At 64.1% G+C, this 55,143-nt stretch carries 56 protein-coding genes and 1 pseudogene (2 of these 57 only partly in view); 30 read left to right on the forward strand and 27 right to left on the reverse strand.

Features of this window, described 5'->3' with window-relative positions:
• The 3 genes from IEY38_RS11450 to IEY38_RS11460 all read left to right on the forward strand — a co-directional run.
• Positions 1-848: the 3' portion of a mechanosensitive ion channel family protein gene (locus IEY38_RS11450; protein WP_188977901.1), read on the forward strand. The gene continues 28 nt to the left of window position 1, outside the view; only the last 848 of its 876 coding nucleotides appear in the window; its start codon lies beyond the left edge, outside the window; its stop codon occupies positions 846-848.
• 88 nt (positions 849-936) lie between these two features.
• Positions 937-2,037 carry an AI-2E family transporter gene (locus tag IEY38_RS11455; protein WP_188977903.1) on the forward strand — a complete coding sequence of 367 codons (1,101 nt, stop codon included), beginning with the start codon at positions 937-939 and terminating at the stop codon, positions 2,035-2,037.
• A 133-nt stretch (positions 2,038-2,170) separates the two neighbouring features.
• Entirely contained in the window at positions 2,171-3,358 is a 1,188-nt protein-coding gene (locus IEY38_RS11460) for a sensor histidine kinase (protein WP_188977905.1), read from the forward strand.
• A 26-nt stretch (positions 3,359-3,384) separates the two neighbouring features.
• Here the strand turns inward: IEY38_RS11460 and IEY38_RS11465 are convergent, their stop codons facing one another.
• The 3 genes from IEY38_RS11465 to btuC all read right to left on the reverse strand — a co-directional run bounded on the left by IEY38_RS11465 (position 3,385) and on the right by btuC (position 8,224).
• Positions 3,385-5,814 (reverse strand): DEAD/DEAH box helicase, encoded by a 2,430-nt coding sequence (locus IEY38_RS11465; protein ID WP_188977907.1) that lies wholly within the window; start codon positions 5,812-5,814, stop codon positions 3,385-3,387.
• A gap of 71 nt (positions 5,815-5,885) precedes the next feature.
• Entirely contained in the window at positions 5,886-7,157 is a 1,272-nt protein-coding gene (locus tag IEY38_RS11470) for an ATP-binding cassette domain-containing protein (protein ID WP_188977910.1), read from the reverse strand.
• Complete coding sequence (gene btuC / locus IEY38_RS11475) at positions 7,154-8,224, reverse strand: vitamin B12 ABC transporter permease BtuC (RefSeq protein WP_188977911.1); 1,071 nt, start codon at positions 8,222-8,224, stop codon at positions 7,154-7,156. Before btuC ends, IEY38_RS11470 begins: the two co-directional genes overlap by 4 nt.
• A gap of 58 nt (positions 8,225-8,282) precedes the next feature.
• Here btuC and IEY38_RS11480 point away from each other — a divergent pair, with 58 nt between their 5' ends.
• From IEY38_RS11480 to IEY38_RS11490, 3 genes are all read left to right on the forward strand, one after another.
• Complete coding sequence (locus IEY38_RS11480; RefSeq protein ID WP_188977912.1) at positions 8,283-9,371, forward strand: PGF-CTERM-anchored ABC transporter substrate-binding protein; 1,089 nt, start codon at positions 8,283-8,285, stop codon at positions 9,369-9,371.
• 4 nt (positions 9,372-9,375) lie between these two features.
• On the forward strand, positions 9,376-10,104 hold the full coding sequence (locus IEY38_RS11485; protein WP_188977913.1) for a 5-formyltetrahydrofolate cyclo-ligase: 729 nt from the start codon (positions 9,376-9,378) through the stop codon (positions 10,102-10,104).
• 85 nt (positions 10,105-10,189) lie between these two features.
• On the forward strand, positions 10,190-12,109 hold the full coding sequence (locus IEY38_RS11490; RefSeq protein ID WP_188977914.1) for a hybrid sensor histidine kinase/response regulator: 1,920 nt from the start codon (positions 10,190-10,192) through the stop codon (positions 12,107-12,109).
• Here the strand turns inward: IEY38_RS11490 and IEY38_RS11495 are convergent, their stop codons facing one another.
• The 3 genes from IEY38_RS11495 to IEY38_RS11505 all read right to left on the reverse strand — a co-directional run bounded on the left by IEY38_RS11495 (position 12,110) and on the right by IEY38_RS11505 (position 18,046).
• On the reverse strand, positions 12,110-13,510 hold the full coding sequence (locus IEY38_RS11495) for a dihydrolipoyl dehydrogenase family protein (protein ID WP_188977915.1): 1,401 nt from the start codon (positions 13,508-13,510) through the stop codon (positions 12,110-12,112).
• A gap of 90 nt (positions 13,511-13,600) precedes the next feature.
• Positions 13,601-16,117, reverse strand: coding sequence for an efflux RND transporter permease subunit (locus IEY38_RS11500; RefSeq protein WP_188977916.1), 2,517 nt, complete (start codon positions 16,115-16,117; stop codon positions 13,601-13,603).
• Positions 16,118-16,120: 3 nt separating this feature from the next.
• Positions 16,121-18,046: a COG1361 S-layer family protein gene (locus IEY38_RS11505; protein ID WP_188977917.1), complete on the reverse strand. Its 1,926-nt coding sequence runs from the start codon at positions 18,044-18,046 to the stop codon at positions 16,121-16,123.
• A gap of 204 nt (positions 18,047-18,250) precedes the next feature.
• Between IEY38_RS11505 and IEY38_RS11510 the strand changes: the two genes are divergently transcribed.
• A complete protein-coding gene (locus tag IEY38_RS11510; RefSeq protein ID WP_005535931.1) occupies positions 18,251-18,871 on the forward strand; it encodes a TetR/AcrR family transcriptional regulator in 621 nt (206 codons plus the stop codon).
• Here the strand turns inward: IEY38_RS11510 and IEY38_RS11515 are convergent.
• A complete protein-coding gene (locus IEY38_RS11515) occupies positions 18,868-19,440 on the reverse strand; it encodes a response regulator (RefSeq protein WP_188977918.1) in 573 nt (190 codons plus the stop codon). The genes IEY38_RS11510 and IEY38_RS11515 overlap by 4 nt on opposite strands.
• Before the next feature lie 94 nt (positions 19,441-19,534).
• Between IEY38_RS11515 and IEY38_RS11520 the strand changes: the two genes are divergently transcribed.
• Together IEY38_RS11520 and IEY38_RS11525 are read left to right on the forward strand one after the other, a co-directional pair.
• Complete coding sequence (locus IEY38_RS11520; protein WP_049943989.1) at positions 19,535-20,143, forward strand: hypothetical protein; 609 nt, start codon at positions 19,535-19,537, stop codon at positions 20,141-20,143.
• A gap of 76 nt (positions 20,144-20,219) precedes the next feature.
• Positions 20,220-20,507 (forward strand): hypothetical protein, encoded by a 288-nt coding sequence (locus tag IEY38_RS11525; protein ID WP_170098416.1) that lies wholly within the window; start codon positions 20,220-20,222, stop codon positions 20,505-20,507.
• Here the strand turns inward: IEY38_RS11525 and IEY38_RS11530 are convergent.
• Entirely contained in the window at positions 20,504-21,355 is an 852-nt protein-coding gene (locus tag IEY38_RS11530; RefSeq protein ID WP_188977920.1) for an NAD(+)/NADH kinase, read from the reverse strand. The two genes, IEY38_RS11525 and IEY38_RS11530, sit on opposite strands and share 4 nt — an antisense overlap.
• Positions 21,356-21,463: 108 nt before the next feature.
• On the opposite strand from IEY38_RS11530, the gene IEY38_RS11535 reads away from it, so the two are divergent.
• Positions 21,464-22,654, forward strand: a complete 1,191-nt coding sequence (locus IEY38_RS11535) for a KaiC domain-containing protein (protein ID WP_188977922.1) — start codon at positions 21,464-21,466, stop codon at positions 22,652-22,654.
• Here IEY38_RS11535 and IEY38_RS11540 read toward each other — a convergent pair.
• Complete coding sequence (locus IEY38_RS11540; RefSeq protein ID WP_188977924.1) at positions 22,651-23,364, reverse strand: DUF4013 domain-containing protein; 714 nt, start codon at positions 23,362-23,364, stop codon at positions 22,651-22,653. The genes IEY38_RS11535 and IEY38_RS11540 overlap by 4 nt on opposite strands.
• 157 nt (positions 23,365-23,521) lie before the next feature.
• On the opposite strand from IEY38_RS11540, the gene IEY38_RS11545 reads away from it, so the two are divergent.
• Positions 23,522-23,965 (forward strand): universal stress protein, encoded by a 444-nt coding sequence (locus IEY38_RS11545; RefSeq protein ID WP_188977926.1) that lies wholly within the window; start codon positions 23,522-23,524, stop codon positions 23,963-23,965.
• Positions 23,966-23,967: 2 nt separating this feature from the next.
• On the opposite strand, the gene IEY38_RS11550 is transcribed toward IEY38_RS11545, so the two are convergent.
• Together IEY38_RS11550 and IEY38_RS11555 are read right to left on the reverse strand one after the other, a co-directional pair.
• On the reverse strand, positions 23,968-24,399 hold the full coding sequence (locus IEY38_RS11550; RefSeq protein ID WP_004593769.1) for a universal stress protein: 432 nt from the start codon (positions 24,397-24,399) through the stop codon (positions 23,968-23,970).
• A gap of 69 nt (positions 24,400-24,468) precedes the next feature.
• On the reverse strand, positions 24,469-26,319 hold the full coding sequence (locus IEY38_RS11555; protein WP_188977928.1) for an ATP-binding protein: 1,851 nt from the start codon (positions 26,317-26,319) through the stop codon (positions 24,469-24,471).
• An 87-nt stretch (positions 26,320-26,406) separates the two neighbouring features.
• Here IEY38_RS11555 and IEY38_RS11560 point away from each other — a divergent pair, with 87 nt between their 5' ends.
• On the forward strand, positions 26,407-27,198 hold the full coding sequence (locus IEY38_RS11560) for an endonuclease/exonuclease/phosphatase family protein (protein WP_188977930.1): 792 nt from the start codon (positions 26,407-26,409) through the stop codon (positions 27,196-27,198).
• Between the two features lie 63 nt (positions 27,199-27,261).
• On the opposite strand, the gene IEY38_RS11565 is transcribed toward IEY38_RS11560, so the two are convergent.
• A complete protein-coding gene (locus IEY38_RS11565; protein WP_188977932.1) occupies positions 27,262-27,996 on the reverse strand; it encodes an MBL fold metallo-hydrolase in 735 nt (244 codons plus the stop codon).
• A 224-nt stretch (positions 27,997-28,220) separates the two neighbouring features.
• Here IEY38_RS11565 and IEY38_RS11570 point away from each other — a divergent pair, with 224 nt between their 5' ends.
• From IEY38_RS11570 to IEY38_RS11580, 3 genes are all read left to right on the forward strand, one after another.
• A complete protein-coding gene (locus tag IEY38_RS11570; RefSeq protein WP_005535914.1) occupies positions 28,221-28,556 on the forward strand; it encodes a DUF7113 family protein in 336 nt (111 codons plus the stop codon).
• Positions 28,557-28,640: 84 nt separating this feature from the next.
• Positions 28,641-28,991: a winged helix-turn-helix domain-containing protein gene (locus IEY38_RS11575; RefSeq protein WP_188977934.1), complete on the forward strand. Its 351-nt coding sequence runs from the start codon at positions 28,641-28,643 to the stop codon at positions 28,989-28,991.
• On the forward strand, positions 28,991-29,293 hold the full coding sequence (locus IEY38_RS11580) for a hypothetical protein (protein ID WP_188977936.1): 303 nt from the start codon (positions 28,991-28,993) through the stop codon (positions 29,291-29,293). Before IEY38_RS11575 ends, IEY38_RS11580 begins: the two co-directional genes overlap by 1 nt.
• Positions 29,294-29,298: 5 nt before the next feature.
• On the opposite strand, the gene IEY38_RS11585 is transcribed toward IEY38_RS11580, so the two are convergent.
• Both IEY38_RS11585 and IEY38_RS11590 read right to left on the reverse strand, forming a co-directional pair.
• A complete protein-coding gene (locus tag IEY38_RS11585; RefSeq protein ID WP_188977939.1) occupies positions 29,299-30,549 on the reverse strand; it encodes a DNA double-strand break repair nuclease NurA in 1,251 nt (416 codons plus the stop codon).
• Positions 30,550-30,684: 135 nt separating this feature from the next.
• On the reverse strand, positions 30,685-31,077 hold the full coding sequence (locus IEY38_RS11590) for a DUF7522 family protein (protein WP_170098404.1): 393 nt from the start codon (positions 31,075-31,077) through the stop codon (positions 30,685-30,687).
• A 171-nt stretch (positions 31,078-31,248) separates the two neighbouring features.
• Here IEY38_RS11590 and gpmI point away from each other — a divergent pair, with 171 nt between their 5' ends.
• Positions 31,249-32,808, forward strand: coding sequence for a 2,3-bisphosphoglycerate-independent phosphoglycerate mutase (gene gpmI, locus IEY38_RS11595; RefSeq protein WP_188977941.1), 1,560 nt, complete (start codon positions 31,249-31,251; stop codon positions 32,806-32,808).
• 17 nt (positions 32,809-32,825) lie between these two features.
• On the opposite strand, the gene IEY38_RS11600 is transcribed toward gpmI, so the two are convergent.
• Positions 32,826-33,494 carry an RNA 2'-phosphotransferase gene (locus tag IEY38_RS11600; RefSeq protein ID WP_188977943.1) on the reverse strand — a complete coding sequence of 223 codons (669 nt, stop codon included), beginning with the start codon at positions 33,492-33,494 and terminating at the stop codon, positions 32,826-32,828.
• A 186-nt stretch (positions 33,495-33,680) separates the two neighbouring features.
• Between IEY38_RS11600 and IEY38_RS11605 the strand changes: the two genes are divergently transcribed.
• Together IEY38_RS11605 and IEY38_RS11610 are read left to right on the forward strand one after the other, a co-directional pair.
• Positions 33,681-34,415: a bifunctional helix-turn-helix transcriptional regulator/GNAT family N-acetyltransferase gene (locus tag IEY38_RS11605; RefSeq protein WP_188977945.1), complete on the forward strand. Its 735-nt coding sequence runs from the start codon at positions 33,681-33,683 to the stop codon at positions 34,413-34,415.
• Positions 34,416-34,507: 92 nt separating this feature from the next.
• Positions 34,508-34,999, forward strand: a complete 492-nt coding sequence (locus IEY38_RS11610) for a pyridoxamine 5'-phosphate oxidase family protein (protein ID WP_188977947.1) — start codon at positions 34,508-34,510, stop codon at positions 34,997-34,999.
• 6 nt (positions 35,000-35,005) lie between these two features.
• Here the strand turns inward: IEY38_RS11610 and nadC are convergent, their stop codons facing one another.
• The 4 genes from nadC to IEY38_RS11630 all read right to left on the reverse strand — a co-directional run bounded on the left by nadC (position 35,006) and on the right by IEY38_RS11630 (position 40,314).
• On the reverse strand, positions 35,006-35,827 hold the full coding sequence (gene nadC / locus IEY38_RS11615) for a carboxylating nicotinate-nucleotide diphosphorylase (protein ID WP_188977949.1): 822 nt from the start codon (positions 35,825-35,827) through the stop codon (positions 35,006-35,008).
• Complete coding sequence (locus IEY38_RS11620; protein WP_188977952.1) at positions 35,827-37,386, reverse strand: L-aspartate oxidase; 1,560 nt, start codon at positions 37,384-37,386, stop codon at positions 35,827-35,829. The genes nadC and IEY38_RS11620 overlap by 1 nt, the downstream gene beginning before the upstream one ends.
• A 2-nt stretch (positions 37,387-37,388) precedes the next feature.
• Positions 37,389-38,516 carry a quinolinate synthase NadA gene (gene nadA, locus IEY38_RS11625; RefSeq protein ID WP_188978235.1) on the reverse strand — a complete coding sequence of 376 codons (1,128 nt, stop codon included), beginning with the start codon at positions 38,514-38,516 and terminating at the stop codon, positions 37,389-37,391.
• A gap of 301 nt (positions 38,517-38,817) precedes the next feature.
• Positions 38,818-40,314, reverse strand: coding sequence for an amidohydrolase (locus tag IEY38_RS11630; RefSeq protein WP_188977954.1), 1,497 nt, complete (start codon positions 40,312-40,314; stop codon positions 38,818-38,820).
• An 81-nt stretch (positions 40,315-40,395) separates the two neighbouring features.
• Between IEY38_RS11630 and hmgA the strand changes: the two genes are divergently transcribed.
• A complete protein-coding gene (hmgA, locus tag IEY38_RS11635; RefSeq protein ID WP_188977956.1) occupies positions 40,396-41,613 on the forward strand; it encodes a hydroxymethylglutaryl-CoA reductase (NADPH) in 1,218 nt (405 codons plus the stop codon).
• A gap of 21 nt (positions 41,614-41,634) precedes the next feature.
• Here hmgA and IEY38_RS11640 read toward each other — a convergent pair whose 3' ends face one another.
• Positions 41,635-41,988, reverse strand: a complete 354-nt coding sequence (locus IEY38_RS11640; protein WP_188977958.1) for a hypothetical protein — start codon at positions 41,986-41,988, stop codon at positions 41,635-41,637.
• Positions 41,985-42,509, reverse strand: a complete 525-nt coding sequence (locus IEY38_RS11645; RefSeq protein ID WP_188977960.1) for a DUF5817 domain-containing protein — start codon at positions 42,507-42,509, stop codon at positions 41,985-41,987. Before IEY38_RS11645 ends, IEY38_RS11640 begins: the two co-directional genes overlap by 4 nt.
• Before the next feature lie 92 nt (positions 42,510-42,601).
• Between IEY38_RS11645 and IEY38_RS11650 the strand changes: the two genes are divergently transcribed.
• Positions 42,602-42,940, forward strand: a complete 339-nt coding sequence (locus IEY38_RS11650; protein WP_058997332.1) for a cupin domain-containing protein — start codon at positions 42,602-42,604, stop codon at positions 42,938-42,940.
• A gap of 37 nt (positions 42,941-42,977) precedes the next feature.
• Entirely contained in the window at positions 42,978-43,775 is a 798-nt protein-coding gene (locus tag IEY38_RS11655; protein WP_188977961.1) for a hypothetical protein, read from the forward strand.
• 21 nt (positions 43,776-43,796) lie between these two features.
• Here the strand turns inward: IEY38_RS11655 and IEY38_RS11660 are convergent, their stop codons facing one another.
• Positions 43,797-44,021: a hypothetical protein gene (locus IEY38_RS11660; RefSeq protein WP_188977963.1), complete on the reverse strand. Its 225-nt coding sequence runs from the start codon at positions 44,019-44,021 to the stop codon at positions 43,797-43,799.
• 81 nt (positions 44,022-44,102) lie between these two features.
• On the opposite strand from IEY38_RS11660, the gene IEY38_RS11665 reads away from it, so the two are divergent.
• A complete protein-coding gene (locus IEY38_RS11665) occupies positions 44,103-44,330 on the forward strand; it encodes a DUF7860 family protein (protein ID WP_170098389.1) in 228 nt (75 codons plus the stop codon).
• A gap of 146 nt (positions 44,331-44,476) precedes the next feature.
• On the opposite strand, the gene icd is transcribed toward IEY38_RS11665, so the two are convergent.
• Positions 44,477-45,739, reverse strand: coding sequence for an isocitrate dehydrogenase (NADP(+)) (gene icd / locus IEY38_RS11670; RefSeq protein WP_188977966.1), 1,263 nt, complete (start codon positions 45,737-45,739; stop codon positions 44,477-44,479).
• A gap of 150 nt (positions 45,740-45,889) precedes the next feature.
• On the opposite strand from icd, the gene IEY38_RS11675 reads away from it, so the two are divergent.
• Entirely contained in the window at positions 45,890-46,732 is an 843-nt protein-coding gene (locus IEY38_RS11675) for an isoaspartyl peptidase/L-asparaginase (RefSeq protein WP_188978237.1), read from the forward strand.
• A gap of 43 nt (positions 46,733-46,775) precedes the next feature.
• Positions 46,776-47,672, forward strand: coding sequence for a type II methionyl aminopeptidase (gene map / locus IEY38_RS11680; protein WP_005535878.1), 897 nt, complete (start codon positions 46,776-46,778; stop codon positions 47,670-47,672).
• A gap of 216 nt (positions 47,673-47,888) precedes the next feature.
• Here the strand turns inward: map and IEY38_RS11685 are convergent, their stop codons facing one another.
• Complete coding sequence (locus tag IEY38_RS11685) at positions 47,889-48,086, reverse strand: DUF7835 family putative zinc beta-ribbon protein (RefSeq protein ID WP_170098386.1); 198 nt, start codon at positions 48,084-48,086, stop codon at positions 47,889-47,891.
• A gap of 243 nt (positions 48,087-48,329) precedes the next feature.
• Here IEY38_RS11685 and IEY38_RS11690 point away from each other — a divergent pair, with 243 nt between their 5' ends.
• The 4 genes and pseudogenes from IEY38_RS11690 (at position 48,330) to IEY38_RS11705 (ending at position 51,264) form a co-directional block, all read left to right on the forward strand.
• On the forward strand, positions 48,330-48,866 hold the full coding sequence (locus IEY38_RS11690; RefSeq protein ID WP_188977968.1) for an HIT family protein: 537 nt from the start codon (positions 48,330-48,332) through the stop codon (positions 48,864-48,866).
• Between the two features lie 130 nt (positions 48,867-48,996).
• Positions 48,997-49,883 (forward strand): annotated as a pseudogene (locus IEY38_RS11695) (ubiquinol-cytochrome c reductase iron-sulfur subunit).
• 46 nt (positions 49,884-49,929) lie between these two features.
• On the forward strand, positions 49,930-50,844 hold the full coding sequence (locus IEY38_RS11700) for a cation diffusion facilitator family transporter (protein ID WP_170098383.1): 915 nt from the start codon (positions 49,930-49,932) through the stop codon (positions 50,842-50,844).
• Between the two features lie 33 nt (positions 50,845-50,877).
• A complete protein-coding gene (locus IEY38_RS11705; protein ID WP_170098382.1) occupies positions 50,878-51,264 on the forward strand; it encodes a DoxX family protein in 387 nt (128 codons plus the stop codon).
• A 43-nt stretch (positions 51,265-51,307) separates the two neighbouring features.
• Here IEY38_RS11705 and IEY38_RS11710 read toward each other — a convergent pair whose 3' ends face one another.
• Both IEY38_RS11710 and deoC read right to left on the reverse strand, forming a co-directional pair.
• The gene (locus IEY38_RS11710) at positions 51,308-52,591 is read right to left on the reverse strand and encodes a tRNA (N(6)-L-threonylcarbamoyladenosine(37)-C(2))-methylthiotransferase (protein ID WP_188977970.1); all 1,284 of its coding nucleotides are present in this window, start codon (positions 52,589-52,591) and stop codon (positions 51,308-51,310) included.
• Positions 52,592-52,641: 50 nt separating this feature from the next.
• Complete coding sequence (gene deoC, locus IEY38_RS11715; RefSeq protein WP_188977972.1) at positions 52,642-53,337, reverse strand: deoxyribose-phosphate aldolase; 696 nt, start codon at positions 53,335-53,337, stop codon at positions 52,642-52,644.
• Between the two features lie 153 nt (positions 53,338-53,490).
• Here deoC and IEY38_RS11720 point away from each other — a divergent pair, with 153 nt between their 5' ends.
• Positions 53,491-54,327 (forward strand): DUF63 family protein, encoded by an 837-nt coding sequence (locus IEY38_RS11720; RefSeq protein WP_188977974.1) that lies wholly within the window; start codon positions 53,491-53,493, stop codon positions 54,325-54,327.
• Between the two features lie 8 nt (positions 54,328-54,335).
• Here the strand turns inward: IEY38_RS11720 and IEY38_RS11725 are convergent, their stop codons facing one another.
• Positions 54,336-54,749, reverse strand: coding sequence for a hypothetical protein (locus IEY38_RS11725; RefSeq protein WP_188977976.1), 414 nt, complete (start codon positions 54,747-54,749; stop codon positions 54,336-54,338).
• Positions 54,750-54,990: 241 nt separating this feature from the next.
• On the opposite strand from IEY38_RS11725, the gene IEY38_RS11730 reads away from it, so the two are divergent.
• A protein-coding gene (locus IEY38_RS11730) for a hypothetical protein (protein ID WP_188977978.1) crosses the window boundary here: on the forward strand, positions 54,991-55,143 show its beginning. It continues 351 nt past the right edge of the window; the window shows 153 of its 504 coding nt (coding positions 1-153); its start codon is at positions 54,991-54,993; its stop codon lies off the right edge, out of view.

Genomic DNA, 55,143 nt, shown 5'->3' on the forward strand with positions numbered 1-55,143 from the left:
ACATCGTCTCGACGTACGGACAACTCGCGAGCGGCGGGGCGCAGTTCCTCGCCGCTGCGGCACTCCTCTACGCTATCGGCCGGCTCATCGTCGTGCCAGCGACTCGGTGGGCCCTGTCACGGACGGCGACGAATAAGACGGTCGCCAGCGCTCTCACCAGTGCCGTCCACCTGCTGTCGGTGGTCTTTGCGGTGGTCATCGGGGCTAGCGTTGCGGGCTTCCGGGGCGCACTCGCCGGGTCGACACTGTTGGCGGCTGGCATCACGCTGGCGGTGGGGCTGGCGGCACAGGACGTACTCGGGAACTTCGTCGCCGGCGCGTTCATCGTGACGGATCCGGACCTGAACGTCGGTGACGTCATTGCCTGGAACGGGATGCAGGGCACAGTCGTCGACATCGACCTGCGCGTGACTCGGATTCGGACGCCGGATAACGAGCGCATCGTCGTCCCGAACACGGCGCTGGCGACGAGCGCGGTGACGAACCAGACCTCGACCGGGCCTATCGGGATCTCCTACCAGTTCGGCGTCAGCTACGAGGACGACATCGAAACGGTTCAGGCCATCATCGAGAACGCAGCCCGCGATCTCGACCACGTCTCGGAGAAGCCAGCGCCGACAGCCAGAGTCTCCGACCTCGCGTCGACGGCAGTCATCCTGACGGGCCGGATCTGGATCCCCAACGAACGGCGGAACCGACTCGCGTCGGTCAGGGCCGCGTTCATCCAGCAGGTACAAGCGGACTGCCACGCGGAGGGCATCGACCTCAGCGACACGAGCCAGCACGAACTCTCCGGCGACATCGGGATTCACGACAGCGTCGGGCCGACACACGAGCGAACCGAGTAACCGCCGGCCGACACAGGTTCAAAGCCCGTGCTGTCTGCGAGATTCGTAGCGTCCGTACGTTTATACTTGTTCATAAGGTGGTATGTATATGGACGAGAAGCGCATCGTCGTCGCCCTCTTCGGTCTCGCTGTCGCGGTGGTGGTCGGCGTACTCGCATATCAGTTTATCGCGGCGTTGACTGTCTCCGTGTTCCTTTATTATTCGACGCGGCGGTACTACAACTCCCTTCGCAGGCTCCGCCTTCCATCGCGAGTGCGTGCGGTCGTCGTCATGGCGTCGCTGGCGATTCCCCTCCTGTTGCTTGTCAGCTATGCCGCCGTCCTCCTCATCGTCGAAGCCCGACAGTTCGTCACCCAGTACGCGCTCGTGGACGTGGCCGCAGCACACGTCAGCTGGCTGGACGGCGCAGACTCCGTGCCAGACCTCACCGTCGAGGGGCTGTACAGCGCCTATCAGTCGGGACAGCTCTCGCCGTTCGTCGACTTCCTCAGCGAGAACGCGATGGTGCTCACGTCGGTCGCCTCCCAGTTCTTCCTCAATCTGTTCATCACGACCATCGTCACGTACTATCTCCTCGTGGACGGGCGGCGCATCCGCGAGTGGCTGCTCCGGTTCGATGACGAGGCCATCATCCGCGAGTACCTCGAAGCCGTCGACGAGGAACTGGAAGCGGTGCTGTTTGGCAATCTCTTGAACGTGTTGGCGATATCGCTTATCGCCATCGCCGCGTTCACCGGCTATAACGTCGTCGCGCCGGCGGCTGTCGAGGTTCCATATCCGACGCTTGCCGGCGCGCTGACCGGTATCGCGAGCTTGATTCCCGTCGTCGGGATGAAAATAATCTACCTCCCGCTGACCGGTATCACCGCGCTCCCGGTGGTGCTCGACGGTCAATCCTCGTTGCTCGTGTACGTGCTCGGGTTCCTCCTCGTCGCGGTGGTCGTCGTCGACACGATCCCGGACCTGCTGCTCCGGCCACTCCTCAGCGGCGAGAGCACGCACGTCGGGCTCCTGATGCTCGCGTACACGCTCGGACCGGTCGTACTGGGGTTCTACGGACTGTTCTTCGCACCGATACTGCTCGTCGTCGGCATGACGTTTGCGAATACGGCCCTTCCTCGTCTGCTCGGCGCGAGTGAGCCGGACGGCATTGATCCCGATCAGTTACGACTGGAAGACTTCAGATAGCCGCAGTAATCGGGTCGGAAGTCGAACACGAATGGGGGATTTACGAGTGAACCGTTCTTGATGGCCGTGTTGGGCGTGTACTTTTACCATACAAAAAGAACATTTATATTCAGGTCGGGGTAAGGGAGTAAAAATGGAGTCAAACTCCGACTCCCTTCCCCATCAGGTGCCTCCAGAAGACCAGATCGGGGAGCTACATATAGCGATGCGGCGACTGATGGCCGCCGAAGACCAGTCTACGGTCGCGACAGTCGCGGTCGAGACTGCAACAGCGATTCTCGATTTTCCCTTCAGTGTCTTCTGGGAGGCCACCGACAGCGAACTCAAAGCTGTAACCATCTCTGAGCCACTCCGGGAGCACGTCGAGGTCCGTGCTGACCCAGGCCAGGTGATGCGACACGAGCGCGGGAGTTGGCTGTGGGAACAGTACGAATCCGACGAGACACAGCGAGTTCTCGTTTCGGAAGAGAAAGCCGCAGCGGATGTACCGCTGCACGGGGGTATCACTGTCCCGCTCGCAGAGTACGGGCTTTTGACAGCTGGGACGGACGAGCGAGCCGAACCGACTGAGCGTGAGGCGCAGTTGGCCGATATCCTCGGGAAGAACGCACTCTCAGCCCTCGAACGGATCGAGCGCGAGCGGGAGCTGAAACGGCAGCGCGACAACCTCGACCTGTTGAACCAGATCGTCCGTCACGACCTCACGAACCACCTACAGATCATCAACGGACGGGCGGAGTTGCTCCGGGACCAGTGCAGTGGCGACACCCTAGAACACGTCGACGGGATTCAGGAGAGCAGCCAGGCAGCCGCGGAACTGCTTGAGACAGCCGGAGACCTTGCGACGGTAATGCGACAGACGGACTGGGAGACCGAACCGGTCGCTCTCGGGCCAGTCCTGTCCTCGGTGACCGAGGATATCACAACGACGTACACCGACGCACAGGTCACCGTCCCGGACGAGTTCCCGCCGGTACAGGTGCAAGCTGACGACCTTCTGTCCTCGGTGTTCCGAAACGTTCTCACTAACGCCATCCAGCACAACGATTCACCAACGCCGTCGACCGTCGTTGACGTGACTGACGACGGTGATGCAGTCAACGTCACTGTCGCCGACAATGGCCCGGGAATCCCGGACGAGCAGAAACGGATGGTGTTCGAGCGCGGGGAGAAGCGACCGGACAGTGCGGGGACCGGCGTCGGCCTCTATCTCGTCCGAACGCTGGTCGACGCGTACGGTGGTGACGTGTGGGTCGAAGACAACGAGCCGCGGGGGGCCGTCGTCGGGCTTACACTGCCGAAAGCGGCGGACGACGACTGAGTCGCCTCCAGAACTGGGCGGTCTTGTTACTGTTCCGTCAGCCCGTCCAGCAGGTGTATTGCACCGTGTTTGTCCAGCGGGTCGTTGGCGTTCCCGCAGTGAGGTGACTGCACGCAGGCCGGACAGCCGTTGGCGCAGTCACACGCGCTCAGCATCGACAGCGTGGTGTCCATCAGCGGCCCGATGTCGTGGTAGCCGGCCCGCGTCAGGCCGATACCGCCGGGGTACCCGTCGTAGATGAAGATGGTCGGCTCGCCGGTGTGGGGATGGCGCGGCGTCGACAGGCCGCCGATGTCGCCGCGGTCACAGAGGTACTCGAAGGGGAACATCGAAATCATCGCGTGTTCGGCGGCGTGGATGGCCCCAGGGAAGTCGCCGGTGTCACCACCGTCGGTCGCTGTATCGCCGGGCTGACCGCCGCCACCGCTTCCGCTCTCGCTCCCGGGTGCGCTTTCGGCTCCGTACGCGCCCTGCCGTATCTCGCTTTCCAGGTCCGACGGCACGGTGTGGTACAGCGCCTTCGTCTCCAGCGTCGTCTCGGGCAGGTCGAGTGAACGCTGGCCGAGTACCTCCCCGGAGGAACCGTCACGGCGCTCGTAGCCGGTGATCTGCTTGCGCATCGTCACTGAGGCGAAGCGGACCGGTACGTCCTCGCGGGTCGGCAGTCGCCGCTCCGCCAGGTCCGCCTCAACGGTGATGGTCTTGTCGTGCAGGACGCGAGTGAAGTAATCGGCCCACGTCCGGTCGAGTTCTGCTACACCTGTATCGAGATCGAGGTCTATCACCTCGTAGCGCCGGCCCTGATGGTGGTAAATCGCGCCGGGGTGCGCATCACGGAGTGCGTCCTCGACGGAGAGTTTCGCTATCACGTCACCCTTAGCCACGAGTTTCACCTCGCCGTCGTCGACGGTCCGTAGGTTCATTTCGTGGTGTGGACTCCCGTTTCCGAGCCAGCGCATTCCCTGGTCGGTCTGGCGGCGGTCGAGCTTCCCGGCCGATTCAAGGCCGGAAACCACGTCGGGGAACGTCTCGCCGAAATGACGGTCGTCGTTCGGCGAAAGCCAGTTCTCACAGGCGGCCGTGTGGACGTGGTCCGGGAGGAGTTGCTCGTTTTCGGGGTTGGTCACGGCCTGTTCAGCACCTGTTTCGAACAGCGCGTCGGGGTTGCGCAGGACGTACTGGTCCAGCTGGTCCTCGCCACCGACCAGCGCGACGAGCGCAGGGTCGGTGCCGCGACCGGCCCGCCCGGCCTGCTGGAAGGCCCGCATCCGCGTGCCGGGGTAGCCGTCCAGCAGGACGGCGTCGAGGCCGCCCACGTCGACGCCCAGTTCGAGCGCGCTGGTCGACCAGACGCCCCGCAGGTCACCGGATTGCAGGCCCTGCTCCAGTTCACGCCGGCGGTCGTCGGTCAGCGCGGCCTGATACGCGCCGACACCGTCGGCGAGGGTGTGCTCGCCGCGGCTCCGAAGTTCGTCGGCGCTGTCGCTGGCGTACCGCTCGGCGGTCTGGCGCGACCCGGCGAAGACAACTGTCTGGAGACCCCGTTCGACGAGGTCCACGAACAGCTGTTTCGTCTCGACGTGATTCGACTTCCGGCGGCCGCTCCCCCAGCCGTCACCATCGTACTCCGGCGGGTTCCACAACAGCCAGTGACGTGGTCCGCTGGCGCTCGCGTCCTCGTCGACCAGCGCGAACGACGGCTCGGGCTGGCCGGTGACTGCTGCCGCGTGCTCCACTGGATTGCCGATAGTCGCCGAGCAACAGACCCACTCCGGGCCGCCCGCCGTCCCGCCGTCGCTCCCCGCGCTGCCGCCGGCGTCGAACCGCTCTGCGACGCGCTGGAGGCGGCGCATCACCAGCGAGACGTGGCTACCGAACACGCCGCGGTAGCCGTGGACCTCGTCGATGACGACGGTTTCGAGCCGCTGGAAGAACCAGTCCCACAGCCGGTGAGCGTGGGGCAGGATGCCGTAGTGGAGCATGTCCGGTGTCGTCAGCAACACGGTCGGCTGGCGCTCCCGGATGGCCTCCTTCTCGGATTTCGACTGCCGGCCGGTGTACTGGGCGACGGAGACGCCGGAGGCAAACCCGAGTCCCTGCGCCAGTTCCGACAGCGTCTCGGTCTGGTCGTTGATGAGCGCGACCTGCGGGGCGATATACAGCGTCGTCGCCCGGCGGTCGAGCGCCCGCTCGAACGCCGGGACGGTGTAGGCGAGGCTCTTACCGCTCGCTGTCTCGGTCGCGAGAACGACGTTGTCACCGGACCGGACTGCCTCGATTGCGTCCACCTGGTGTGCGTAGAGGTCAGTGATGCCCCGATCTTCGAGGACGCCGGCAAGGCGGTCCGCAACCTCGCAGTCCGCGGTCCGCGCGTCCCGGCCCGGGACCGTCCGCTGATCGACGATCTGTCCCTCGTAGTACGGCCGGTCCCGGAGCCACGAAATTGTATCGTCCACGGGCGACGTATGTGAGCGAAAAGTATCGGTGTTGCTGTTCTCGGCCGGAGACACCTCAGTCGGCGGTGGACTCAGTCCGTGGTCGACTGATTGAGTGGTAGTGTCGCGTCGCGCTCCGATGCGGGCGGCAGGGACGCGACCGATGCGGGGAGCGCAGCCAGCGGTACGGTGTCATGAGTGGTGCTGGTGTAGTCGCTCTCATCCGTCTCGACAGCGAGGCAGGTACCGCCAGCCCTGACGACCGGGCTGTTGCCGTCACCGGTTTCGCCTGCTATCACGACGGCATCGGCGGCTTGCGCGAGTTCGACTGCGCGTTCGCGGGCCGCGTCGTCGATGCCAGCGAAAGCCGGGACCGTAACCGCCTCACAGTCGAGGTCCCGGGAGCGCTCGGCGGCTGCGTCGCCGGCGGGCACAACGCCGACACTGACACGACAGCCTGCCCCGACGAGCGTCGAGACGGCGGACGCCGCCGGCTTGCCGGTCCCGACGACGTGGATGCGGCGGTCGACTGTCTCCCGGTCAGCCAGCGGCGTCACGAGCGGCGCGTCGGTGCCGGGCTGGGTCGTTACCAGCGTCTCTGCGTCGAAGGCGTCACGGAGCGTATCGCTTGTGAGAACATCGGCGGGACGGCCCGCAGCACAGATGCCGCCGCCGGCGAGCAACACCAGTTTGTCGCAGTACCGGGCGGCCAGATTGAGGTCGTGAATCGCAGCAATGGCTGTCTTTCCGTCCCCGACCAGTGTCCGGACGAGTTCGAGCGTCCGGACAGCGTGGTTGATGTCGAGGTTCGCCGTTGGTTCGTCTAGCAGGAGCACCGGTGTCTCCTGTGCAAGCGCCCGAGCGAGGAGGACGCGCTGGCGCTCGCCGCCCGAGAGCGAGGTGAACGGCCGGTCGGCGAACTTGGCAACGCTCGCGCGCTCCATCGCCGTCTCGACGGCGCTCCGGTCGCCGTCGTCCATTCGGTCGAACCGGCCGAGATGCGGTGTCCGCCCCATCTCGACGGTCTGCCTGACGCTGAAGTCGAACGACAGCGAGGTTCCCTGCGGCGTGCTCGCGACGAGGCGACTCACCGCTTTCGCCGAGCGGTCCGAAATGGGCTCGCCGTCGACACGAACTGTTCCGGTGTCCGGGTTGAGCGTCCCCTTCACCGCTCGCAGGACGGTCGTCTTACCCGCGCCGTTGGGGCCGACGAGGCCGACGAGCGACCCACGGTCGACGCTGAAATCGACGCTCGAGACGACCGACTGCTCGCCGAAGGATACCGCGAGGTCGGACACGTCGAGCATCGGCCCGGAGCGGCCCCGCTCTGGGTCTGAACTGTCGTGCGCGGGCTGTTCGCTCACAGTTCGTGCACCTCCCGCTTCCGGAGCAGATACAGGAAAAACGGCGCGCCGAGGACGGCGGTGACGATGCCGACCGGGACCTCGGCGCTGCCGGAGCGCGCGAGGGTGTCCGTCGCCACGAGGAACGACGCCCCGGCGAGGGCCGCCGTCGGGAGGAGTATCCGGTGGTCAGGCCCGACGAGCAGCCGCATCACGTGGGGAACGATGAGGCCGACGAAGCCGACGATACCGGCGACGGCGACGCCCGCCGCCGTGATGACAGCCGATAACGCGAGCAGGACACGCTTGGTCCGCTCGACCTCGATACCGAGGCTCTGTGCGTCCTCCTCGCCGAGCAGCATGACGTTCAGGTCGCGTGCGTACGCCAGCAACACGACGAACGGGACGGCGACGAGCACGACGCTGCTGGTCACTTCGGGCCAGGACGCCCCCTTGAGATGGCCCATTAGCCAGTACAGCGCCCGGCGGATACTCTCGCCGCTGTGGAGCAACAGGAAGGAGACCACCGCGCCAAGAAACGTCTGTATCGCGACGCCGGCCAGCAACAGCGTCGCGACCGGTGTCCGGCCGTTCCGCGTGGCGATGAGATAGACGCCGAAGGCCGCGACCAGCGCACCCACGAAGGCCGCGCCGCGGAGGCCGAGTCCGAACGGGATCACGACCGGCGCGACGATGAAGCCGACCGCGCCGACCGCTGCGCCGGAGGAGACGCCGATGATAGAGGGATCAGCCATCGGGTTCCGGAAGATGCCCTGCATGATCGTCCCTGCGGCGGCGAGCGAGAAGCCGACGACCGCGCCCAGCAGTATCCGGGGGAGTCGGACCTGCATCACGATCTGTGTCTGAAGGTCGCTTACTGCATAGGAGAACACATGGGCCGTGGTCACGTCGACGGCAGGGCCGGAGACCGAGATGCCAGTCGGGACAACGACGGCGTTGAGCAGCACTTTCCCGACAACGGCGGGCGGGATCCACACCGGGCCGATGCCGGCGCTCGTCGTCACCACGGCACAGAGGACGGCGACGAGCCCCGACGACCACCCGACGGTCCGACCCGCGAAACGCATGTATGAAAGCCCAGTTGCAGTAGATAAGTATTTATTGCTCCTGACACCCGCCTAGGGTATGCGACGACCTTCTCTCGTCTGTGTCTTTGTCTTGCTTGTCGGCTCGCTTGCGGGCGTCTCTCCGGCCGCAGCAACAACTGCCACGCAGGCCGACGACTGCTCGTTTCCCGTCACGATGACCGACGCGACCGGGACCGAGGTCACCCTTGAGGAACGCCCGGAGCGGGTTACGACGACCAACCCTTCGGCTGCCCAGACGATGTGGGAGATCGGTGGCCGCTCTCAGGTGGTCGGGCTCACCCAGTATGCAAGCTATCTTGACGGGGCTGAGAGTCGAACGAACGTCTCCGCGAGCTTCGGCGTCAACGTCGAGCGCGTCGTCAGCACGAACCCGGATCTGGTGATCGCGCCGAACGCCAGCGCCGGTGACGTGGCCCCGCTCCGACAGGCCAGACTCACCGTGTATCACCTCCCCGCCGCGACAACGATCGAGGACATTCGGGCCAAGACGACGACTGTCGGCCGCCTGACCGGTAACTGCGAGGGTGCGAGCGAAGCCAACGCCTGGATGGACGCGAACGTCGATTCCGTTCAGCAGGTCACCGCGGACGCCGAAGACAGACCGACGGCGCTGTATCCGCTTGGCGGCGGGTACGTAGCGGCGGGCAACACCTTCGTCACGTCGCTCATCGAACTCGCGGGCGCAGAAAACGTCGCGGCCCGCAACCACAAGAAATACCCACAGCTCAGCAACGAGGTCATCCTCCAACTCGACCCAGAGGTCCTCTTCGTCACCGAGAACACGGCGACCATCGCGACGACCGAGCCGTACGCCAGCACGACCGCGGGCGAGACCAACGCGACAGTCACCGTCCGGGCTCGGAACATCAACCAGCCCGCCCCGCGGAGCGTGGTCTCGTTCGCCCACAACGCCACCGCACAGCTCTATCCGGACCGGTACGACGCCGACAGCTACGTTCCCCGGTCGGCGGTGACCAAAACGAGCGAGTCCACGCCCGCGGACCACACGCCAAGCGCTGACCAGTCCACGACCGACGCCAGCGGTCCCGGATTCACAGCTGTCGCGGCGCTTGTCGCACTGCTGGCGCTGGTCTGCACACAGCAGTTCCGCCGCCGGAGGTCGTAGCGCCATGGACAAACAAGCTATCCGTGAAACAGTCTGGGACGCGCTGGAAGAGCGCGATATCGCTCGGTTTCCGTTTCCGCCCCACGACCGGATTCCGAACTTCGCGGGCGCGAGCGAGGCCGCACAGCGCCTGGCCGAGACGGCGGTCTGGGACGCCGCCGAGACGGTCAAGGCGAATCCGGACTCGCCACAGCTCCCGGTTCGACGGGCGGCGTTGCGGGCCGGCAAGACGGTGTATATGGCCGTGCCACGGCTTCGGGACGAGCGGTGCTTCTACGAACTCGACCCCGACGACCTCGACGACATCGAAGCCGCGCCGGCGATTTCGAACGTCGCGGATCACGCCCGACAGGTCGGCCCCGAGGCGGTCGGGAGCGTCGACCTCGTAGTGTCGGGATCGGTCGCGGTTACCGAAGACGGCGCGCGAATCGGGAAGGGCGAGGGGTACAGCGACCTCGAATACGCCGTTCTCCGTGAATTGGGGCTAGTCGACGGAACGACGCCGGTCGTGACGACGGTCCACGAACTTCAGATCGTGGGCGGTCCGGCGGGCGTCGTCGACACCACTGTTCCCGTCGACGACCACGACGTGCCGATGGACTGGATCGTGACGCCGGACCGCACTGTCGAGACGGCGACCACACACACGACGCCAACGGGCGTCGATTGGGACGCGCTTTCCGCGGACCGTATCGACGAGATTCCGGTGCTTTCCTCCCGCCGCCCCGACTGAGCGACCGGGCGCTATACCGGCTCAAACCCTGGTAATGAAAGCTTACCGGCGGTACAACTTTACCGCCACATGCCTTGGAAGGAGTATGGATACACCCGTGGCCACGCCGAACCGTCACGGGGCGGATGGAACTACCGGGCGGGTACGCGTTCTCTATGTCGACGCGGACTGCGACGACATCACGGCGGTCAAAGAGACGCTGACTGGTAGCGCCGACGAGTTCACTGTGACGGTATGTGAGACGGCGGACGACGCGCTCAATGCCCTCGAAGACGCGTCCTACGACTGCGTCGTTAGCGAGTACCGACTCCCGGACCGAGACGGAATCGAACTGCTACGGGTCGTTCGGGACCAGTCCTTTGACCTCCCCTTTCTCCTCTTCACTGACGGCGGCGACGAGAGCGTAGCCAGCGACGCTATCTCTGCTGGCGTCACAGACTACGTGACGAAAACGCCGCTTTCGGAGCAGACGGAACTGCTCCGACAGCGAATTACCTCCGCTGTCGCCCGCTATCAGGAGGAGTCGGACATCCTCGACCGGATGACCGACGCGTTCTTCGCGGTCGATGAAAACTGGGATTTCACGTACGCCAATGAACGCGGTCGCCGCGTCATCGGCCGTGCGATGGCGGGGGACGGTGAGACCACCGACTTGCTGGGGCAAAACATCTGGGAAGTGGTCCCGTCCCTCGAAGAAACGGAGTTCAGCAAGCAGTACCGACAGGCGATGACCCAGCAGGAGCCAGCGTCCTTCGAGGCGTACTTCGAACCACTGCAGACGTGGTTCGAGGTATCTGTGTACCCGTCGCCAACCGGGATTTCGGTGTACTTCCGTGACATCACTGAGCGGCAAAAGCACGAGGAGGAGATCAGGGGTAGAGAGCGGACGCTTCGAGAGATTTACCGGGTCATCTCCCGCAAGGATCTCGATTTCGAGGACAAGGTCGAGCGCCTGCTCGAAATCGGGCAGCACGCCCTCGGAACCGAAACGGCTGCGCTCTCACGCATCGATGGCGATATGTACGTCTTCGAAATCGTCTGCGACCGGACAGGAGCCATCGAGGCGGGCGATGCAGTCCCGCTGGACGCGACGAACTGCGAGCGGGCCGTCGTCGAGGAGCAGACACTGGTCCTCGCCGACATCGCCGAAGACCGACCGGAACTGGCTGAACGGGCTGGCTACACGGAGATGGGCGTCTCCTGTTACCTCGGAACGCCCGTTGTCGTCGACGGCTCGGTGTACGGCACGTTCTGCTTCTACGGCACGGAGCCCCGCGATTCCTTCTCCGAGTGGGAAGTCACGCTCGTGGAGTTGATGGGAAACTGGGTCAGCTACGAACAGGAGCGCGAACGCCGCGAACAGGAACTCACCCGCGAGCGAAACCGACTGGAGAAGTTCGCCAGCGTCGTCAGCCACGACCTCCGGAACCCGCTCAATGTCGCGTTCGGCCGGCTCACGCTTGTCGACGAGGCGTACGACGGGGACCCGGAGCACGTCGAGGCACTCCAGCGGTCGCTCGAACGGATGGACGAACTCATCGACGACGTACTCGCGCTCGCCCGCGGCGGCCACAAAGTCATCGACGCGACCGAAGCGTCGCTAGACGATATCATTACGGCCGCCTGGGACACCGTCGAGAGTTCGGACGCGACGCTCGAACGCGCCGACACGGACGCGCGGATCACGGGCGACCAGACGCGCCTCCAGCAGCTCTTCGAGAACCTCTTCCGAAACAGCGTGGACCACAGCGACGACCCCGTGACCGTCCGCGTCGGGACACTCTCGGGTGGACGTGGGTTCTACGTGGCCGACGACGGCCCCGGGATTCCCGAGGCCGAGCGTGACGAGGTGTTCGAGCGCGGCTACACCACGAGCGACGAGGGGACCGGCTTCGGGCTGGCTATCGTCTCCGAAATCGTCGACGCCCACGGTGGCCGGATGACTGTTACAGAAAGTGCGGACGGCGGGGTACGATTCGACGTGACCGGTATTCAGGTGGAGTAACTATAGCTGGTCGACGCAGTCCCGGATGAGGCCGTCGACGTTTTCGGGGAGCGTCGGGTGGTAGGCCCGGTCCGGCAGGTCACGCACGTCGAGTCCCAACTCGACGATGATCTGGAACGCTTTGGCGAAGCTGTCTGCGTGATAGTGCATCCCTTGCCATCCGAGCACTGTCCCGTCGTCTGCGTCGACGACGAGCTTCGCAAGCCCCTCGGGCACGTCTTTCGACTTGAACACGCCATCGTCGCTGGCCTGTCGTGTCACCGTGACGACGTCGTAGCCCGCCTCTTTCGCCGTCTCCTCGTTGTGGCCGACGCGAGCGAACGGATACACGCCCAGCCCGGAGAAGATGACGTGGTGGTGGACGTTCCGGTATTCTTCGAGTGAGCCACCGGCCTCCTGCTGGAGGATATTCTCGGCCGCGGTGAAGCCTTGCTCTTTGGCGACGTGGAGAATCGGCTCCTTGCCGTTGACGTCGCCGACGGCGTAGATGTGGTCTGCGTCACGAGTCTGCATCGTGTCTTTCGCCCAGTCGCCTTCGACGGAAACGGGTGTGTTCTCCAGGCCGAGCCCCTCGACGGTCGGGCGACGACCGGTAAACAGGAACAGCTGGTCGGCCTCGAACGTCTCCTCGCCCCCGTCGTCGTACTCGACGGTGAGGCGGACGCCGCCGTCCGCAGTCTCCTCCAGCTCCTTTTCGTAGCAGTTCGTCGGAATGGTCACGTCCCAGTTGTCCTCGTAGATGTCGAGCGCCTCGTCGCCGAACTCCGGGTCGCCTTCGTCGATTGGCCGGTCGTCGTGCTCGATAACGGTGAGCTCCATGCCGCCGGCCTCCGCCAGATACGGGACCAACTCCATCCCGATGTACCCGAAGCCCATCACGATACCTGAGTCAGGGAACTCCGTCGCATCGAGTACCTGGTCGCTGGTCATGAAGTCGACCTCGTCGATGCCGGGCGTGTCCGGGACGTTCACGCTGGAGCCGGTCGCGATGACGACGTAGTCGGCCTCGTGTTCCTCGCCGCCGGCCCGAACCGTGTGCTCGTCGACGAACGTGGCAGTGTCGTGGATGAACGTCACGTCGTCGCGCTCGGCCATCTCGTGGACGGAGTCTCGGCGGTGCCCGGCCCAGCCCAGCACGTGGTCGTCCTTGCGTTCGACGACGGCCTCCAGATCAACGTCGGGCACGTCGCCGACGAGACGGTCGTCGTGGCGCGCCTGAAAGCGATGTGCCCCTGCGGAGAGCACTTCCTTCGATGGCATACAGCCACGGAGGATACAGAGGCCGCCGCCGGGCTCGCCGTTGTCGATGAGCGTGAGTTCGATGTCGTCCGCCTCGACAAGATCGCCGGCGACTGCGGCCCCGGCACTTCCATACGCGCCGATGATAACGACGTGAGTCATACCAGTGCTAGGACGATGCCAGCAAATAAAGGCTTCAGTGGCGTGTTTCGCCCGGACACGACCGGGGTGGGCCGTGCCCGCGGCCACGGTTCAGTCGTCGCCGTCGACGGGTGCGGGTGGACGCGATCGCCCCAACCCGAGTAGGCCACGAACCGACCAGTCAGCGTTGAACACCCGGTCCCAGACGACGAGCGCGGAGGGAATCACCAGCAGGGAGGTGAGGAACGCGTACCCGATCGACATCGCTGTCAGGATGCCGAACTGGCCGATTGCAGGGAACACAGCCAGCCCGAGCACACCGATGCCGAATGTCGTGGTGAGCATACTCCCGAACAGCGCCCCGCCAGTCCCGCGAACGGTCCGGTCCAGTGCGGTTTCGAGGTCGTTTTCTTCGAACTCGTCGGCGAACCGGTGGGTGACGTGGACTGAGTAGTCGACCCCCAGCCCGATAGTTATCGCCAACATCGTCGCTGTGAGCGCGTTGAACGGGATGCTGAGCAGTCGCATCGTCCCGCCAAGCCATGCCACTGTGACGACAACAGGAATCATGTTTACGAGGCCGAGCGACGGCCGCCCCTCCAGCATATTGTAGATGAGGATGAGGAACACTGACGACCCGACAAGCGCAATCGCCAGTGACTGGATAGCTGACTCCAGGATGAGGTCTGAGACGGCCTGGAACACGACGACTGTGCCGGTTGCCGTCGCCTCGTACCGGAAGTCGTCGGCAACGTTTCTCGTATCGGCGGTCACCTCTGCGTCGCTCGCGTCCGATTCGACTGTGTAAACGACACGTGCGCTCCGGTAGTCCTCGGTGATGTACTCTAGCGCCGTACTACGGGCTGGCGAGTCGAGCAGATACTCGTATATCTCCTCAAGATTATCGTCCGGGACCCCGTTGTCGTTCCGGTCGTTGCGCTCGACCATCCGGCGGAACTCGGGGTCACGCTCTGCCTGATCTTGAATGACCGTCACGATAGATGTCGAATCAGCCCGCCCGTCTTCCCGGACGAACGAGTCCGGCGGGTTGTTACCCGCCCGATACATCTGTTCGAGCGCCGCGTCGTTCCGCATTGGTCCCTCTACGTACACCGTCGCCTCACTGGACTGGGTCGTATCGAACCGCTCATCGAGGAGGTTCGTCACCTCCGTTACGGTGTATTCGCTTGGGGCGAACGGTTCCGGCAGGGCCTCGACGAAGTCCGGATTCTCCTCAGGCGGCAGGAAGTCCTCCTGACTGAATGAGGTCGAGACGCCGGTGGCGTAGTAGCTGGCACCGACCGTCGACACGAGGATGAGTACGAGGAAGATGATCGGAGCGCGGTTCGCGATGACGACACCGCCGCGCAACACGCCGCTGAGTGCCGAATCCTCTGCGCCCAGCGGCGTCTCGCTGAACGTCGGGATGGGGTAGCGCTGGCGGAGCCGGTCCAGTTCCACCTTTGCTGCGGGCAGGAACACCCCGAAGATGAGGAAGGTGAACGTGATACCGACAGAGGCCACGTAGCCGAAGTCCTGAATCGGCGGCAGTGCGCTGGTGAGATTCGCGGCGAACCCGATGACCGTCGTCCCGGTCACAATGAAGAACGCGACAAGCAACTGGTCGGTCGTGATCCGCATCGACTTCTGGATAGATTCTCCGGTTTCGCGCTCCTCTCGATACCGGTTGACGGCGTGAATCCCGAAGTCGATACCGACTGCCAGTAACAGCGGTGGCACGGCAATGAGCATCTGCGAGAAGGGGATGCCGGCAAGCCCCATGAAGCCGAACGTCCAGACAACGGCCATAAACAGCGCGAGCAGGCCCAGTGCCATGTCTGCGAGGTCGCGGTAGGCAATCGTCAGGAAAAACAGGATGAACAGCACTGCTGCGGGCACCGTCAGGATGAGCGAGTCGCCGACGACGTTCGAGAATTCGTCCGCGACGATACCACTGCCGAACAGAGTAATGCCACCGTGGTCAGCGCTGGTGACAGTGAACCCGGCCTGTTTCTGGATGCTCGTCAGCGGACTCGAACCACCCTGCCCCGACCCGGAGGAGATGCCGGCCGGGACCTCGTGTGTGACGACGCCGATGGTCGCCGACGCCGAGGCAGCTTTGCGGTTGAAGTCCTTGCTCAGTAGCGATTCGAACCGGGGATTCTGCTCGGCCGCGCGCCTGGCGGCGGCATCGATCTCACTTGGCGTCGCTGATTCGACAGCATAGATCTGCTGTTCGGTCGTTGTCGCCTCCGGGTTTAGCTGTTGGGCGACGATGCTGGCGGCGCTTGACGTCGACGTGACACGGAGTTCCGCGTGCTGTTCTAATCGATGCTGTGACCTGAGCATCCGAAGCAGCGCCGGCTTCGAGAGCACGTTGGTCTCCCGCTGGATGAGCTGTGTACTCCCTGTATCCGGTGAGAAGGTCGGCGAGAACTTGTCATTGACCTCCTGCAGTGCCTCCTCAGCCGGCAGGTCGGTCGTAAACTGCGATGTCCCGGAGTTGGTCGAGACGCTCCCGAGGCCGGCGCTGAAGACCACCGTCACGACTAGGAAGAGAAGCACCACCTTCCGTGAATCGTGGACGATGCGGTCGTCCGCCCAATCGATGTAGCGCTGGTAGTCCATGCGTTAGCGGAACCTGAAGTAGCCGCCGATGGCCAGGGCGGCCACGAGTGCAACGCCGATAATCGCCGTTAGCGGCGAACTGCCACCGCCGGAGTTGGTCACCGAGACGGGAAGCCGGTAGGTGTCGGACACCGGCGTATCTCCGTCCGGCTCCTCGTACTGGAAGTCGACCGAGACGGGGTAGCTCTTCGTCATCGCGGCACCGCTTGCGCTGATACCGAACTCGATGGTCGTCGACTCGCCCTGGTCGAGACTGTCGATGTACGCCTGGTCGTCCGAGACGGAGATTGGGGACTCTGCGAACAGCTTTGCCTCGATATCGGTCAGTCGCTCACCGGCGTCGTTGGTGATAGTCACTTCGAGCGTGCTGGACCCACCAACGTTGACGGACGCGTTCGTCGACTCGACGAGGAACTCGTCGGCGCTGCCGTCGACGCTCTGCCGGATTTCGAGCGTGTCGCTCTCGCGCTTATCGCCCTCGCTGTTGCGGTAGTTGGCGACGAAGTCGAACTGCCGCGGGCCGGAGTTCGCGTTGTCCGACACGTCGGCGTCGAACGAGACGGTCGCTGACTCGCCCGGTTCGAGGTCACCGACCGCGTACTGGGTCTCTTTCGGTGAGATGTTGTCGTGGGTGCTCGCCCAGTTCAGAACGACGTTGCGGACTGTTCGGTCCCCGGTGTTGGTCAGTGACGCTTCCAGCGTGCCATCGTCACCTGCCTGCAGGGACGATTCGACGTCACCCATGGCGAAGGACTGTTCGGGCTCGGGTGTGAGTCCCAGCGAGATGTCGTCAGCGACGCCGGCATCGCCTTCGGGATCGTCGTAGCTCACTGACGCCGACAGGGCGTAGCTCTGTATCTTGGCGTCGTCACTTGCGCTTGCGTCAACACTCACTGTTCGCGTTTCACCGGGCTCCCAGGAGCCGATGAACTGTGACGTGGATTCGGACTGCCCGAACGTAATCTCGCTGTTCTGCGTGGTAAGTGTCACTGTCGCGTCTGAGACCGTGACAGGCCCGTCGTTGCGCAGAGTCACATTGTAGGTCCCGGAGTCACTGACAGCAACGTCGCTATCAGTACGTTCGACAGTGAACGTTTGCTCGCGGGCAGGTGTAATCCCGAGCGAAGAGGCCGAGGTACTCTTTCGTACCCCGTCCGTGTCGTCGAAGTCGACTTGCAGGTCGAACTGATACGGTTCGGCTCTGGCGTCACCGCTTGCACCGACGCGGTACCGGAGCGTCCGCTGTTCACCAGCCTCCCAGGTATCGATGAACCGGGAGCTGCTGGTGTCGCTACCGACTGTGAGTTCAGGGTTCGTCGACTCCAGCGTTACTGAGGCTTCCCGGGCTGGTTCGTCACCAGTATTCTCGACGGTGACTGCGACCGTCCCGACCGAGTCAACGCGCGCCCCTGAATCGACGCTCACCACGTCAAAGGCCGCGTCGTCGTCGATTTCGAGTTCGAGTTCGATCCGTTCGGTGGTGGATTTTTCGTCACGTGCGCCGTCACCCTCGGAAATGTAGCTCGTGTATTCGTACTCGACAATGACGGGAACGGTGTAGTCTCCGGGACTTGCGTCGTCATCGACGCTCACCTCGAAGGAAATCGGCTCTGTCTTGCCTTCCGGGACGGAGCCGACGGCCTGCTTGTTCGTTGTCACCGTGATCGGGGCATCTCCGTCATTGACCTTGACTGTGGTACCGCGGGCGGTCGTTACTTCGCTACTCCGAACCGCCTGCGTCGTCGGACCGGAGTCGACCGTGCCGCTGTTGACGAGCACAACGTCGAGTGTCGTCTCCTCACCGGGCGTGACGGTATCATCGACGAACGTTGCGTCGAAGTCGGGGCTCCCGGATACGGCGGCGATCGCCGTTCCGGACGCCATGAGCAATGCGATAACAGCCAGCGTCAGTAATGTTCGTGGTTTCATGCGTAGGACACTTCGGACATTCCTTACCGTTTGTTTCTGTCCGGAGCGGAGGTCATGCTTGGGAGATCGGGATATAAACCCACATACGTCTGTGCAGACTCCCGTCCGAACCGTGTACATCGAACGAACGTTCGGTCGCCTATCAACGTTGTGGTTCAGTAACAGTGGGAAGGTATTTACTTCCCGAACGAATATTCGGTCGGGATGAGTGATGGAATTCCGTTTGCCGGGGAGCCGGCGGACTCGCACGAGGCAATAATGCGAGCTACATTTCGTGCCCTCCGGGAATACGGGTATGCCGGACTTTCGATACAGCGAATCGCGGACGAGGCCGACCTCAGCAAATCGACGTTCTATCACCACTTCGATGGCAAGGAGGACCTTCTGCTGTCGTTTCAGGAGTTTATCCTCACGGAGTTTAACCGCATCTTCCAGATCGAGTCGACCGGCGACCCCGAACAGGACATCAAGACGTTTGTCAGCCTCGTGCTCGACGATTTTCCTGACTGCGTCGAAACGCCCGAGAAGAACGCCGTACTCGGTTCATACGTCGAGATGCGCGCTCAGGCAGTCCAGAATCCGGACTTCCGCGAGAAGTTCACTGAGACGGACGAACTGTTTACTCGGCAACTCGTACAGATCATCGAAGACGGCATCGAACAGGGGGTCTTCGCCGAGGTCGACCCCAACACGGTTTCGCGATTCATGATCACGATACTCGACGGTGTAATCCTTCAGAGCGCAACACGCAACGACAACCCTGTCGCCGCGGTTCGGGACACCATCGACGAGTACATCGAAGAGACGCTGATTCTCGACACCTAGCTTCGGCTGATCGACTGGTACGTCTCCTTCAGCTCCTCGAAATCATCGTTTTCGGCGTGCAGCACCCACTCTAGTTCTCTGGCTCGTTCTTTCAGTCTGGTGTACTCGTCGTTTGACTCCAGTTGTGACGCGGATTTCTCGCGTTCCAGCACGGAGAGCTTCGAGGAGATACGGAAGTACTCGTCGAGCCTGTCGTCTTCGACGGACCTGTCGAGGTGCTGGTCGAGCGTCGACAGGAGCGTCGACTGGTCAACCGGCTTCTGGAGGTAGTCGTCGAAGGGCATCTCCAGAATGTTCAGGTCGGCGTCGACTGCGGTCAGCATGATAATGATGCCATCGTACCCCCGCTCGCGCAACCGTGAAAGCACGTCGTCACCGTGGACGTCGGGCATTCGTCGGTCGAGCAACACAGCGTCGAACTCCGGGCCGGCAGCGTCGAGCGCCGCCTGGCCACTGTATGCGACAGTTGTCTCGTAGCGCTCGCCGAGTTTCAGTGCCTGCGTGTCGGCGACGTCGTGTTCGTCGTCAACGACGAGTACCCGCGGTGGGCCGCCTGTAGTTCTGGACACGGTATTGGACAGGCCTAGGGCTGGCGACTGTATATGTCTTATCGGCACCCCTCTCTCGAAAAGGGTTAACCGATGGCCCATTGAGTGTGTACCGATGAGCAAGTCGTCGGCGGGCACAGGCGGTCGACATCGCCTTGGGAGCCTCGCGGCCGTGGTCGGTTGGATAGGGGCAGGAGCGGTCGTGTTTGCCACCGTCGCGCTGGTGGTGCAGTCCGTGTTTTCGCTCGCGTTCTCGGAACAGGTCACCATCGGCCTCGGTCTGGCGCTTGGCGGCGGGCTGGGCGGCGTTTCCTACCTTCTGGTGACTGATTCGCCCGGTGAGACGACTGACGAGACAATGACCGTGTCGGCAGACGCCGAGCAGACACCGGAGCCACAGCCGGTGGATCTCTTCGACGGTCATCCGGACCCGGTGTTGTACTTCGCCGATGAGGGCCATGGCCCGGTCGTGCGTGCAGCAAACGAGGCGTTCGGGACCACGTTCGACGTGCCGTCCGACCGCCTCAACGGAACGGCCCTCTCCGAGGCACTGCTCGTGGCTGGTATCGACGAAGTTGACGCCGAGACAGTCAGTACAACTGACCTCGATGTCGTGGCCCTTTCGACGGCACTCGACGAACCGAGACAGTTCCGGCTGCGGACGGCCGGCGCCCCGTCGGCCGGCTACCTCCTGCTCACGCCGCTGGGGACAACGGGCGATTGAACGGCCGAATGCCGCCCGCGGGTCGGCGGCGTAACGGAACTTTAAAGATTCCATCCCGGCGAGATTCTGGATAGGAATGCTCGCGTCACCGCTGCAACTCATCGATAGTTTCCTGCTGAACTACACCATCGGTGATGTCCTGCTACTCGGCTTTGTCGGTGGGCTCGTCGCAATTCTCCCGCAACGATCGCTCCGGATGCTGGGACTACACACGATTGCGCTGGGCGCACTGCTCGTGATTACGCCGGCGTCGGCGATGGAACCAAACAGTGCGAGCGTCCTCGCGTCGGCGTTCCAGTACAAACTGTTCGGTCTGGTCCTGCTCGTCCTCGCACCGGTGCTGTACGCCGTCGGTCGGCGTTAGGCCAGTTTGTCGAGTGCGGTGAAGAAATCAAGCGGCGGCCCGGCTAGCCGGACCGGCTCGCCCGCACGCGAGATCGTTATCCGCTCCGGCGGGACCACATCCTTTCGAACCCGACCGTCACTGACGACGACACCGCTGTCGGCGTCCGTGAGTTCGACGACGATTTCGCTGTCAACGTCGACGACCAGCGGCGGCGTCCCCGTTTCGTCTGCCATTCCGGTGACGATGAGACCGGCCACGTCGGGGTGGACGAGCGGGCCGCGTTCGCTGAGATTGTACGCCGTCGATCCGGTGGGCGTCGCCACCAGTACGCCGTCGGCGTGGCCGGACGTGTACAGCGAGTCGTCGACGTACACGTCGAGCGTCGCCCCGCCGCCGTGACCACGGCGCTCGCCCTGGACGACGACCTCGTTCAGCGCCGGCGACAGCTCCCAGTCGTCGCCGCTGGCCTGTAGCCGCGGCTTGGCCCGCGTCCGGGCGCTCCCGGTCTTCTGGATGTGTTCGACCTCCGCGACAACCGTCTCGACGGCTTCTTCGGGTGCGATAGCGTTTAGAAAGCCGACTTCACCGAGATTGACCCCGAGTATCGGCGTCGACCCCGCACCGCGGGCGGCGTACAGAAACGTCCCGTCGCCACCGATGCTCACGACAAGGTCACAGGCTGACATCTCCTCGACTGGGGCCGAATCGGGTACAGCGGCCTCCCACGCGTCGTGGTCACCCAACGCCCCGGCGGTCGTTTCGTCCACGACGACGGCCGCCGACGTGGCGCGCAGTCGGTCACACAGTGTACTCGCAAGCGACATGGCCCGGTCGTTGTCCCGCTGCGCGACGATCCCGACAGTCATTGCCGGACGTTCCCGCCGGCCGTATATAAACCCTCTACGACGGCAATTATATCAGTCCCGACGCGTATCCACTTCCATGGGCCGTTCGTGTGGCTGGTGGTCGTGCGTATGAGTGAGGACAACGAGTCCGACGACGACTGGTTCGAAAGTGCGCTGGACGACGAGGACGGCGACAGCGAACCAACGGAGGCTGAAGACACTTCGACGACACCATCCGGGAGCGATGCCGAGGAATCGGCGTCTAGCGACACTGTGCCGTTTGAGACCGACGGCGACGACGGCAACGCCGATAGTAGCCCGTTCGATGACGACGGCAACGACGACGGTAGCCCGTTTGACGATGGCAGCGCCGATTTTAGCGAAGACGACGATAGCAGCCCGTTTAGCGACGACGACAGCACCGCCTCTGGCGGGGACAGTGACAGCAGTCCGTTCGACGACAGCGGCGATGACCGCTTCAGTAGCGAGAGTGGGGCTGCCGACGCTGGGTCCCCCGGCAACGACGGCGGCGGGCTCTTCGACGACGACTTCGCCAGCGCGTTCGAGTCTGCCGGCAGCGGTGACGGTGACAGCGGTAGCGACTTCGAGGAGGAGTTCGAGTCCGACATCCCGCGGGTCGACATCGGTATCGAGGGCCTCGATCAGATGATTCAGGGCGGGGTTCCACAGCGCCACCTCATCGTCACCATCGGTTCGGCCGGAACCGGGAAAACGACGTTCGGGCTACAGTTCCTTCACCACGGCCTGCAAAACGGCGAGAACGCGGTGTTTCTGACCCTCGAGCAGTCTCATGACGCGATACTGGACACCGCCGGTGACCGCGGCTGGGGGTTCGAGGAGTACGAGGAACAGGGCCAGCTAGCGATTGTCGATCTTGATCCGGTTGAGATGGCAAACAGCCTCGATAACATCCGGGGCGAACTCCCGGCGCTCATTGAGAAGTTCGACGCCGACCGGCTGGTACTCGACTCCGTCTCGCTGCTCGAGATGATGTACGACGACCAGTCCCGTAGACGAACTGAAGTGTTCGATTTCACCCGATCGCTGAAACAGGCCGGCGTGACGACGATGCTTGTCTCCGAGGCCAGCGAGAGCAACCCCTTCGCATCCAGACACGGTATCATCGAATACCTGACCGACGCCGTGTTCATCCTGCAGTACGTCCGGTCAGACACCGGCGAGACGCGACTCGCCGTCGAGATCCAGAAGATACGGAACGCGAACCACTCGCGGGAGACGAAACCCTACGAGATAACGAACGACGGCATCTCGGTCTATCAGCAGGCCAACATCTTCTAAACCGTTGCCGTCCCGACCGACTCCGGTTCGTCCCGCTCGTCGAGTGCGGCGTTGTAGCCGCCGGCCCAGAGGTCCGTCGCGACGACCAGCACGTAGAAGGTGGCGAACGGACTGAGAATCACGGCGATGAGCGAGCCGATGAACGGGATGACGTTGAGCAAGTTCACCACGACGTTGACGGCAATGAACAGCGCAATCGAGACCAGCCACGGTGTCGCGTACTCCGGGGATAGGACCAGTTTCCGAAGTGTTCCGAAGTCGAACCCGGCACCGAACTCGCCGGTACAGGCGAAGTGGATGATGGCGGCCGTCGCCACGTAGCCGAACACCAGCGACAGGACGAACGAGATCGCCAGTCCGCCGAAGAGGCCGGCCAGACCGGCACCCGCTCCGGCGCGAGTCCCGGTCGCCATCGCGACCAGGCTGCCGCCGACGGTCACCCCGAACACGACGAGCGGGACGACCATGTACACGATGCCGATGACCCAGGCTTTGACGCCGTCGACGAGCAGGTCGCCCCAGTCTTCGAACGCCGGTGGCTGTGTCGCTCCGTCTGCCCGTTCGCGGACTGCCTGAACGAGATAGCCGTACACGAGGATGGCAGGGACGACGAGGAACGAGAGGAGGCTGAGGACGCCGCCGATGAGGACAGTCACGGTCCAGTCGTCGTCTTCCATGGGGTATCTGAGTGTATCCTCTAGCGAATCCATGGCTATTGATCACACTCCTCACAATTAGTTACAGACACCTTGCTGGGTTATTCGCTTGGCTTACCGCAGGACTGCAGTGTACCGACCCCAGCGGTATTTGTCTCAGATCGTGCCGGCTTGCGGAACCAATAAATCACAACCGGGCGACAGGTGGGGTATGGTACTACTCGTGCCCTTCGACGGCTCGGCCCTGTCGAAAGCCGCGCTAACGCGGGCGATGGAGTTCGCGGACTACCGCGACGAGGATATCACCGCGCTATCCGTTATCCCGGACGATGCGGCGTATGCGCGGGAGCGGGGCTGGCTCGACGACACTGAGGAGTTCGACACCGAAGCTATCGCCGACCGAATGCGAGAGCAGGTCGAGTCGGTCGCCCCAGCGTCGTCGTTCCGCTATGAGGTCCCAGAAGACGTGAGTTCGATGGCGTCGACGACGACAGACATCACCCGGACGATCAGAGAAGTCGCTCACGAAGAGGGGGCCTCAATCGTGTTCATCGGCAGCGAGAACGCCGGGCGGGTGTCGACGCCGGTCTGTAGCGTCGGCTCACCGGTATCAGAAGACCCCGAATACGACGTCCACATCGTCCGGCACCCGTAGCGCTATCTGACGACAGTTACGGGGACAGACGCTCGTCTAACGACGATTTCGGCGACGCTCCCTAGCAGGATACGGGACATCCCCGAGCGGCCGTGGCTCCCCATGACGATCTGGTTGATGTCGTGGTCATCCGCGTACTCTACGATGACTTTTGTCGGTCGCCCGACCTCGACGACGCGTTCGACAGACTCGACGCCGGCCTCGGTCACTTCCGCCTCGAGGTCGTCGAGGAGGTCCTCCGCCGTCGCCTTCTGTGTCTCGTACCACTCCTCGGAGAACGAGGGAATCGATGCCTCCGCGCTGTAGCCGGCCTCTGCAGGGTTGATGACGTGCAAGAGAACGATCGTCGCGTCCGGATGTTCTTCGGCTGCGAACGCACAGGCGACCGGTGCTTGATCTGAGCTGTCGACCGGAACAAGGATTCGCTTTGCCATACGCACACTTCCGCTGGGGCCGGTTTGAATCTTCGGCCCGCTGCAATCGGTGAGTTGGCCTGCGGTTTGTTAGTCCCGCCCGTGGCGAGTCACACACGTCGACAGGCCGATCAGTTCGACCGGCTCGGAGTTGTCGGGCGAGTAGACGACCCGCTGGCCCTTCTCCATGTAGGGCACCTTCGATTCGAGGTTGCTGGGGATGTTCACCGCCGAGATGGCGTCTTCGTCGCCGAGGTTGAGCACCATCGTCGTGTTGATCTGCTTGAACACCGGGTCGGCGATGTCCTGTGGGTCCTGTGTGATGAGGTACAGGCCGAGGCGCTCCTTGCGGCCCTGTTTGGCGGCCTCGGTGAACTTCCCGATGACCTTGCGGCCCTGCACGCTGTCGGCGTCGGTGAGGAAGTTGTGAGCCTCGTCCATCCCGAGGACGAGCGGCGTCTCTTTGATGCGGTCGTAGTCCGGATCATTCGAGAGCTTCTGGTCGATGAGCAGGCTGGAGACGGCGAGTACGATGGTCGACGCGGTCCGGGAGTCCGTGATGTGGTACGTCGGGATGACCGTCAGACCGCCGTCGCGGACAAACTGCGATATCTGGTCGGTGATCGGCCGGGCATCCTGGTCGAAGACCGCGCCGAAACCCTGAACGCGGCGCTTAACGGCGTCGAACGTGGCCTCGTGGACGTCGCCCGCCTCGTCCAGTTCCTCCTTGAGCGCGGGGTCACCGAGGAAGGTCCGAAAGTCGCTGTACGTGCCGCTCTCCCCGTACTCCCGCTCAAAGCGCGGCAGCAGCGTGTTCACCAGCGCACCGTACTGGTTGTCGTTCAGGCTCGACCCGGCGATGAGCCAGGGGTTGTCGTGGACGAGCGAGAACGGGATCGTGAACTCCACCTGCTCGGCGCGGTGGTGGCTGGCGTTGTAGTCGGCCCCCGCAACCTTCGGGACGAAGGCGATGGTGTCGTCGTGTCCGCCGTAGGCGACGCCCTCCCGTTCACACCGGCGCTCGAATTCGTCGGTCATCGCGGGGTTGTCGTCGTGCATCTGGGCGTACTCGTCCTGCGGATCGAACTGGACCACGGCGAGTTCGGGCGTGCGGCCGTCGCCCATCTCGTAGGTCCGGCCGAGATACTGCCGCAGGACGTTCTTCGAACTGTGGGTCTTCCCGGACCCGGTCCCACCTGCGACGAGGGTGTGCCGGAACACGAGCGGGTCGCCGGCGTCGTAGTCGTCTTTCAGCCGGTAGTCGATGGTCGGCGGCTCGGCGGCGGTACGAACCTTCTCGCCGCCGACGGCAAGGTGGCCCAGGAAAACACCGTCCTCGGGAATCTTCAGGCCGGTCTTGATCTCGGACTTATCCGTGGCCTCTCGGACGACGGTTTCGGGTTTTGGTACCCGGTCGGTCATCCGGCGTTTGAGTTCGCCGTCGTCGGAGTACAGCACCGCGACTGGCTCAAGTTCTGCGATGAATTTGAAATCCCGCTCGTCGATGCCCCGCTCGCGCATCGCTCGCCGGGCGTGGATTTCGGTCGCGTCGTCGGCGTGGAACTCCTGGGCGTACTCCAGCGCTTTGATACGACAGAACAGGCGCTCTCCTCCTGGGTAGGGGACAAGCAAATACGTCCCGATGCGCAGGCGCGAGCGGTTCCGCGCGGTGACGTACGCCCGCAGGACCGTTTCCTCCGCTTCCTCGCTGATCCGGAGGCCGTTCGCCGCCGAGAGGACACCGAGACCGGTGTCCGTTCCGGCCGGTGTCACGTCCATATCTTCGAAATCGTCGTCTGTAGATTGTGCTGTCGGGTCGCTGCCTGCCGCCGCGTCGACAGCCCGGTCGCCGTCGTCGGCCGTCTCGGCCGACTGTGCGGCCTCGTCGTCGGCCGCCGCGTCGTCGCCGTCGAAATCAGTGAAATCCCCGAGGTCGGACATACCCCAGTCCAGGGTAGCCGGGGATTAACACCTTTCCCCAGCAGCATGAATGTGAAACCTTACCCGGATGGCTGTCAACGAACGCATATGAAGCCGACGCGGGTGATGTCTTTCAATGTGCGGTACGACACCGCCGGGGATGGGGTAGACGGGTGGTCCCACAGGCGGCGGCTGGTGGCGGGGATAATTCAGTATCACAACCCTGATATTATCGGCGTTCAGGAAGCGATGGCCCACCAGCTTCGAGAGCTAGAGGTGTTGCTTGACGGCTACGAGTGGGTCGGAGACCCGCGTGACTCCGTCGACGCCGGCGGGGAGCACACGGCCATCGGTTACCGGACCGAATGCTTCGACTGCGCGGCCACGAACACGTTCTGGCTCTCCGAACAGCCCGCCGAGCCGAGCAGCGTCGGCTGGGACGCCGCCTATCCCCGCGTAGCGACCTGGGTGCGTCTCTGTGACCGCGACACCGACGATGACCTGCTGTGTCTGAACACACATCTCGATCATCAGGGTGCTGACGCACGGATTTCGGGGATCGAGCTAGTACTCGACCACCTCGATTCTGTCGCCCGGGACGCACCCGCGGTGTTGATGGGCGACTTCAACTGCGTCGTTGGCGAACCGGCCTACGAGCGCGCTGCGGGACACGAACTCCCTGACGGCCGCCGCCTCGTCGATGCCCGCGACACGGCGACCACCACACACGGCCCGACGACGAGCCGAACCGACTTCCACGACCTGCTCCCCGAGATGGGGATCGACCACGTGTTCGTCAGCGAGGACGTGGCCGTCGACACCAGAGCGGTCATCGCCGACCGCAACGACGACCACTACGGCTCCGACCACCTGCCCGTGGTGGTCGACTGTGAGCCCTGACCTGATGGTGTCTCCGTGGCATCTGACAGCGCCTTCGTGAAAGCACCTGCTAACTGATCGTGCCTATCGGTTGACCCATTCCCCGTCGTCGGGAACCCGAACGCCCTCTGTCGCCGACCGTAGCTCGTCCCGGCTGAGCAGGCAGTGGTTGATCGCCTCCATGTGAACGACGACGACCGTAGCGGCGGTCGCATCCCGGACAGCTGTGATATCCTCGACGCCCATTGTGATGGGGTCGCCCTGTTCGAACTGCGCTTCACCGCCGTTCAGCACGACTAGGTCGGGCTCGAACCGGTCGAGTGTTTCCTCGACCGGCTCGTACCAGATCGTGTCGCCTGCGACGTACACCGTTTCGTCTCCCTCAAACACGAATCCCGAAACGGGACCCATCTCCGCCGCTAACTCTCCGTGCCCGTGCCGCCCTGGCGTTCGGTGAATCGAGACTCGCCCGATAGACGCCTCGTCGTTGACGGGTCGGACATCGGTGAAATCCTCGTCAATGAACGCGTCCACCTCCTCGGGCTGACAGAACAGCGGCACGTCGGCATCGAGTTCCGCCTTGGCCGCCGCGTCCCAGTGGTCCTGGTGGCGGTGCGTGACAACCACGGCGTCGTAGGACAGGTCACCGTCGGGCATTGGGACGAGCGGGTTTCGACGGTCGTTCGGCGAATTCGGCACAGGCGGGTTCTCCCCAGGTGACGCGAACATCGGGTCCACGAGGAACGTCACGTCTCCAACGTCTACGAGGACAGTCGCGTTACGAAGTAACCGAACACTGGCACCAGTCGAGCCTGACATACGACTATCTGCGGCACCCACTGACATACGACTTGTCTCGGCACGTGCCAAATCCCGCAGCACGAGAAAGAACACATTCGGATACCGCTTGGGAGGCCAGCAGTCGAAGACCCCCCGTCGGGATGCGAGCGGTCCCCAGAGCGACCGGTTTCACTCCGGCGGCGTCGGGGCGACCGCTTGCCCCGGGGGAGAATCTTTTGCCGCTGGGACCCCTATATCGGAGTATGTTGCTTATTCGGGGGACAGCAGGCGGAACGGCGCTGACCGGGACGCTGTACGAACCGGGCGAGGAGCCGCCCAAGTTCAACGGCGCGCCGGACGAGGGGACGCCCTACGTCTGGGTCTGTGACGCCTTCTACGAGGTCGAAAGTGGCGGCCAGGTCCAATCAATCGGCGACCGCGAGATCCGAATCGCCTTCGAATCCCCGATGCCCCGCGGTTTCGAGACGCGTGATGCGGCCATCGACGCGGCCAAAGAACACGTCCGGACGCAGTTCGCCCGGCTCGGTGTGGCCGGCGAGACAGTCGACGTGACGGTTCAGCAGGCCGAGACGGCGTAGTCGAACCGGCATGCTTTCCCGCTGTTTTCTGAGTCAGCGAACGACCGGTGAGTTATACAACGGTCTCGGGTGAAACCGCTACACGTGGCCGAGGACCCGTCCCCGACCGAGGTGTTTGCCCTCCTCGATGACGAATACGCTCGCGCGCTCCTTGCAGCCACGAGTCACAGGCCGATGACAGCAACTGAACTCAGCAACGACTGCGACATGTCACTCTCGACCGTGTATCGCCGTCTCGACGCACTTGAGGACTGCGGCCTCGTCGCTGCCCGAACGCAAATCGCGGATGACGGGCACCACGTAGACGTGTACGAGGCACAGATGGACGAACTCACCGTTTGTCTCACCGAAGGGGCCTTCGACGTGAGCCTCTCTGTCGAGTCAAAGACACACGAGTTCGCCGATGCGTTGGTAGACCTCTGGGAGGGGCTCTGATGGATTTTGCCGGCCTCTCCGCCGAAACGTGGGTCACCGTGAACACTGCGTTCCACCTCGCACAGACGGGGATCGGACTGCTCATTGCTGCATTGGCGCTCGTTGGCTACCGTCGACGGCGGACCCGCTCCATGCTCGCACTGGCTACCGGAATCAGTCTCCTCACCTTCGTCTCGTACCTCGTTACCCTTAGTGCCGTGCAGGTCCTCCCGCGAGTGGTGTTTCCCCTTCCGGGCACTATCACGGAACTCGCCGGTCTCCTCGTCCTCCTCTACGCTATCGTGCTGGCCCGTCGTGACTAACCCCCTCAGAACGATTCTTCGACGGCTCCCCACCGGATGTCGTTGTACTCCCGCTCTCGGTCAGTCTCAAACGTTCGCTCGATGCGGCGGGTGAGTTCTTCGCTGCCCTGCCGGTCGATTTTGGCGAGTTCGTCGGCCTTCCCAATAGCCAGTGGCGGCCCCTGTTCCCGGGCCACATCGTGGAGTATCTGTCGCGTGAGTTTGGCCCGTCGGTCCGGGTCTTGGGTGAACGCGTACGGGGCCTCGACGCGGAACACCAGATCCGAGCGCGGGTCGTAGAGGACGAAAAACGTCACTTCGTACGCTTCTGGGTCGAGCGACCGCTCGATGCCCAGCGCGTCGCCATCGGCGGCCATGATGCCGTCGGTGCCCCCTCGCGAGCGGAACCAGTTCGTCGCAGTGAGACAGTCGGTCTGCAGCTCACCTTCGTCGTCGCGGCGCTCCAGAATTCGGCGGAAGAAGGCGGTGTCGTTCACCCATGGGGCGTTGGTCTTGCGGCGGAGTGCCCGTGTGAGGGCCTTCGTTGAGGAGTTCTTGATAAATCCCACCATCGGGACGTCTCGCTCGACGAACCGCTCGACGAGGTCGACGTAGTTGTTCACGACCGTTTTGGGGCGGTCGTCCTCCGCGAGCAGGTCGGCCAGTTCGGTGTCGCGGTCGGCCCAGCGGAGCACGCCGGTCGGGTAGATAGGGCCGTCGAGGATGAACAGGTCCTCGACCACGTCGGCGTTGGTCAGCGCGTGCCGGCTCTCCGCGAGGTACAGCGCCAGCGCGTGGACGACTCGCTGTTCGTAGCGGTCGACCTGTGGCACGTCGAGGACGCGCCGCTTGGCGTAGCCGCGGTCCCCGCCCTGCCACTCGCCGTCGAACCCCAGAGTCGCGTCGTTCGAGTGGACGGCCATGATGATGGTCCGGCCCCGGTGGAGTTCCACGTCCGAGGGGACACTGCCCATCGCCGCCTGTGCCACGTCCAGCACCAGCCCGTTCTTGAACGTCGTCGGATTGATCGTCCCCGAGTCCAGACCGTGCTGGGTCGGAAACGGCGGGTCCGCCAGCGCGATATCCTCGATGGGGACCTTCCGGCGGCGCTGCTCGTCCAGTGGCTCCAGAATCTTCGTTCCGTCCTGCCACAGCGGGTCCAGAAAGTTGTCCCACACTTCCTCGGCAGCCGCCTCCTGGTCACTCGTCTCGACGGTCTCGCGCACCTGCCCGGCGAGCTTGGCGATCCCGTCGACGTGGACCGGGTCCAGCGTCATGCCCGTGGGTTCGCCGGGACGGGCATAACCCTTTGGTCGCCCGCCGACTCGGTGCTCATACTAGCGACTGGACGTCTGTGACGAATTTCGCCACTCCAGGTAGTGAATATCTTGTAACAGTTACAGCCGACAGTATTACTCCTTGCCGGACTCTTCACGGAGGATGCGTTCGATCGCCTCGGCGATCTCTTCGTAGGACTGCATGGTCAGGCCGTCTGTGGTGATGAGCACGCCCTGTCGTTCGGTTGTCGCCCGCACGAGGTAGCCGTTGGAGAACGCACGCACGGTGAAGCGATAATCGCCCAGTTCGGACTCCTGATAGGCGTTCTTCGTCTGCTTGTACCCCTGCCACTCGTGGCCGACGAAGTCGTTGAGGTCGGCGTCCTGTTCGAGATCCTCCCGCAGGTAGAGTTGCTCGAAGTTCGCACGTGTGAAATACGTCACCGAGCGGAGCGAGTCGCCTGTCGCTGTCCGGGCTGTCGTGACAATTGCGTCGGCCAGATCGTCCGAGAGAATGTTCCGAGTCATGCCAGACCGAAGGCGGGCCACCCTCTTAATTTCAGGGTTCCAGATACCGACAACGATAGCGGGGCGGAGGCGGGGGAATAGCCCCATCAGCACTGCCGAATTTCGCATTATCGACCGTCACGTTCGGTGCTGACCGACAGTGTATTACGCCGGTCGCGTGACCCACCGGGTATGGACGCCGGACTCATCATCTTGGACGGCTGGGGCCTGAATCCGGACGACGATGTTCGGGATGCCGTCGCCGCCGCCGACACGCCGAACTTCGACCGCTACCGAGACGCAGGCGCAGCATCGACGCTTGCGACCCACGGCCGCCGGGTCGGCCTCCCGGAGGGCCAGATGGGCAACTCCGAGGTCGGCCACCTCAACATCGGGGCCGGCCGCGTCGTCAAGCAGGACTCCGCTCGCGTCAGCGACAGTATCGCTCGCTCACGTGGCGAATCACCGCCCGACGACGACGCGCAGGACCCGCCATTCTTCGAGAACGAGACGATTCTGTCGGCCTTCGAGCACGCCGAAGACCACGGCGGCCGGGTCCACTTCATGGGCCTCGTCTCCGACGGTGGCGTCCACTCGTATCAGGACCATCTCCATGCGCTCATCGAACTCGCCGGCGAGCGTGATACCGAGGCCGTCTCACACGCCCTCACCGACGGCCGTGACACTTCGCCGACCGGCGGCGAGGACTACCTCGCCGACCTCGAAGCCCACGCCGACGAGTACGGAACTGGCCATATCGCCACCGTCTGCGGGCGCTACTACGCGATGGACCGCGACCAGAACTGGGAGCGGACTCGCCGGGCCTACGACGCCATCGTTCATCGCGAGGGCGACCACCACGCCGACGACGCCGTCACGGCCGCCACGGAGTCGTACGCTCGCGACACCACTGACGAGTTCATCGAGCCGACGACCGTCGGCGACCACGCCGGCCTTGAAGACGACGACGCGGTCATCTTCTTCAATTTCCGGTCGGACCGCGCCCGGCAACTCACCCGGATGCTCGGCGACATCCGCCCGGACGACTGGGGAGCCGACACCGAGCCGCCGGACACCAGGCTGGTGACGATGACGCAGTACGACGAGACGTTCGATCTGCCGGTCGCGTTCCCGCCGAACCAGCCCGAGGACGTACTCGGCGAGGTGCTTTCCCAAGCCGGGAAGACACAGATCCGGCTGGCTGAGACAGAGAAGTACCCCCACGTCACCTACTTCCTCAACGGCGGCCGTGAGGTCGCGTTCGACGGCGAGAGCCGCGAAATCGTCGACAGTCCCGACGTGGCGACCTACGACATGCAACCGGAAATGAGCGCGCCGGAACTGGCCGACACTGCGATCGACTTCATCGAGACTGAGGACCCCGACGCGATGGTCCTGAACTTCGCCAACCCCGACATGGTCGGCCACACCGGCGACTTCGACGCGGCGGTGACCGCCGTCGAGGCCGTCGACGAACAGCTCGGCCGGCTTATCGCGGCGATTCAGGCTGCCGGCGGGCACGCACTCATCTGTGCCGACCACGGGAACGCCGACGACATGGGGACCGTCGAGGACCCGCACACGGCCCACACGACCAACCCCGTCCCGTTCATCTACCTCTCTCCTGACGGGACCGCCGGTGGACGGACCGCCCGCGACGGCGGGACGCTGGCCGACCTCGCGCCGACGATGCTCATGCTCGTGGGGATCGACCGGCCAGATGTGATGACTGGCACGCCGCTGGTCGAGTAGCGGGCGGCGTGACCACGCTAGTTTTCGAGCACGGAGAGATACTGCGGCGGCACGCGGGCAGTCGTGTACGTCTCGGTTCCGCGCTTGACGATCCGGCGGTCGTCGGCCTGCATCGCTGCGGCGTCGACGACGAACACGACCGGGTCGGCCGCGTGACGACGCCCCACCTCCCGGGCTGTCGCGACGGATTCGGAGAGGTGGACCTGCTGGCGGCCCATCGGCTTCAGCCCCGCTTCGCGTATCGAATCGGCGTTCCGCGGTGCAGTCCCGTGATATAGCGTCGCCGGCACAGGGTCGTCGGCCCCGTCGAGAGTTACGTCGATAGAGTGGCCGTAGGCTGCCCGGACACGGTCGCCAGCGGCTGCTGCGCTCGACTCGCTACTGGCTTCTGTCCGCTCGAATCGTCCTTTCGGGTCCGTGGCGATAACGCCGGCCAGTGCCTCACCATCGGCCCAGTCGTACTGTCGCTTGACTGCACTGCGGAGGGAATCGAAGTCCGTCCGCCCCGCTTCGTCTACCTCGATGCCTGCGTCCTCGGGGAAATGTCTGAGCGCCCCCGAGACGAACTTCGAGAGCTGTCGTCGCCGTGCGCCGTCCAGAATCTGGGCTCCTGCTCCGCCACAGACCGGGCACGTGTCGCCCTCGAAGAAGCCGTCTTCGGGACAGCGGCGGACCGCGTCTGGCATGGTCGGGAATGAGCCACGACCGTACAAAAGCCTCATGCGGAGAGGTTTGCTGCCCGCGGCAGCAACGCCTGTTCCAGCCGCTCTCACCCGCGACCACGGCAGCGACGCTACCAAGATGGCTTGCCATTGCAGGTGACGGTGCCGGGTAGCTTCAAGTGGATACAGTCGTCAGTGAGCCATAGCGAAATGCCGTCCCCAACAGACCTCGAACTCGGTGGTGAACGGTCTGACGTGTATCGGTTCGTGGAACGGAACGGCCCTGTCGCGCCCGCCGAGGTGGCCGAAGCCATCAGTGTCGACCCCGAGCGGTTCCAGCACCACGTCTCCATTCTCAAACGGGACGACCTCATCGAGGCCACCGAGGACGGGAAGCTCACGGTGGCGCTGCACGACGGTGAGACGGCCGAACATTACGAGGCCGGTGTCAGCTACGAGATACGCCCGTCCCGGCCGTCGGATCTCTCCGGCGTCGTCGGCACGATCCGCGACGTGACCAGCGAAGCGCCGTATATCATCGCGGCCGGCGTCGCGGAGCAACTGGCCTACGAGGATACGCTCGTCCGCTGGGGACCCAACCGCTGTCGCGTCGTGTTCGTCGCCACCGTCGACGACGATGTCGTCGGCTGGGTCCACGTCGCCATGTCCGAGGTGGACGAACTCGCATCGACAGCCGAACTCACACTCGGCGTGATGGAGACGTATCGCCGCCACGGAATCGGCAGTCACCTGCTCCACCGCGGGGTCGAATGGGCCGCAAGCCGTGGCTGTCGAAAAGTGTACAACAGCCTGCCGGCCACGAACGAGCGGGCCGTCGACTTCCTGCAGGAGGCCGGCTGGACGGTCGAGGCTGTCCGCGATGGTCACTACGACATCGGCGGTGAACTGGTCGACGAGGTGATGCTCGCTCGCCGGCTGGGCTGAGACGGACCCCCGGTAAGCACCACTGCCTGCTGAACGGAGGGTCCGCGGACAGCGCCCTGTGGGTTTATGATTATTTGCCGACAATTGAGGGTATGACAGTTGACGAACTGGAAGACTTCGGGATCCTCCAGATGGACAGCGAGGACATCGAAAAGACCCTCGAACGGAAAAGCGTCGGCGTACTCGGCGTCCCGACTGATGCCGCGCCGCTACTGCGCCCGCTCAGTTTCTGGTACGACGGCGATGCCGCGCTCTACTTCGTCTACGCTCTCGGTACCGACAGCCGGAAAGTGACGGCGAGCGACGACGCGGACGTTGCCCGGTTTCTCATTTACGACATCGAGACGACGTTCAACTGGCGCAGCGTTCTGCTGACGGGGACCATCGAACGAGTCCCCGACGACGAACGCAAGTCAATCGAAGAACGGATCGATACGTCTTGGAAGCCAGACGTGTTCGAGCGGGCGGCCGAGACGGAAACCACAGCGCTGTACCGGTTCCGAATCGACGACCGCGCCGGTATCAAGCAACTTGAACTCCCGCCAGAGCTCAGGACCGAATCCTCGTCGAGTCGGCCGGACTGACTGTGCTCAGCCCGTTCGGAAGGAGAAATCGAGCGTCGGTGCGGAGTGGGTCAGCGACCCCATCGAGATGATGTCCACGCCCGTTTCGGCGTACGCCGGGACGTCCGCAACGGTGATGCCGCCGCTGGCTTCAGTGAGGGCATCTGCGTCGGCCGCCGCCACGAGGTCGACAGCCCGCTCGGTCTCGCCGGGGGACATGTTGTCCAGCAGGACGATGTCCGCACCGGCCTCGGCGGTCCGTGGGGCGTCTTCCGGGGCCTCGACCTCTACGTCAAGCTTCGTCGCGAAGGAGGCCCGCTCGCGGAAGTGCTCAATAGCGTCAACGAGGCCCATTTCGGCGATGTGGTTGTCCTTGACCATCACCATATGCGAGAGGTCAAGCCGGTGGGTATCGCCGCCGCCAGCCGCCACCGCTCGCTTTTCGATGCCGCGCAGGCCAGGGGTAGTCTTTCGCGTGCCGGCGATGCGGGGTGTGGAATCTGCCGTGGAGGATTCCGCCGCATCGACGGCGGCCCGAGTCTTCGTCGCCACGCCTGCAGCGTGACCTGTGATGTTTACGGCGACGCGCTCGCCGCGGAGCACCGACTGTGCAGGGCCGTCGACGCGAAGCACTACGTCGCCAGCGTCGATGGCGGACCCGGAGTCGACCGGTGTCTCCACCGCACAGTCCAGATACTCGAACACCGCGGTAGCGGCGTCGAGGCCCGCAACCACGCCGGACTCCTTTGCTACCAGTCGGCCCTCAGTCGTCCCGGGCACGCTGTTGGTTACGTCGTGGTGGCCTACGTCCTCGCGGAGCCACCGCTCGATGTCGCTGTCGGTGAGCATCAGTCGGCCGTGGACTCCGGCGGCTCCTCGCTCGCGTCCACGAGATTGTGCGTGCCGACGCTCTCCTCGTTTTCGGCGGCGTGGCGCGCGATCAGCAGGGCGGTGACGCTCGCGTGGCGGAGTTCGTACAGCGACCGGCTGGTCCGGGTGCGGACGTAAGCGTCGACCTCGCCCTTGAGTCGGCGGAGGACGGCCATCGCTCGCTGGAGGTCTGCGGGGTCGCGCTTGACGCCGACGTTCTCGTCCATTACGCGGGTCAGCCGCTGGAACTTGTCCCGGGCGAACCGCTCGGGCAGGTCCGGGTCCCGTTCGAGTAGCTCCGGTGCTTCGATTGGCTCCGGTTCGGCCCCGGCCGCGTCTTCGCCGGCCCGCAGGCCCCAGACGAGTCCCTCAAGGAGGGACGTGCTGGCGAGGCGGTTCGCGCCGTGGACGCCGGTCCGGGAGCATTCGCCGACGGCGTAGAGTCGATCCAGCGTCGTCCGACCGCGGTCATCGACGCTGATGCCGCCACAGAGGAAGTGCTCGGCGGGCGCGACCGGGATGCCATCTGTCCAGTCAACCCCGTGCTCCTCACATCTGTCGGCGAGGTTGGGGAACTCGTCGGCGAAATCGAGCGGGGAGACATCCAGTGTCACTTCGCCTGTTGCCTCGCGCTCGGCCTTGACGGCACGGGCGACCACGTCACGGGGCGCGAGTTCGGCGTCGGCGTGGTAGCCGGGCATGAACCGCTCGCCGTCGCCGTTGCGGAGCAGACCTCCCTCGCCGCGGACGGCCTCGCTGACGAGGAACGCGACATCGCCCGCTCCGGCGGTTCCACCGCCTCCGTCCGAGCCACGGGGTGGCTCGCTATCGAGCGTACAGGCCGTGGGATGGAACTGGACGTACTCCATGTCCGCGACCTCGGCTCCGGCGAGCGCGGCCATGCCGATGCCGTCCCCGGTCGTGTTGTCGGGGTTCGTCGTCCGCGGGTAGAGGTCGCCGATACCGCCCGTCGCTAGCACGACGCTGCCGGCGAAGTAGGGGTCGACCTCGCCGTCGGATTCGAGCATCGCACCGTGGACCCGACCCTCGTGACGGATGAGTTCGAGCGCGGCGGTGTCGTCCAGAATCTCCACGCCGTCGTGGTCGTCGATGTAGTTCAAGAACGGGACGTGGATGTGCTTGCCCGTCGAGGCGTCCACGTGGAGGATGCGGTCCTCGCTGTGGGCGGCCTCGCGGGTAAAGTCGTGGCCAGACCCGTTCTGGTCAAATTCCACGTCCAGCGTCTCCAACAGCACATCCTCGACAGCTTCGTTGGCGCTCTCGACCAGCACGTCGACGGCGTCGGGGTCGGCGGTGCCGTCGGAAGCGGCCATGATGTCTTCTTTGAACTCTTCGGGAGTGTCCCGGGAGATTGCGATGCCGCCCTGCGCCCACCAGGAGGAGGAGCCTTCCGGGCGAGTCGCCTTCGTAGCGAGCGTCACGTCGTCGCCTTCACGGGCCGCGGCGAGTGCCGCCGCAAGCCCGGCGATACCGGAGCCGATGACCAGTACGTCCGTCGTAATCGGGTCGTCTGTCATGGTTAGATCTCCAGCATTCGGTCCATCGCGACCTGTGCCAGTTCCTTTTCCTCGGGCGCGACCTCGATGACGTTGCGCTCGCGGCCCTCGACCAGTTCCTCGAGCACCCACGCGAGGTAGTTCGGGTCGATCTGGCGCATGGCGTTGCAGTCCATACAGGCATCGCCACACAGCGGGACGACGTTCACGTCGGGATGCCACCGCTGGAGGTGGTGGGTGAGGTGTATCTCGGTGCCGATTGCCCACGTTTCGCCGGGGTCGGCCTCGGCGACGGACTCACAGATCGTCGACGTCGAGCCGGCTACGTCAGCGGCCTCGACGACCTCTCGTCGGCACTCGGGGTGGACGATGACGTTTGCGTCGGGGTAGTCCTCGCGGACGGACTCGATGTGGTGCTCGCGGAAGCGCTCGTGAACCTGGCAGTACCCCTCCCAGAGGATGACGTCGTTTTCGACGGCGTCGGCGGCGTCGGTGCCTTCGGCGTCCCAGGGGTCCCACTCGACGGTCTCGTCGGCCATGTCAAGCCGGTGGGCCGTGTTCTCCCCGAGGTGCTTGTCGGGCAGGAACAGCACCTTGTCGCCCTTCTCGAAGGCGTACTCGAAGGCCTTGTGCGCATTCGAGGAGGTACAGACCAAACCGCCCTGCTCGGCACAGAAGGCCTTCAGGTCGGCGTAGCTGTTCATGTACGTGATCGGGATGATTTCCTCGTCGTCGTTGAGCGCCGCGGTCAGTTCCGCCCACGCGGCGTCGACTTGCAGCGCCTCGGCCATGCCGGCCATCGGGCAGGACGCCTCCATCGACGGAAGAATTACGGACTGGTCGTCGTCCGTAATGATGTCCGCGGATTCAGCCATGAACGTCACGCCGCCGAAAATCACGTAGTCAGCGTCGGATTGGGCGGCTTCTTTCGAGAGCTGGTAGGAGTCGCCGATGAAGTCGGCGTGTTCAACAATCTCCTGCCGCTGGTAGTTGTGGCCGAGGATGACCACGTCGTCGCCAAGCTCGGCGAGCGCGCTCTCGATGCGCTCGGTTCGCTCGTCTGCCTCAAGGTCCCGGTACGTCGGCGGGAGTTGCTCGAGGTTGTCATACTTGAAGAGGCTCAGATCCGTCTCGAACGCGGCGGTTTCCATTTCGGGCACGTTGTATCCACCTGTGGGTACTCGAACTTCGGAACTGCTTCGTGAAAAGATTTTATCTTCAAAAAGGTTGGTTGGTGGTGAGGAAACTTGTATACGTGATATTGGTGGCTACCCAAGTTCCGTTGGTAAAATTGGTAGCAACTATACTTCTGTTTCCGAGGTTGATGGTGCATCGGATTTTATTTCCGGCCTTGGCGATTAATCTGATTCCATATTCCGTATTGTTGAATCACGTTGTTTGTTATCGAATGACAGAAAAAGCGGGACGGTTCGATGCCGCTGTCTGTTCGATTCAGTCGCTGGCGTCGAACACTACGTCGCCGTCGCTAACGGTCAACGCGACTGCGATGTCCGAAATTTCGTCACCAGGCACTGCCCACGGCGAGGCCGATAGCACGGTGAAATCCGCAACCGATCCCGGCGTAATCGTGCCCATCCGGTCCTCGTCGAAGCCCGCATACGCAGCACCGTTGGTGTACGCCCGGAGCGCCTCGTCGACTGTCAGGCGCTGGCTCGGTTCCGGCGCAGTGACGGCCTGCTGGATGCCATACAGCGGTGAGAGCGGCATACAGTCGCTCCCGAAGGCCAGTTGTGCGCCGGAATCAACGAGGTCGCGGAAGCGGTTCGTCAGCTCGCGACGCTCGCCGAGGCGCTCGTCGTACAGACCCCCCGGCGCTGCCCAGCGGTGGAAGTTCGGCTGGGCCGAAACGACCAGTGGCGACGCTGCCAGTCGCTCCACCAGGTCACCGGTGAGGACCTCGGCGTGTTCGACACGGTGGCGCTCGTCCGCGGCGTCGACGGACTCGATAGCCGAGAGTAGCGCGTCGATAGCCGCATCGCCGATGGCGTGGGCGGCGAACTGGAGGCCCGCGTCGTCGACCGCCGACACGAGTTCCCGAAGTGCGTCGGGGTCCGTCCGCCACTCGCCGACGCTGTCGCTGTCGGCGTATGGGTCCCGGAGCCGCGCGGTTCCGGCCCCGAGCGACCCGTCGGTGTACGCCTTGATCGCGCCCGTCCGGACGCGGTTGCTCCCGTGGTTCGTCACCAGACCGAGTTCTCTGATTGCATCGAGGTGGTCCGCCCAGTAGTTGAGGCGGACTCGCAGGGAAAGGGTGTTTTCGGTGTCTAAATCGCGGTACACTCGTGGGGCATGCGACTGCCGCACCATGTCGTGGACGGCGGTGATCCCCTTCGAGAGCGCCACCTCCTGTGCAGCCAGCAGGTACTCCCGAGTCTGTGTGTAGTCGGGCGCGATGGCGTCGAAGACGGCCTCAGCGGCTTCCTCGACGAGAACGCCGGTCGGCGCGCCGTCCTCGGTCCGAACGCCGTCGTCGGGTAGGTCTAGCACGTCCAGCGCGGTGTGGTTCACTGACACGGTGTGCAGGTCCTCGCGTGCGGCCGCAACGGGGCGCTGGGTACTTACTCGGTCCAGTGTCGCCGCCCGCAGCAAAGTTCCGCCCCAGTCGCTCTCATCGTAGCCGAAGCCGAGTATCCAGCCCTCGCCGTCGTCGGCCGCCAGCAGCCGGTCGATGCAGTCGTCTGGGCCGTCTGCCCCGGCAAGGTCCGCCTCGACCGCACGCCGGCCGACGATGTCCAGATGCGTGTGGGCGTCGATGAAGCCGGGCAACAGAACGCCACCGCGACAGTCGACGATCTCGGCACTCGCCGTCGAGAGTTCGGCCGGGTCTCCGACAGCGGTAACTGTGCCGTCCGTTACTGCGACCGCGGACGCCGGGTCGTCGCCGGTCAGTGGTCGCACCTCACAGTTCGTGAATACGCGGTCGACCATACAGACGCCGGGCGCGGCGACTGCAAAACTCTTGGCCCGCCAAGAGCAACTGTTAGGAGTCCCGAAGCCACACCGGTCAGTATGACCGACTCCGACGTCGTCGCGCTCGCAGAGCGCGTTCGTGACGGTGAGTTGCGGATCTACGAACTGGAAGACCACGCTGACCCCGATACTGCAGCGGCGGCCCGCAGACACCTGCTGGCCGAGGAGACCGACACGGACCTCTCTGCTGTCGGCGACTACACCTTCGACGCCGCCGACGCCGAGAGCAACATCGAGAACATGGTTGGCGCGGCACAGGTCCCGATGGGCGTCGTCGGCCCGCTGCCTGTCGATGGTGGAGCCGCTGACGGCGACCACCACCTCCCGCTGGCGACCAGCGAGGGGGCGCTGCTGGCCTCAGTCAACCGCGGTGTCTCGACCATCCGCAACGCCGGCGGTGCAACCGCTCGCGTCCTCAAATCCGGGATGACCCGTGCGCCGGTGTTTCGCGTCGAGGACGTAGCCGAGGCGGGCGAGGTGTCGGCCTGGGTCCGCGAACATGTCGACACGCTGGCCGACGCCGCCGAGTCGACGACGAGCCACGGCGAACTGCAGGACGTGACACCCTACGTCGTCGGCGACAGCGTCTTCTTGCGGTTCTCCTACGATACCAAGGACGCGATGGGGATGAACATGGCTACCATCGCGACCGAAGCGGCCTGCGATATCGTCGAGTCCGAGACGCCGGCCGACCTCGTGGCGCTGTCGGGCAACCTCTGTTCGGACAAGAAGCCCGCTGCCATCAACGCTGTCGAGGGTCGAGGCCGTACCGTCGCCGCCGACGTACTCATCCCCCACGAACAGGTCGAGGATCGACTCGATACGACCTCCGACGCCATCGTCGAGGCCAACACCCGAAAGAACCTCGTCGGCTCCGCAAAGGCCGGCGCGCTGGGGTTCAACGCCCACGCCGCCAATGTCGTCGCCGCCGCGTTCCTCGCGCTCGGGCAGGATATGGCACAGGTGGTCGAGGGGAGCAACGCTATCACGACGGTCGACGCCCGCGAGGACGGCCTGTACGCCTCAGTCACCATCGCATCGCTGGAGGTCGGTACCGTCGGCGGCGGCACGGGCCTGCCAACCCAGTCCGAAGCGCTTGACGTGCTGGGGTACAGCGGCGGCGGCGACCCTGCCGGGAGCAACGCCGACGCGCTCGCCGAAGTCATCGCCGCTGGCGCGCTGGCTGGCGAACTCTCGTTGCTTGCGGCACTGTCCTCGCGCCACCTCTCCTCGGCGCACGCCGACCTCGGGCGGTAATCCCGGCTTCGGGGCGGTGCGCTATCGCTCCCGGCTCTGGCTCACCAGAAAGCCGGCCCCCGCGACGAGCACGATGACGCCGGCGAGCAGGAGCGCTTCCCGCCCGAGCAGCGGACCCAGCACAAGCAACGCCCACGCGACGGCGAACACCCCGTGAGCGATGGCGAACAGCCGGCGGCCCCGACGAGCGAACACGACCGTCCCCAGCGTGAACCCAAGCGTGAGAACGACCGCCGAGAGCGCGACCGTGCTCACCCGCAGCGAACCGACTGCAACGGGTTCGACGACCGGCGTGAGCAAGAACAGCAGTCCAGAGAGGCCGACGAGCGTCCCGACCGCGACCGGCCCGGGCTCGAAATCCAGTGTCGTGGTCATAGCAGCCGGTACTGCCCCCGGCTTTCCGATGCCTCGCCGGCACGAACCAGCTTTTTCAACGCCTTCCGTGTGTACGACGCCGGGACGCCACGCTCCTCGGCGTAGCCTACGATATCGTCCTCGGTCGGCTCGTCCAGCTCCCGCAACGCGTTCGTTACCGTTTCCTTGCGGCTCGATCCGCCCGTCGCCCCCTGTTCGGCGCGGTCGGCAGCCGCCGACACGGCGTCGGTGTCGACGCCCGAATCTTCGAGGTATGTCTCGTCGTCTACCCCCGCGTCGTCGACCTGCCGCTCCATCTCGGCGTAGGAGTCCAGCTCCGCGAAGGCGTCACCCTCCCCCCGTCGGTTCGCCAGCATCGACGCCCGAACCTCGCGGGCGTGGGCCTCATCGTCCGTTTCGACGAACTTCCGGCGCTTCTCGTGTTTGCGGCGCGTGCCACACCGCGGGCACTGGGTCGTCTCCGGTCGCCCCTCGGTGACCCACAGCGCGCTACAATCACTACACCCGACGACCGCGTACATGCCTTTCTGTCAGGGCCGGACAGTACTGAATCCACCGACGTCGGATGCCGGGGGACGAAGGCTTAGGTGCGGTGGACCTGACATAGCTGAGCATGGAAGAAGTACCACAGGCGGCCTGTGAGACAGTCGAAGCAGTCGACGGCGTGCACCTGACACAGATGGCCGTCGGAGAGCAGATGAGTGTCCAGCAGTTCCATATCGAACCCGGTGCGGCCGTCCCGGAACACAGCCACCGCCACGAACAGGTCGGCTATGTGGTGAAAGGAACCTTCACCTTCCATGTCAACGGCGAGGAGTACGTCATCGGCCCCGGAGACTCCTACGTGGTCCCGAGCGAGGAACCGCACGAGGCGCGCAACGACGGCGAGGAGCCGGTCCGCGGCATTGACGTGTTCAGTCCGCCCAGACCGAACCCGGACTGGCAGGACTAACCACAACTGTTTGAGTCCTGCGGCCGTATGGTAGCTAATGACGCGGGCAGTGGCTGCCATCGTGACGCTCGCGCTCGTACTCGCCGGGTGTTCTGGATTCGTTCAGCCGGACAGCCCCGAGACGGTCACGCCGGCAGCGGTGCCGACCGACGGGGTCGGGTATCCGCCGGGCGTGAGCGACGACGCAGTGGTGCCGTCAACGCTGGCCAGCGCTCACGCGCGGACGCTCGCGACGACGAACTACACGCTGGTCACCCGCCAGCAGGTCACCGACAGCAACGGGACGGTACTCCGTCGGTCCAACCACACGCGCTACGTCGCGGCGAACAAGACGACGTACGCCGGGCGGTTCCGCCAGAACGGCACCGAACTGAACACGTTCACCACCCGCATCGACTACTGGACCAACGGTTCCATCGTCGCGGCCCAGTACGACGAGCGAGCGAACGGGCGTAACCGGATCACGTGGCCGGTCCGCGACGACGGCCCGGTCTCGGATCTCTCGGAGCGCCGGACGATACGTAGCGTCGGCGAAGCCGTTACTCTCTCTGTCGCCGACCGGAGTGACGGCGTTGTCGTCCTCGTTGGGACTCGTTTCACGAATCCTGACAGGCTCAATACACCGCTGTTCGTGAGCGACCCCCGAAACGTCTCCGTCCGACTCCGCGTCAGCCACGACGGCACCGTTTCGGCGTTTCGGCTGGCCTTCGACGCTGAACGAAGCGACCGGCAGGTTCGTGTCACACAAGAGATGCGGCTACGACATATCGGGTCGACGACAGTGAAACAGCCGGAGTGGGTCGCAAACACGACCCAGCGGTCGCTTCAGGACTAATAGTCCGCCTGCAGAGAACAATCAGGCGCTACCGAGCGCAGGCACGACTCGGCGTGAGGCGAGCATATAGCTGGCGTACAGGAGAACCAGACCCATGTACACCTCCCAGGCAGCGAACGCGGAGATACCGCCAGACAGGTCGGCGAGAGCGGCCTGTTCGGTGAGCGCTCCCCCGACGGTTAGTCCGGCCGCGAGCAGCGTCGAGAGCAGGAGTTCGAATAGCTCCGGAATCGATTCTGAAACCATGTGTGTGCGGATATCACTACGAATGCGTTTGTAGCTCTTTCGATCCGAGAGAGCTTAGTAGCCCCACGAGAACTCACCTGTATGAGTCAAAACTTGAACGCGGACTACGCGACACTCGCAAAGCGCGGGTTCATGCTCGGGGCAGGGCTGTTCCTCCTCGGCATTGCGGGCGAAGTCGCCGGGAGCGCCGTTCTCGGGACGCTGCCTGCTTGGGGCGACACGCTGCTGGTCGACATAGAAATGCTTGGCATTCTCCTCGGACTCCTCTCGCCGCTCGTGTTCGGCGTGGTTATGCCGCTGACCGAGTAACGCTTCTCGGACCGGATACGCTCCGTAGAGAAAAGAGGCCGCCGAGCGACAGTTCTGCTCTCTTGACAGACCCCGCGCCTGTCTCGTCGCTCTCGACCCGTACTGTGCGATAAAAATGGAGCGTCTCTGTAGGCAGCTTGACTCGCTTATGAGAGTTTCTCTATGTTCTCGACGACCTTCTCTGCGAACTCGCTGGTGGCGAGCTTCGTGCCGCCCTCGATCTGGCGTTCGAGGTCGTAGGTGACGTTGCCCGAGGAGATGGTCTCCTCGACGGCGTCACGAACGAGCTCGCCAGCGTCCTTCCAGCCCATGTATTCGAGCATGAGGCGGCCGGAGAGGATCATCGCGGTCGGGTTGACCTTGTCCTCGCCGGCGTACTTCGGTGCGGAGCCGTGGACCGGCTCTGCGAGACAGCGGGCCGAGCCGAAGTTCGCACCGGGGGCGATGCCGAGCCCGCCGATCTGTGCGCCGGCGGCGTCGGACATGTAGTCCCCGTTGAGGTTCATCGTCGCGATGATGTCGTACTCGTCGGTCCGGGTCAGGAGCTGCTGGAGCATGTTGTCGGCGATACGGTCGTTGACAACGAGCGCGTCCTCGGGCGCTTCGCCGTCGTACTCGTCCCACAGCTCGTCCTCGGTGATGACGTGCTCGCCGTACTCCTCTTCGGCGACCTCGTAGCCCCAGTCGCGGAAGGCACCCTCGGTGAACTTCATGATGTTGCCCTTGTGGACCAGCGTGACGCTGTCGCGGTCCTCTTCGAGGGCGTAGTCGATGGCCTCGCGGACGAGGCGCTTGGTCCCGAACTCGGTGATCGGCTTGACGCCGATGCCGACCGGGCCGTCGTGGATGGTCTCGTCGAAGTTCATCTCGTCCTCGACGAACTCCTTGACCTCCTCGACTTCGTCGGTGCCGGCCTCCCACTCGATGCCGGCGTAGACGTCCTCGGTGTTCTCCCGGAAGGTGACCATGTCCATCTCCTCGGGGTCTTTGACCGGTGACGGGACGCCCTCGATGTGGTAGGTCGGGCGGACGTTCGCGTAGAGGTCGAGCGTCTTGCGGAGTGCGACGTTCAGCGAGCGGAAACCAGCGCCGACCGGTGTCGTCAGCGGGCCCTTGATAGCGACGTTGAACTCCTTGATGGCTTCGACGGTGTCATCAGGGAGATTCTCGTCGTACTTGTCCCGGGCGGACTGGCCGGCGTAGACGCGCATCCAGGAGATGTCACGACCGGTCGCGTTCGCGGCGGCTTCGAGCACTTTCTGTGCGGCCGGACCGACGTCCGTTCCGATACCGTCCCCGTGGATGATGGGGATGATCGGGTTTTCCGGAACGTCAAGTTCGTCGTCCTCCGTGACCTGAATCTGCTGTCCCTCGTCGGGAACCTCCACTTTGTCGTAATCGTAGCCCATATTCCGCCAATTGATAGTCGCCCCTAAAGGCGTGCCGCTTTGCCTCAGACGTGGTAACACAGTGCGTAAAGAAAGGTCACGACCGCATGCCGGCACGTCACTATCGCAACTGCCGGAGGTGATATGCCTTTCGTGTGTCAACGGGGCTGTATGCAGGTCATCGTCCACGGCGGCGCGGGCAGTCCACCGGAGTCACCGGCTACTCGGCAGGAAACGCTCACAGACGCCGCTGAACAGGCAACGGCGGCGGAGGGTCCGATGGAGGCGGTGCTGGCCGCGCTTCGCCCCCTCGAATCTGACCCGGCGTTCAACGCTGGCGTCGGTGGCGCTGTCCAGAGTGACGGCGAAGTCCGGACTGACGCCGGAGTGATGACCCACGATGGCCAGACCGGCGCGGCGTGTGCAATGTCTGGTGTTGTACACGCTGCGGATGTAGCCTATACTGTGGCAACTGAGACGCCACATGTCCTCCTTGCCGGCGACGAAGCCGTTGCGTTCGCGGCGGGTTCCGGCGTCGAAACCGGTCGCGACCTTACGACTGCAGAGACCCGACAGCGATACGAGGCCGCTGACCCACCCGACGGAGGCCCTGCTGACCATCTCGACTGGGTCCGTGAGCATTTCAGCGGTACTGACACTGTCGGCGCGGTTGCGACCGACGGGGACCGGCTCGCCGCGGCGACTTCGACCGCCGGGCGCTGGTACGCGCTGGCTGGTCGGGTCGGGGACGTACCCCAGATCGGTGCTGGCTTCTACGCGGACGACCGCGGCGGCGCGAGCGCGACCGGTGAAGGGGAAGCCATTGCCCGGTTCGGGCTGGCTCGTCGCGCCGTCGAACTCCTAGACACGTACGGCCCGAAACAGGCCGCCGAAGAAGCGATCGCCGAGTTCGAGGACGCGACTGGCGGGCGTGCCGGCGTAATCGTTCTCGACCATGCCGGCCACACCGGAGCCGAACGGAACACCGCCGCGATGCAGACCGCGACGAGATAGCCAGAGGGAAACCCCTTTGCCCGCCACCGACTAACCGGCGTGCATGACTGACGTGGACTTCGATTCCGAGGAGTACGAGAAATGCCGCGAAGCGGGCGAGATTCTGGCACAGGTGCGCGACGAGGCGGCCGAACGCGTCGAGGTGGGCGTCTCCCACCTCGAAGTCGCCCAGTGGGCAGAGGACAAGATCCGGGAGCTTGGCGGTAAGCCGGCGTTCCCGGTGAACATCTCTATTGATGAGGAGGCTGCCCACGCCACGCCCGAGCGCGACGACGACGCTACGTTCGGCGAGGAGATGGTCAACCTCGACATCGGTGTCCACGTCGATGGGTGGCTCGCTGATACCGCCGTAACCGTCGACCTCTCCGGGCAGGACGAACTCGCTGAAGCGCCTGCGGAGGCCCTGGACGCCGCGCTGGACGTCGCCGGCCCCGGTGTCGACGTGGGCCAGATCGGCGCAGCCGTCGAGGAGGTCATCGAAGGGTACGGCTACAACCCCGTCGTGAACCTCACCGGCCACGGACTCGGCCACTGGGAGCAACACACGTCGCCGAATATCCCGAACCGCGAAGTGGCACAGGGCGCGACGCTCGACGTGGGCGACGTGGTCGCTATCGAGCCGTTCGCCACCGACGGCCGTGGCAAGGTACAGGAAGGAGCCGACGAGGAGATTTTCGCCCTCGAACGGGAAGGGTCGGTACGGAACCGGCAGGCCCGGCAGGTCCTCGAACAGATCACCGAGGAGTACCGCACGCTACCGTTTGCCGCCCGCTGGCTCGACTCGCCGCGAGCGGAGATGGCGCTTCGCCGCCTGAAACAGCAGGACATCGTCCACGGCTACCCAGTGCTCAAAGAGCAGGACGGCGCGTACGTCAGCCAGAAGGAACACACCGTCATCATCACCGAGGACGGCTGTGAAGTGACGACGCGCTCGCGGTAGCGCGACACCGGTTTCGAACCCGTTGGGTGATCTCGGACTACTGTTCTCGAGTAGCAACGCTATCGCTCGGAAGGCGTGTGAAAGGGTGGGGTGTGTGGCCACACAGTCAGAGACCGTGTGGCGTATTGAAACGGGTGGGTGGGGGGTGTGTGGCCACGCAGTCAGAGACCGCGTGGCGTACGGAAAGGGTGGGGTGGGGTGGGGTGTGTGGGATGGTTAGGCGTTGTTCATCCGCGTCGACGTGGTTGTCCCACAGAGTTGACACTCGCTAACCCGATACGGCTCTCGGGAAAACGCCGCGTTTTCGCGTTTATCGGACTCTGTCTGTATCTGGACACGCACGGCGTGCGGTGTCTCACGGTCACACGTCGAACAGTGTTCGGCCATGTCAACGCCGTCGTTTATCGCTGCCATCCCGCCTGATACAAACCCGGTAGAGAGTATAAAAACCACCTTCAGTTCTGGTCCGTTCAGCACTGTTTATCGCAGGACTGCGACCGATTTCAGCCGATTACAACCTCAGATTCTACGAGAATGTTTAAAAAGCCTTCTGAGGCCACAGAGGCCGGTCAGGTTGCGTGAACGGCCAATGCTTTTATATATCTCTTTCCCGGCATCAGTCACGTCGTTTTTGCTGGTGGGTCGACAACTGGCGGTATGGACAAGGTGTTTGCGCCGTGGCGCATCGAGTGGGTCGAACGCGAGGAGGCGAACCCAGATGTCGACTGCGTGTTCTGTGCGTTTCAGACACAGGACGATGACCGGACGAACAATCTCGTGGCGCGAAGCGACCACGCCTTTGTCCTCCTGAACAACTACCCGTACAACCCCGGCCACGCGATGGTCATTCCCCACACCCACACCGGCGAGTACGGTGACCTTGACGACGAGGTCCTGCTCGACCACGCTCGACTGAAACAGCGGACCTTCGACGCTCTCGAAACTGCACTCTCCCCGGACGCGTTCAACGCCGGGCTGAATCTCGGCGGCTCCGCGGCCGGCGGCTCCATCGACGACCACCTCCACACTCACATCGTGCCGCGGTGGAACGGCGACACCAACTTCATGCCGGTCATCAGTGATACGAAAGTCATCGTCGAGGCTGTCGAAGAGACGTACGACCGGCTCTACGCCGCGTTCGCGTCACAGGACGGGACGACCGCTCCTGCGGATGGGGCTGTCCGAGTCGAGTAGACCGGCTGTCCTGGCATCCAGCTAAGCTACGGTCTTCGCCGGTGGAACTGTGGTAAAACAGCCGATTTCCGGTAGCTGAAAAGCATCGGGTGGGCCTTTTTCAGTGGCCGTCAAACCGTCGTATGGTCCTATGACCCAAGAAGGCCCTCCAAATCACGGCCAGCGTGATAAGTACCCGGCTCCATCCGGTCGCCGCCGCTTCGTCAAAGGACTGGTCGGCGCCAGTGCGCTGTCGGGGATGACAACCGTCGGTGGCCTCGCAGTCAACGCAACGACCGACCAAGGCGGCGTCGGTGGCGGTACCGTGTCCTATGTCGGCATCCGGAACATCGCTGGCCCGGCGAACCGACCGATGCCGATCGTCCCGCTGGAGATATCCGATGGCGCGCTCCGCGGCATCTGGCCGTCCATCTCAGAGGAGACAGCGGGCGGTGACACCTTCCGTATCGCCAAGGGCGAACTGGGCGGTCTGACGTACTCCCAGCAGTGGTTCCAGTACTGTGGGCTCGAAGTCGCTGCGGGACTCGAACCAGACCCCGAGCGCGATGGGTTCCTCAGGTCGAAGGGACGTATGACTGGCAATCACAGTTGAACGACGGGGACAAACTCCGTGTCGAGCACTTCGAGGACTACGAGTCGTGGGGAAACGACATCGGTAGCGACGGTCTCGGCAAGCCAGCGGTCGCGACTTGGCGTTCACAGGGCGAGGACGTCAAGGAGATTCAGGTTCAGGTACTCCGGACACCCGCCGTCTCGAAGATGGCCGCCGGTGAAGACGAGTACGCCGACCTCGCCGGTGAGATACGTGAATTCATAGACGCGGCCACCGCCGAGGATTTCATCGCATGGGTGAACCGTTGTACGCACCTCTGCTGTAATCCCGGGTACAAAAAGACGCCTGGAAGCGCGAAGTTCGAAGCCGCCGACAAGGTGTACTGTAACTGCCACCAGTCGGTGTATGATCCGTTCTCACCAACGAAGGCAACCTTCGCGTCCCGGCCTCGGCCACAGGGATAGGTCAGTGTCGAAGCGGCTTTGACGGCGGCCCGACAACGGGGGAGCAATGTCACGCCGCGCGACGCTCAGGCGGGTCGGCCTGCTCGTTCTCGGCGTCAACCTTCTCCTCGTGCTGCTGAAAGCCGGCGTCTGGCTCACCACCGGGAGCTTCGCCGTCCAGTCTGAGGCGATCAACAGCGCCGCCGACACCGCCTACTCGCTGGTCATCGTTGCCGGGCTGTATCTGACGACCCGCCCGCCGGACTTCGAGCACCCCCACGGCCACGAGCGCATCGAGCCGTTCGTCTCGCTGTTCGTCGCCGCGGGTATCTTCGCCGCTGGCGGGTTCGTCCTCTGGAACGCCGGGACTGCCCTGTTGACCGGGGACGTCTCGGTGACACAGGGGCCAGCCGCTGTACTCGTACTCGTGTTCTCGGCCGTCGCGAAGTACGCCCTCTATCGCTACTGTCTCCGCGCGGGCACGGACCGGAACTCCCCGGCGCTCATTGCGACGGCGAAGGACAACCGCAACGACATCCTCACCGCCGGAGCGGCGCTGGTCGGTGTCGCCGGTGCAATGGCCGGCTATCCAATCGCCGACCCGCTGGCCGCACTCGTCGTCGCCGTCGGCATCATCTACACCGGCATCGAGGTCGTCCAAGAAAACGTCACGTATCTGGTCGGCGGCGCACCGCCGGAAGACCTCCGGCGCGAAATTCTCCGCCGCGCGCTCGACCATCCGAAGGTCAGCGGCGCACACGACGTTATCGCTCACTACGTCGGTCCCGAAATCGACGTGAGCCTCCACATCGAGGTGGAGGGCGACCTGACGCTGTTCGAGGCCCACGACATCGAGACGGCGGTCATCAAGTCCATCGAGGAACTTCCGGAGGTCGACGACGCGTTCATCCACGTCGACCCGAAGGAACTGGGGGAGTGGAAAGACGACGAAGAAGTAGAGCGGCTTGCCGATCTGGAGTGACGTTTTAGTAGCTTCCGTGCCATGCCGTAGCATATGGGTGACGACTCATCACGTAGCTGGCTCGCGCTTGGACGACTGTTGTTCGGTCTCGGTCTGGCTCTGCAGGCCACCGAGGACTTCCGTGACATGGAAGACGCCATCGAGTACGCCGAGTCCGCGGGCGTCCCCGCGCCGGACCTGCTGGCCCCGCTGGCCTCGGGAATGATGCTGGTCGGTGGGCTGGGGACGGCGTTCTGGCGGCTCCCCCGGATTTCGACCGGTGCGGTCGCCACGTTTCTGGCCGTCGTCACGCCGACGATGCACGACTTCTGGAACGCCGACCCGGACGACCGGGGCGGCGAGCGCTTGGCCTTCTTCGGGAACCTCGCGATGTTCGGCGCAGCGGTCACGTTCCTTCGCGAAGCCTATCGCGGCGACTGATTGTCCGATCGGTTTCGACTGAAAATTTGCGACGGCGGCCCGCTCAGTCCGCGACCTGCGCCCGCTCGATTGGCTCGCCGAAGGCGTACACGGTGTTGTGGCTCGTGATCTCCACCTCGACCGTGTCACCGATTTCGAGGCCGCGCTCCTGTGCGTCGGCGATGACGACCTGCCGGTAGGCCTCGTCGTAGCCCACCAGCGACTCGTCGGTGCCGTCCTCGACGAGCAGGACCGAAGACGTGCGGCCCACCATCTCCTCGTAAGCCTCGGCCATCAGTTCCATCTTCGCCTCGCTCATCTCCTTCGAGCGGTCCTTCTTCGTCTGGCCGCCCAGCCCTTTCATATCGGCCGCGTCGGTACCGGGCCGCTTGGAGAAGCGCGTGACGTTGATCTTCTCGGGGCGGGTTTCGCGCAGCAGCGCCATCGACTGCTCGTGGTCGGCCGGCTCCTCGGTCGGGAAGCCGACGATGAAGTCCGTCGATAGCGTCCAGTAGTCTAAGTGGTCGTCCAGCGTCTCGACAACTTCCAGATACTCCGAAACGGCGTGCTGGCGGCGCATATCTGCCAGCACGTCGTCGCTGCCGGACTGGACCGGCGCGTGGATGAAGTTGTACAGTTCGTCGTGCTCGGCGAACACCGCCGCGAGTTCCTCGCGAACACCGTGGAGGCCCTTCGGGTTCGCCATGCCGACACGCACCCGGAAGTCGCCGTCGATCTCGGAGCAGATGCGGTCGAGTAGCTCCGGCAGGAGGCTCGTTCCCTGGTTCGTGTCCCACCCGTAGACGCCGGTGTCCTGGCCGGTGATGCGGATTTCCTTTGCGCCGGCGTGGACGAGCGCACGAGCCTTCTCGACGTTTTCCTCGACCGAGGGTGATTCGATCCGCCCGGTCGCCTGCTTGGTGATACAGTAGGAACAGTCCGACATACAGCCCCGGGCGATGGGGAGGATGCCGACGACGCCGTTGAGCACCGTTTCAGTGTCCGGCGTGATCGTCGGGCACTCGCCGTTGAGGACGTACTGTGGGACGTCGTCCCAGTGGAGCACTTCGGCGTCGATGTCGGCGCTCTGGAACTCCTCGCCCTGTGCGAGCGCCATACAGCCCGTGATGACGAGGTCGGCTGGCGTTTCCTTGTCGAGTTCTTTGGCCCGTGCGAGCATGTTTCGTTCGGTCTTCTCAAGCACCGTACAGGTGTTGAGTATCGCCACGTCGGCGGACTCCGGGCCGTCGGCGGGGTGGTGCCCGCCCTCCCGGAGCGCCTGCTCGATCTGCTGGGTCTCACCTCTGTTCGAGGTGCACCCGTACGTCTCGATGTGATACCGGGCCATTCATCCAGACACTATCGCCAGGACGGCAAAAGGGCGACGGATTGGACCGGTCAGTAGCCGTTATCTGTATCCGCGTCGTCCCGATCTGTCTCCGGCTCGATTGGAGTCTCGCCTTCCGTCGCGGCCTGCCACTCCCGAACGATGGTATCGCCGCTCGACGCACCGATTCGCTCGGCTCCAGCCTCGAACATCGCCTCGGCGTCGGCCCACGACCCGACGCCGCCGCTGGCTTTCACCGGGAGGTACTTGCTGAGGATCTTCACGTCGTGGACTGTTGCGCCGCCCTCGCTGAACCCTGTCGCCGTCTTGAGATACGCGGCGTCGGCGTCTGCGACGATCTGTCCGACCCGTTCGAGTTCGTCGTCGGAGAGCAGCGGCGCTTCGACGATGACCTTCACGGGAACTGGAACGCTGGCGACGACTTCGGTGATGTGGTCCCGGACGGCGTCGTCCTCCCCGGCCTTGAGCAAGCCGACGTTGCACACCATATCCAGTTCGTCGGCTCCGGCATCCCAGGCCAGCTTGGCCGCTTGACAGACGCTGTCGGTCTGCCCCTGGCCGTGGGGAAAGTCGATGACCGCCGTGAGCGGGACGTTCGCGTACTCCGTCGCCAGCGGGAGGTAACACGGTGGAATGCACGCCCGCATCCCGTACTGCAGCGCCTCGTCGAGGCAGGCTCGTACGTCGTCCGGTGTCGTCGTCGGTCCGAGGACCGTATGTTCGATGCGGTCTGGTATATCGTCCATACCGCGAGGTGACACGCGGTGCCTACGTAAAGACGGCGGGCGGCAAGCGGTGGGGGCTACTGGCTCCCTGTCCGACGGTCGCCGCTCGTGCCGATGTGCCCTCCGTCGGTCTCGTTCGGAAGGTTTTCCCTCGTAGGCGTCGGCGTGAGGGACATGGTACTGCCTTCGGGGTTAGCGCTCCCGCCGCTTGAGTACACTGTGGCGCTGCTTGCGGGCACACTCGTGGTGACAGCGCTGTTGTACGCCCTCGAACCACCGATCGACCAGCGGACTGTGGTCGCCCTGACGCCGTGGATGGCACTTGGCGGCGCGCTCCACGCGTTCCACCAGCCGCCGATTGCAGCGTACAGGCCCGTGGTCGCACCGCTGTTCGGCGCACCGGCGGTGTACCTGACGACGTTCGTCACGCTGGGCGTCATCTGGATCACGCTGACGCTGTTCAGTGTCCGGCGCGGCCACAGCGAGACGATATCGCGCAATCTGGGGTACATCGGCATCGGACTCCTGACCGTGTTGCTCGTCATCGCCGTCGTGATGGCACTGGAATCCGGCCTACTGGGGCTCATCTGGCCGACCGTCGCCGTCGTCGTCGCAATCGTCGTGAGTGCCGTGACGGTGCTTGCGGTCGCGCTGTGGCGGACCCCGGTCGTCGTCCGGATGCGCTATGCGGCCCCGACGGTCGTGTTCGCGCATATGCTCGACGGCGTCTCGACGGCGGTCGGCGCTGACGTTATCGGCATCACGGAGCGAACGCCGATACCGGCCCGTATTATGGAGTTCGCCGGCACGCTCCCGACAGCACCGTATCTCGGCAAAGGCTGGCTGTTCGTATTCGTCAAACTGCTCGTGGCGATTGGGGTCGTCTTCCTGCTGGACGACTATCTTGAAGAAGACCCCGCGGAAGCCAGCCTGCTGCTCGCCCTCGTAACTGCTGTCGGCATCGGCCCGGCCACGAACAACATCGTCCTGTTCCTGTTCAGCCCGGTCTGAAGGTGGCGTTATTCTGCCACCGAATCGCTGAATCGCTCCTGTCGTTCCTGCTCGAGCCGCTGACACCCGAACACCAGCGAATCCGGCACGTCCGTCGCGTTGGACTGTAGCGATTCGAGCACGATTGCCACCTCTTCGAACCGCGGTCCGCGACCGGCGACCAGTGGCTCTGTATCCCACGTAATGAACTCGTGGTCGGACAGCATCGGCAGGTGACAGTGGTACAGTCTCTGTCGAAGGACCGTCGGGTCGCGCGGGACGTTGGGGTTTACGGCACTTTCTGGGAGTGGGACTATCTCGTCGGGGTGGGCGTCCGACAACGAGAGAATGAGCTGTCGCCGCGGCTCGGCCGTAACGGCCTTGAAAACATCGTCCCAGCGTTTGATCACCTGCTTTCCGTTCTGGTAGCGCTGCTGTGTCATGATATAACTTGTGTCACTTTTCTACACGACTACATATATATCATCGTGGTGTACTATATTGAGTGAATCGACTGCTGAGGGCGGTATCTGGGTATACCGAGACGCCACAGTTGCGGACGCTGAAACAGGCCTGCTGGCACTCGGTGAGGCATACTGACCAAAATCCTGACAGTAGGCTGTCCTAGCCACAGATCCCGCATTTAGAGCGGTCGTCGGTTTGCCGTTCTGATCTCATGACACAATGCTCATTGGCACTGCGAACGAGGGACGATACGTGCTTGACTACCCCATCGCGCAGTGGGCGTTCGTCTGTGTCGTCGCCGGTGCGGTCGTCGGTCTGTTGTTGAATATCCCGATGGTGACACAGGATCAGGGGTATCTGCCGGCACACGTC

The organism is Haloarcula sebkhae (assembly GCF_014647415.1).
In the GTDB taxonomy this organism is placed as follows: domain Archaea; phylum Halobacteriota; class Halobacteria; order Halobacteriales; family Haloarculaceae; genus Haloarcula; species Haloarcula sebkhae.

Bases quoted from the DNA above. Each gene is read 5' to 3' on its own strand.
- IEY38_RS11455 (WP_188977903.1), top strand. From the start codon at position 937: ATGGACGAGAAGCGCATCGTCGTCGCCCTCTTCGGTCTCGCTGTCGCG.
- IEY38_RS11460 (WP_188977905.1), top strand. From the start codon at position 2,171: ATGGAGTCAAACTCCGACTCCCTTCCCCATCAGGTGCCTCCAGAAGAC.
- btuC (WP_188977911.1), bottom strand. From the start codon at position 8,224: ATGCGTTTCGCGGGTCGGACCGTCGGGTGGTCGTCGGGGCTCGTCGCC.
- IEY38_RS11480 (WP_188977912.1), top strand. From the start codon at position 8,283: ATGCGACGACCTTCTCTCGTCTGTGTCTTTGTCTTGCTTGTCGGCTCG.
- IEY38_RS11485 (WP_188977913.1), top strand. From the start codon at position 9,376: ATGGACAAACAAGCTATCCGTGAAACAGTCTGGGACGCGCTGGAAGAG.
- IEY38_RS11490 (WP_188977914.1), top strand. From the start codon at position 10,190: ATGGATACACCCGTGGCCACGCCGAACCGTCACGGGGCGGATGGAACT.
- IEY38_RS11495 (WP_188977915.1), bottom strand. From the start codon at position 13,510: ATGACTCACGTCGTTATCATCGGCGCGTATGGAAGTGCCGGGGCCGCA.
- IEY38_RS11500 (WP_188977916.1), bottom strand. From the start codon at position 16,117: ATGGACTACCAGCGCTACATCGATTGGGCGGACGACCGCATCGTCCAC.
- IEY38_RS11505 (WP_188977917.1), bottom strand. From the start codon at position 18,046: ATGAAACCACGAACATTACTGACGCTGGCTGTTATCGCATTGCTCATG.
- IEY38_RS11510 (WP_005535931.1), top strand. From the start codon at position 18,251: ATGAGTGATGGAATTCCGTTTGCCGGGGAGCCGGCGGACTCGCACGAG.
- IEY38_RS11520 (WP_049943989.1), top strand. From the start codon at position 19,535: ATGAGCAAGTCGTCGGCGGGCACAGGCGGTCGACATCGCCTTGGGAGC.
- IEY38_RS11525 (WP_170098416.1), top strand. From the start codon at position 20,220: ATGCTCGCGTCACCGCTGCAACTCATCGATAGTTTCCTGCTGAACTAC.
- IEY38_RS11530 (WP_188977920.1), bottom strand. From the start codon at position 21,355: ATGACTGTCGGGATCGTCGCGCAGCGGGACAACGACCGGGCCATGTCG.
- IEY38_RS11535 (WP_188977922.1), top strand. From the start codon at position 21,464: ATGAGTGAGGACAACGAGTCCGACGACGACTGGTTCGAAAGTGCGCTG.
- IEY38_RS11540 (WP_188977924.1), bottom strand. From the start codon at position 23,364: ATGGATTCGCTAGAGGATACACTCAGATACCCCATGGAAGACGACGAC.
- IEY38_RS11545 (WP_188977926.1), top strand. From the start codon at position 23,522: ATGGTACTACTCGTGCCCTTCGACGGCTCGGCCCTGTCGAAAGCCGCG.
- IEY38_RS11550 (WP_004593769.1), bottom strand. From the start codon at position 24,399: ATGGCAAAGCGAATCCTTGTTCCGGTCGACAGCTCAGATCAAGCACCG.
- IEY38_RS11555 (WP_188977928.1), bottom strand. From the start codon at position 26,319: ATGTCCGACCTCGGGGATTTCACTGATTTCGACGGCGACGACGCGGCG.
- IEY38_RS11560 (WP_188977930.1), top strand. From the start codon at position 26,407: ATGAAGCCGACGCGGGTGATGTCTTTCAATGTGCGGTACGACACCGCC.
- IEY38_RS11565 (WP_188977932.1), bottom strand. From the start codon at position 27,996: ATGTCAGGCTCGACTGGTGCCAGTGTTCGGTTACTTCGTAACGCGACT.
- IEY38_RS11570 (WP_005535914.1), top strand. From the start codon at position 28,221: ATGTTGCTTATTCGGGGGACAGCAGGCGGAACGGCGCTGACCGGGACG.
- IEY38_RS11580 (WP_188977936.1), top strand. From the start codon at position 28,991: ATGGATTTTGCCGGCCTCTCCGCCGAAACGTGGGTCACCGTGAACACT.
- IEY38_RS11585 (WP_188977939.1), bottom strand. From the start codon at position 30,549: ATGACGCTGGACCCGGTCCACGTCGACGGGATCGCCAAGCTCGCCGGG.
- IEY38_RS11590 (WP_170098404.1), bottom strand. From the start codon at position 31,077: ATGACTCGGAACATTCTCTCGGACGATCTGGCCGACGCAATTGTCACG.
- gpmI (WP_188977941.1), top strand. From the start codon at position 31,249: ATGGACGCCGGACTCATCATCTTGGACGGCTGGGGCCTGAATCCGGAC.
- IEY38_RS11600 (WP_188977943.1), bottom strand. From the start codon at position 33,494: ATGCCAGACGCGGTCCGCCGCTGTCCCGAAGACGGCTTCTTCGAGGGC.
- IEY38_RS11605 (WP_188977945.1), top strand. From the start codon at position 33,681: ATGCCGTCCCCAACAGACCTCGAACTCGGTGGTGAACGGTCTGACGTG.
- IEY38_RS11610 (WP_188977947.1), top strand. From the start codon at position 34,508: ATGACAGTTGACGAACTGGAAGACTTCGGGATCCTCCAGATGGACAGC.
- nadC (WP_188977949.1), bottom strand. From the start codon at position 35,827: ATGCTCACCGACAGCGACATCGAGCGGTGGCTCCGCGAGGACGTAGGC.
- IEY38_RS11620 (WP_188977952.1), bottom strand. From the start codon at position 37,386: ATGACAGACGACCCGATTACGACGGACGTACTGGTCATCGGCTCCGGT.
- nadA (WP_188978235.1), bottom strand. From the start codon at position 38,516: ATGGAAACCGCCGCGTTCGAGACGGATCTGAGCCTCTTCAAGTATGAC.
- IEY38_RS11630 (WP_188977954.1), bottom strand. From the start codon at position 40,314: ATGGTCGACCGCGTATTCACGAACTGTGAGGTGCGACCACTGACCGGC.
- hmgA (WP_188977956.1), top strand. From the start codon at position 40,396: ATGACCGACTCCGACGTCGTCGCGCTCGCAGAGCGCGTTCGTGACGGT.
- IEY38_RS11640 (WP_188977958.1), bottom strand. From the start codon at position 41,988: ATGACCACGACACTGGATTTCGAGCCCGGGCCGGTCGCGGTCGGGACG.
- IEY38_RS11645 (WP_188977960.1), bottom strand. From the start codon at position 42,509: ATGTACGCGGTCGTCGGGTGTAGTGATTGTAGCGCGCTGTGGGTCACC.
- IEY38_RS11650 (WP_058997332.1), top strand. From the start codon at position 42,602: ATGGAAGAAGTACCACAGGCGGCCTGTGAGACAGTCGAAGCAGTCGAC.
- IEY38_RS11655 (WP_188977961.1), top strand. From the start codon at position 42,978: ATGACGCGGGCAGTGGCTGCCATCGTGACGCTCGCGCTCGTACTCGCC.
- IEY38_RS11660 (WP_188977963.1), bottom strand. From the start codon at position 44,021: ATGGTTTCAGAATCGATTCCGGAGCTATTCGAACTCCTGCTCTCGACG.
- IEY38_RS11665 (WP_170098389.1), top strand. From the start codon at position 44,103: ATGAGTCAAAACTTGAACGCGGACTACGCGACACTCGCAAAGCGCGGG.
- icd (WP_188977966.1), bottom strand. From the start codon at position 45,739: ATGGGCTACGATTACGACAAAGTGGAGGTTCCCGACGAGGGACAGCAG.
- IEY38_RS11675 (WP_188978237.1), top strand. From the start codon at position 45,890: ATGCAGGTCATCGTCCACGGCGGCGCGGGCAGTCCACCGGAGTCACCG.
- map (WP_005535878.1), top strand. From the start codon at position 46,776: ATGACTGACGTGGACTTCGATTCCGAGGAGTACGAGAAATGCCGCGAA.
- IEY38_RS11685 (WP_170098386.1), bottom strand. From the start codon at position 48,086: ATGGCAGCGATAAACGACGGCGTTGACATGGCCGAACACTGTTCGACG.
- IEY38_RS11690 (WP_188977968.1), top strand. From the start codon at position 48,330: ATGGACAAGGTGTTTGCGCCGTGGCGCATCGAGTGGGTCGAACGCGAG.
- IEY38_RS11700 (WP_170098383.1), top strand. From the start codon at position 49,930: ATGTCACGCCGCGCGACGCTCAGGCGGGTCGGCCTGCTCGTTCTCGGC.
- IEY38_RS11705 (WP_170098382.1), top strand. From the start codon at position 50,878: ATGGGTGACGACTCATCACGTAGCTGGCTCGCGCTTGGACGACTGTTG.
- IEY38_RS11710 (WP_188977970.1), bottom strand. From the start codon at position 52,591: ATGGCCCGGTATCACATCGAGACGTACGGGTGCACCTCGAACAGAGGT.
- deoC (WP_188977972.1), bottom strand. From the start codon at position 53,337: ATGGACGATATACCAGACCGCATCGAACATACGGTCCTCGGACCGACG.
- IEY38_RS11720 (WP_188977974.1), top strand. From the start codon at position 53,491: ATGGTACTGCCTTCGGGGTTAGCGCTCCCGCCGCTTGAGTACACTGTG.
- IEY38_RS11725 (WP_188977976.1), bottom strand. From the start codon at position 54,749: ATGACACAGCAGCGCTACCAGAACGGAAAGCAGGTGATCAAACGCTGG.